Raw genomic sequence first — 55762 nt, forward strand, 5'->3', positions numbered from 1 at the left:
GTCAAACCGGCGCGTAAGCACCTGTGCCTCCTGGCCAAGCCGTAAGCACCTCATACCCTGAAGGCGTTACAGCGACCATGTGTTCCCACTGGGCGGACAGAGACCTGTCCTTTGTCACGACGGTCCAGCCGTCGGGCAATTGCCTGGTTTCGCGTTTGCCGGCGTTGAGCATCGGTTCGATGGTGAAAACCATCCCCGGTTCCAGCGTGAGCCCTTGCCCGCGCTGCCCATAGTGCAGCACCTGCGGTTCATCGTGGTAGACCTGTCCAATACCGTGCCCGCAGTATTCGCGCACCACGCTGAAATGCTCCCGCTGAGCGACCGACTGGATGGCATGGCCAATATCGCCCAGAGTCGCCCCAGGCTTGACCTGCTGGATTCCGGCCAGCAATGCTTCGTACGTCGTCTCTACCAGGCGCCGAGCCAAGGTACTGGGGGCCCCAACGAAGTACATGCGACTGGTGTCGCCGAACCAGCCATCCTTGATGACGGCGACATCGATGTTGATGATGTCGCCCTTCTTCAGAATTTTGTCGGGCGAGGGGATGCCGTGACAAACCACTTGGTTGACGGAGGTGAGGACGGTCTTCGGATACCCCTGATACCCCACGTTGGCTGGAATGGCGCCCTGGACATTCACGATGTGGTCGTGGCAGATGCGGTCGAGCGTCTCCGTGCTCACCCCTGGCACCACGTGTGGCTCGATCATGCTGAGAACCTCAGCGGCAAGCCTGGCGGCCCGCCGCTCCATCTCGAGGTCCTCGGCGGAATGGATGGGAACGTCGTGCGCCATCAGTGTTTTCCAGTCGAGGATGCGCTGGGCTTGCCAAGTTGGGCTGTGACAGCCACGCCGATGTCCAGCCCCCCCGCGAGTTCAGCCCGTATCAACAGTTGGCAGATTTCTCGGTGGTCCAACTCCGGGTGCATCTCGGTCAGCATGCCGACTCGCATCCAGTGCTCTGCCTGCGCATTGATAGATCTACTAAGGGCGCTCCCCGCCACTCGCAGGTTCTCGTGCATCAAGTCTGAAATTTTTACAATACCCATCAACGACCTTTATACGAAACGTATATGAATTATATGCGTTTCGTATCGTCCGGCGTTATCCGGATAGATGAGCTCGATAAGGCCCTAAAGACCGCTTTGGGTCGAGACCTGCCAATGACAGAAGGTCGGCGCCCCGTCGCGCCCCAGTCTTTACCGGTAATTCCCCTTCACCCGCAATCGCCGTCCGCACTCCCAAGCAATGCCACGCCATTCCGTGCAATTGTTGATTCAACCTCACCCCATTGAGAATGATCAATCCCGAATGCAAGGCGCCGCCTAAACTGCCCGTGTGACTCCCACGCCGTGCTGACCCTGCACGGTGCTCACGTCGGATGCTGTGGCTTGGCGCCCGCATCACTCCTTGCCGTGCAAAGGCAAATCGCATATGGCTGATCCGCAACAAGCTGCACCGCGCGCGCGCCCGCTGTTCGAGGCGCGCGGGCTGACCAAGGTCTACGAGATGGGCGAGGTGCAGGTGCAAGCCTTGCGCGGCGTGGACCTGGACCTGTACGCGGGTGAGCTGGTGGTGCTGCTCGGCCCCTCGGGCAGCGGCAAGTCCACGCTGCTCAACATCCTGGGCGGGCTGGATGCGCCGACCGCCGGCACGGTGCGTTATGCCGACCACGAACTGCATCTGGACGATGACGCGTCGATGACGCAATACCGGCGCGCGCACGTCGGCTTCGTGTTCCAGTTCTACAACCTCATCCCGAGCCTGACCGCGCGTGAAAATGTGGCCCTGGTCACCGAGATCGCCGAGAACCCGATGACGCCGGAAGAGGCGCTGGCGCTGGTGGGGCTGGAGCAGCGCATGGACCATTTTCCGAGCCAGATGTCAGGCGGCGAGCAGCAACGCGTGGCGATTGCACGGGCGGTCGCCAAGCGCCCGCAGGTCTTGCTGTGCGACGAGCCGACGGGCGCGCTCGATGCCCAGACCGGCGTGCTGGTGCTGGAGGTGATCGCGCAGGTGAACCGCGAGCTGGGCACGACCACGGTGGTGATCACGCACAACGCGGTGATCGCGGCGATGGCCGATCGCGTGGTGTATTTCGGCGATGGTCTGGTGGCGCGCATCGAGTGCAATGCGACCAAGGTCGCGGCCAGGGAGTTGCACTGGTGAAGGCCATCGACCGCAAGCTCTGGCGCGACCTGGGGCAGATGAAGAGCCAGGTGCTGGCCATCGCGCTGGTGGTGATGTGCGGCGTTGGCACCTACATCATGTTCCTCACCACGCTGGAGGCGCTGCGGGCGACCCAGGCCAGTTATTACCGCGACTACCGTTTCGCCGAAGTGTTCGCCACGCTGAAGCGCGCGCCGGAGTCCTTGCGCCAGCGCGTGCAGGCGATGGCCGAGGTGGACCAGGTCGAGACACGGGTGATGGCGCTGGTGCGCCTGGACATGCCGAACTTCGCCGAACCAGTGACGGCGCAAATGGTGTCGGTGTCCGACAGTGGTATGCACGGCCTGAATGCGCTGCATCTGCGCGCCGGGCGGCTGCCGGCGCCGGGGCGGCCCGACGAGGTGGTGGTGAGCGCGCCGTTTGCGCAGGCGCATGGACTGCAGCTGGGCGACCGCTTTCATGCCGTGCTCAACGGACGACGCCAGACGCTCACGCTGGTCGGCAGCGCGCTGTCGCCGGAGTTCATCCAGCAATTGCGGCCCGGCTCGGCATTCCCCGACAACAAGCGTTTTGCCGTGATGTGGATGACGCGGCGTGCGCTCGGCCAGGCCTACGACATGCAAGGTGCGTTCAACGATATGACGCTGAGTCTGCGCGCCGGTGCCGACAGTCAGGCCGTGATCGACCGTGTGGACGAGTTGCTCAAACCGTATGGCGGGCAAGGTGCCTACCTGCGCAAAGACCAGCGCTCGCACCGCTTTCTCAGTCAGGAGCTGCAGCAGCTCGGCACCCTGGCGAGTCTGTTCCCGGCCCTGTTCATGGGCATCGCCGCCTTTTTACTGAACGTGGTGATCGGTCGGCTGGTGACGATGCAGCGCGAGCAGGTGGCCACGCTCAAGGCCTTTGGCTACAGCAACCTCGCCGTGCTGTGGCATTACCTGCGCATGGTCTCGGTGATCGTTGGGCTGGGCATCGTGAGTGGCACCGCGCTCGGGGTGTGGCTGGGCCACGCGCTGTCCGGCATCTACACGGCGTTCTACCACTTTCCGTATCTGAAGTTCAGCCTGCAGCCCGCCACGGTGCTGGAGGCTGCGGCGGCCAGCCTGCTGGCGGCCGGTGCCGGCACCGTGTTCGCGGTCTGGCGCGCCGCCAGTTTGCGCCCGGCGCAGGCCATGCGACCCGAGCCACCGCCGCGCTACCGCGAGAGCTGGGTGGAGCAACTGGGCCTCAAGCGCTGGCTGTCGCAGCCGACGCGCATGATCATTCGCCACATCCAGCGCCACGCGCTGAAATCCATGCTCACCGTGCTGGGCATCGCCATGGCCTGCGGCATGATTCTGACCGGCCTGTTCCAGCGCGACACGGTGAGCTATATGCTGAACATCCAGTTCGGCATGGCGCAGCGCGAGGACCTCTCGGTGACCTTCACCGACCCCACCGCCTACCGCGTCCGCTTCGACCTGCTCGGCCTGCCGGGGGTGCAGCACGTCGAGGTGTTCCGGGCCGTGCCGGTGCGGCTGCGCCACGGCCATCGCAGCTACCGCACCGGCATTCGCGGCGTCGAGCCGGGCGGCGATATCGGGCGGCTGCTGGACGCCGACTTGCGCCCCGTGGCCTTGCCGTCCGAAGGCCTCTTGCTCACCGACTTTCTGGCCCAACTTCTGGACGTGCGCGTCGGCGACCGCGTGACGGTGGAAGTGCTGGAAGGCAGCCGGCCGGTGCGCGAGGCGACCGTGGTCGGGCTGGTGCGGGAGTATCTGGGTGTGTCGGGTTATATGAGTCTGGCGGCCCTGAACCACTTCATGCAGGAAGGCCCGACGCTGTCGGGCGCCTACCTCAGCATCGACAGCGCGCAGCTGCAGGCGCTGTTCACCCGCTTCAAGGGCATGCCGCGCGTCGCCGGGGTGGCCGAGCGCGTGCAGGAGATCCGCAATTTCAACCGCGTGATGCAGGAGACCATGCTGTTCTTCACCTATGTGGCCACGGTGTTTGCCGTCATCATCGCCTTTGGCGTGATCTACAACAGCGCCCGCATTGCGCTGACCGAGCGCGGGCGCGAACTGGCCAGCCTGCGGGTGCTGGGCTTTACCCGCACCGAGATCGCCTACATCCTGCTTGGCGAACTGGGTCTGCTGACCCTGATCGCGATTCCGCTCGGCCTGCGGCTGGGGGAATGGATGTGCTACTACATCGCGCACACCATGCAAAACGACCTGTTTCGCGTGCCGGTGGTGCTGGTGCCGCAAACCTATGCGTTTGCGGCGGCCGTGGTGCTGGTCGCCGCCGTGCTGTCGGGCCTGGCGGTGCGCCGCCGGCTCGATCAACTGGACCTGATTGCCGTCCTGAAGGCGGCGGAGTGAGCTTATGAAAATCAACGTGCCTTGGCGTCGCCGCATCGTGCTGACGCTGCTCGCCCTCCTCGTCGGCTGGGGCCTGTTTCAGGGCTTTCGCCCGCAGCCGGTCGAGGTTGATCTCGGCACGGCGCAGCGCGCGCCGTTGCGGGTCACCATCGAACAGGAGGGGCGCACGCGGGTGCTGGACCGTTACGTGGTGGCGGCGCCGGTCAATGGCTACGCCCGGCGCATTCCGTTGGATGTCGGCCACGCCGTCGAGCGCGGCGCCACGCTGGTGGAACTGGAGCCGATGCGCGCCGAGGTGCTGGACGCGCGCCGCCGCGCCGAGGCACAGGCGCACATTGCCGCCGCCGCCGCCAGCGTCAGCGCCAGCGAGCAGCGTGTCAACGCCGCCACCAGCAATGCCACGCTGGCGCAACGAGAACTGGTGCGCGTGCGCGAGTTGCGCCCGGCCGGTTTTGTCGCCGCCACCGCCGAAGACCGCGCCGCCAGCGAGGCCGAGCGCACGGCGGCGGAACTGCGCTCGGCGCAGTTTGCCGTGGCCACCGCGCGCCACGAGCTCGAAGCCGCCCGCACCACCCTGAAATACGCCGCCAGCGGCAGCAGCACAGAACTGGTGACGGTGCGCGCCCCGGTGGCCGGGCGCGTGCTCAAGATCCCGCACAAGAGCGAAGGCACGGTGGCCACCGGCCAGCCGCTGATCGAGATCGGCGACCCGCGTGCGCTGGAGGTTGAGGTGGACGTGCTGTCCGCCGACGCCGTGCGGCTGCATCCCGGCACCCGCGTCACGTTCGAGCGCTGGGGCGGCGAGGGCGCGCTGGAAGGCGTGGTGCGCGTGATCGAGCCGACCGGCTTCACCAAGGTCTCGGCCCTGGGCGTAGAAGAACAACGCGTCTGGGTCATCGTCGTCTTCACCTCGGCGCCTACCCAATGGCAGCGCCTAGGCGACGGCTACCGCGTCGAGGCCAGCTTCATTTTGTGGGAAGAAAATGATGTGCTGCAAATCCCCGCCAGTGCCTTGTTCCGCGATGGTGAGGGCTGGGCCGCCTTTGTTGTTGAAGAGGGCAAGGCCGTCAAGCGCCGCGTGGAAATCGGCCAGCGCAATGGCCTGAGCACGCAGCTTGTATCGGGCATCAAGGCGGGTGAACCGGTGATCGTTCATCCCGATGACCGGGTACGCGAGGGGGTACGCGTGGCGGCAAGGTAACGGCTGGCTGGCGCCTACACCAACGGACGTTGCGGCGGACGGCCATCGCCATACAGGTCCGCCAGTCGCGCAAGGGCCTTGACGTCACGCATATGCAGCCGCCCATCGACGATCTGGTGCAGGCCGCGCCGTTCCAGCTTGCGCAGGGTCTTGTTCGTATGCACGAGCGATAAACCCAGGCCGTCCGCCACATGCTGTTGTGTCAGCGGGAACGGAACACCACCAGCACCCGCATCTGTCTGAAGTGCTGCTGCTCGTTTAAAAAGAAGGATCAGAAGCGTGGCGATACGCTCCTCGGCGCTTCGCCGACCAACCGACAGCAGCGTGTCGTCGACCAGAGACTCCTCGTGCGCAGTAAGCCAGGTGATGTTGAACCCCATGGTGGGGGACCGGCGGTGCAGCTCCCACAAGGCATCACGCTGAAAGACGCAGAAGACCGCATCCGTCAGCGTCACCACGCCGTGCGCGGCGGCGTCACCCATCTTTTGCTGCACGCCAATGAAGTCGCCCGGGAGTAAAAAATTCAGGATCTGGCGTCTGCCATCGCTCAAGGTCTTGAGACGAAAAGCCCAGCCATCAATCAAGGTGTAGAGGGGGGCATCGGTCTGGCCCTCGCGAATCAGTGTTTCACCCGGCTTGAGCGTGACCTCACGCCGTTTCAGGGACTGCATCAAATCATTCTCTTCAGGGCTGTGCGCAAGAAACAGCGGGGATTTCTTGAGGGGGCACAGGCTGCACGGAGTTTCGGCCATGGCATCACTTTCTATGTCGGGATTGGCGTTCACTTAAACGTGTCTTTTGACACAGCGGCGCGGCGCGCGAACGGCTACATTACGGCTGCAATCTGGCAAGGCCAGGTTTATTGCGTTACGCCAATATTCATTTTTTTGGACAACACAAGCGCGCAGCAGACTGCTTACAGCTTAAAACAAGCGCGATAAAAATTCTGTACGCTGGCCAACATATAACCCGATTCAGAGAATATTAAACATGAGAGCGAACCCAAGTGTTCCGTCAAGAGAGTGGTTGTCATAACAGCTGAAAGTGGCGATCGTGAAAACGACACAGCGTTGAGTCCATCCCGAGTGGCACTGGAACGGCTGTTTCGACATATCAATGGCCACGTTATTGCGTTCGACACCAGTGACACCCGGGACCGCCCCGACGATGGCGCGGGGACGCGTGAAGTCCAAGCCGCCAACCGACTTCAATGCCTACTCGATTCGATGCAACCGCCCATCGTTGTGTGTGCTGGCATTTCTGCCTACAACCTGGTGCAGGGATTGTCTCTACCTTGGCAGCCAACCGTCATGGCAGCTCAGCACACGATCACCTGGAGTTCGGATTACGAACGGACGCTCGCTGGGCAAATCAATCGCGTGCTATCAACCAAGGCCACGTGATCACGGCGTCACGAATCAGCTGAAGTCACCGTGTGCCAACGCACGGTGAATCCGCAAAGTCTGGACTAGACTGGTGCTCATTCATGCCGACACTCCCTGCTCCGACGGAGCCCGCAAGACATGGTAAAACGCACCGCAACAACCTTATGGACCCGCTCAATGCGGCGCACGCTGACCGCCATGACGCGCACGGCGATGCGCGCCGGCACCCAGGCCGTGAAACAGGCGCTGCGGGCGCAACCGGGCTTGCCCAAGGCAAAGGCTAAAACCAAATCCAGATCCACGCCTGCGAAACCAGCATCAGCGGCGCACTGGCGCACCGACCTCGCCGTCGGCCCGGCCGGTGCGCGGCGTTATCACCTGTACAAACCACCGGGTTTGCGACGCACCGAGCGCCTGCCGCTGCTGGTCATGCTGCACGGCTGCGGGCAGGATGCGCACGCGCTGGCCGCGATCAGCCGGATGAACCAGATCGCTTTGCGGCACCGCTTTCTGGTGCTGTACCCGGAGCAGGACCGGCTTGCGAATATGCAGGGCTGCTGGAACTGGTATGACACGCGCTCGGGCCGGGCCCAGGGCGAGGCCGACGTCATCCAGGCGGCAATTGACCAGGTTTGCCTGGCGCAGCCGGTGGACCCGAAGCGCGTTGCCCTGGCCGGCCTCTCGGCTGGCGCCGGCATGGCCGCCCTGCTGGCGACCCGCCATCCGGAGCGCTTTCGGGCGGTCGCCATGCATTCGGGCATTGCACCGGGCGTCGCGCAATCGTCGGTGACCGCGCTGCGTGCCATGCGCGGGCACCGGATGACGGGCGTGCCACTCGCGCCGCTGGCAGCCGGCGTGCATTTGCCCGCGCTGCTGGTGATTCAGGGCAGCGCCGACCACTTGGTGGCTCCCGCCAACGGCGCCGAGGCGGCACGCTTGTGGGCGGCGCGGGAAGGCGCGCAAGCGGGTGGACCGCGCACCGTGCAGCGCGGCGCGCGCTATTCCGCGATGATCACCGATTTCAAGACCCGTGGCCGCCTCGTCGCCGCCCTGTGCACGGTCACCGGGCTGGGCCACGCGTGGAGCGGCGGTGCGCCCAGCTGGACCTACAGCGACCCGAAAGGGCCGGACGCATCGCGCATGATCTGGGCCTTCGTGGCCAAGCAGTTCGCAAGCGTCCGGGATTAACGCTTCTGCGTGAATCATTTATATGAAATATGACGCTAGCCCTCGTCCTATATGCGCAGATAGCTATCGTTTTAATAGCATTCGTTTCACTGACTTTCAAGCGTCATATCCGGCGAAATCGATACGATAAAATTGCCCAAAGGGGCTCAATAGCACATGGACATCAGTAGTAACACAACGGCCCCCGTCACCGGACCCTCGGAATGCGATGTTCTGGTCATCGGCGGCGGACCCGCAGGGGCCACGGCGGCGACCTTGTTGGCACAACGCGGCTATCAGGTCACCTTGCTGGAAAAAGCCCATCACCCGCGCTTTCACATCGGCGAATCGCTGTTGCCGGCCAATTTGCCGCTGCTGGAGAAGCTGGGCGTGGCCGACGCGGTCAAGGCCATCGGCATGGAGAAGTGGGGCGCGCAATTTGTCTCTCCCTGGCATGAACACGAGCAGACAGTCGAGTTCGCCGATGCCTGGGACAAATCCATGCCCATGTCCTACCAGGTGCGCCGTTCCGAATTTGACGAAATCCTCATTCGCAACGCGGCGAAGAACAATGCGAAGGTCCTGGAGGGCTGCCAGGTCAAGGACGTGGTGTTCCTGCCGGACTCTAAAGGCGCCCTGGTGCAGGCGCAGCATGATGACGGGCGAATGGAATCCTGGAACACGCGCTTTGTGCTCGACGCGTCCGGGCGCGATACCTTTTTGGGCAATCGCCTGAAGATCAAACAGCGCAACAAGAAACACAACAGCACCGCCCTTTTTGCGCATTTTTCCGGCGCGAAGCGTAATCCCGGAAAGAATGCCGGCGATATCACGATCTTCTGGTTCGACCACGGCTGGTTTTGGTTTATTCCCCTGGCCGATGGCTTAACCAGCGTCGGCGCCGTGACCTGGCCTTATTACCTGAAAACGCGCGGGCAAAAACCACTGAATGAGTTTCTGCAAGAGACCATCGCCCTGTGCCCGAAGCTGGCACTGCGCCTGGCCGGCGCGCAGATTCAGTCCGAGGTCGAGGCAACCGGCAATTTTTCCTACCTCTGCGACCGCACCCATGGCGACAACTACCTGTTGCTGGGGGATGCTTTTGCGTTCATCGATCCGGTTTTTTCATCCGGCGTGATGCTGGCCATGCAAAACGCTTTTGATGCCGCCGATACGGTGGACACCTGCCTGCGCCAGCCCGAGCAGACTGCCGCCGCCTTGAACAAGTTTGATCAGCGCCTGCGCCACGGGCCGAAAGTTTTTTCCTGGTTCATCTACCGTGTGACCAACCCCACCATGCGCGAAATGTTCATGAACCCGGGCAATCCGTTTCGCGTCAAGGAAGCCTTGCTGTCGGTGCTGGCGGGCGACGTTTTTGGTAGCACGCCGACGGCGCGCTCCATCGTCATGTTCAAGGTCATTTATTACCTCGGCTCGCTCTTTAACGTCAAGCGCACTTATCAGGCCTGGAAAATGCGCCGGTGCAATATCCGGCCTGCCGATGACGTGGTGGCGACGGTGCCTTGATGAGCATGCCGCTTGAATCGCTGAACAATTGCCGGCTGTCTTTCTCTGAATTTTCGCAACTGGGTCCTGAGGCGGAAAGTCATGTGCTGGGCGCCATTGGCTATTTTGCGGCGCCGCTAAACCGTGCTGCGGAAACCCCCATTGATGCCCCTTTTTTGCGGGTGTCGATGCCAGCGCTTGCCGGGATGCCAATCGCACCGGCGGATGCGGTGTGCGATGTTTGGCTCAGTGCCTCGGCCCTGACCCAGGGTCAATGCGGTGATGTTTGTTACCGCCACGATGGCAACACCTTGTTTGGTGTGATCGAACTCGCTGAAACCGACGCCGGGCCGGACGCGACATCGACACCCTTGCAGTTCGCCACGGAGCGTGCCTACCGGCAAATATTCGGCGTGCTGGAAACGCTGGGCTATCCTTTTTTATTCCGGCTGTGGAACTACATGGCCGACATCAATGGTCACAGCCACGGCCAGGAGCGTTATCGCCAGTTCAATCTGGGGCGCCAAGACGCCTTTCTGGCCTGCCGGCGCGACGTGGTGGGCAATGTGCCGGCCGCTTGCGCCCTGGGCTCGGCCAGTGGCCCGCTGACGATTGCATTCATGGCCGGGCGCCAGGCGCCGCTGGCGCTGGAAAATCCGCGCCAGATCAGTGCCTACAACTACCCTGAAAACTACGGTCCGCGCAGTCCGACCTTCTCGCGCGCCAGCCTGGTTCGCCTGGGTTCCGACGAGGTGCTGCTGATCTCGGGCACGGCCAGCATAGTGGGTCATGACACGCTGCATGCCGGCGACGTGCAGGCCCAGACGCACGAAACCCTGACCAATCTTGAAGCGATCATCCAGGTGGCCAATTTGCAGGCGAAGCAGCCGCTGTATTCGCTCGGACATCTTTTTTTCCGTGTCTACGTGCGCCACAGCGTCGATGTCGCGGCCATCCAAGACGTCATGGACCAGCGCATCGGCGCGAGTTTCAATGCCGTCTTTTTGCAGGCCGATGTGTGTCGCCAGGACTTGCTGATGGAAATCGAAGCCAGCGCCTCGCGTCCGGTGTAGTCGGTCCTCCCATGCGCAGACTCATTGGCCTCTACGACTACCTGGTGCTGTACCTGGGCCTGGTTTGGCTGGGCCTGCTGTGCCTTGGCTGGACCCTGTTTGCTGTGCTGCTTTATCCGTTGCTGCCACTGCAGCGCGGGCGTGCCCTCGGGCGCTGGATGATCATGGCAGTGTTTCGTGTCTATCTTGCCAGTCTGAGTGTCTCGCGGCGCTGCCATTTCGACTTGAGCGCGCTCGATGCCTTGCGCGATGAGGGCCCGCTCATCATCGCGCCCAACCACCCGAGTTTGCTCGACGCCGTGATGGTGATCTCGCGCCTGCCGAATGTCGCATGCGTGATGAAGTCCAGCCTGATGGACAATGTTTTTCTCGGTGCCGGTTCACGCCTGGCGCGCTACATTGGCAGCGAACCCTTGCGCCAGATGGTTCAATCGGCGGTCAAGGACATCCAGGGTGGCAGTCACTTGCTGTTGTTTCCCGAAGGCACGCGCACCACGCACGACCCGGTGAACCCGCTGCGGGGCAGCATCGGCCTGATCGCGCACCTGGCGCAAATACCCGTGCAGACCGTTTTGATCGAAACCGATACCCGCTACCTCGGCAAAGGCTGGCCGCTGTTTTGCAAGCCCGTCATGCCCATTCGTTATCGGCTGCGCCTGGGCCGCCGTTTCGAGCCGCCATCCAACACCCAGCGCTTCATGGTGGAACTGCAGGATTATTTTGCCAACGAACTGGTCCACGGTTCCGCCTTTTATGCGCCGGGGACGTTACGTGCCTCGGATGCCAACCCACAGCCTGACCTCACGACTGAATCCCCATGACCGCATCCAACACCCATGTCGTCATCATTCCCAGCTACAACCCGGGCGACAAAGTTTTCGAGACCGTGCGCGATGCGCGCCAATTCTGGGACCCGGTGTGGGTGATCATCGATGGCAGTACCGACGGCACGCCGGCGGGCTTGCTGGCCCTGGCTGTGGACGACCCTGGTTTGCGGGTGGTCCATTTGCCGCGCAACCAGGGCAAGGGCGCGGCCGTCCTGCATGGTTTTCAGCTGGCCGCAGAGGCGGGTTTCACCCACGCCCTGACGATGGACTCGGACGGCCAGCACCCGGCTGATCGCATCCCGGCGTTCATGGCGGCATCGGTCGCGCAGCCGCAAGCCATGGTCCTGGGTTTGCCGCTATTTGACGCCAGTGCACCGAGTTTGCGCGTCAATGGTCGGAAGCTGTCCAACTGGTGGGCCAATGTGGAGACCTTGTGGGCCGGCATTGGCGACTCTCTGTTCGGCTTTCGTGTCTATCCGATTGGACCGCTGTGCCAGGTCATGCGGCGCCAGCCCTGGATGCGCCACTTCGATTTTGACCCGGAGGCGGCGGTGCGCCTGTGCTGGGCCGGCGTACCCCCGGTGAATTTGCCGGCCCGTGTGCGCTACCTGCGCGCGGACGAAGGCGGGGTTTCGCACTTCCGCTATTTGCGCGACAACATCCTGCTGACCTGGATGCACACGCGGCTGCTCCTCGGTTTTGTCCTGCGCCTACCCATGCTGCTCGTGCGCCGTGCGCGCCAACTTTTCTGAGCGTGAGGGCACCGGGATGCCGATGCGCGGCAGCCAGATTCGCAGCAGCGGCGTGGTCACCACGGTGCTGAAAATGGCCATGATGACGAGGATGGTGAACATCTGCTGCGAGATCACACCGAGGTCGTAGCCGACGTTGATGACGATCAGCTCCATCAGCGCGCGCGTATTCATCATGATGCCCATGACCTTGCCTTCATGGTGGCTCATGCCTGCCGCCCGGGCTGCCAGATAGGCGCCCCCATATTTGCCCAGCGTGGCGAGGAAGACGATGAGTCCACACCAGCCCCAGGCAGTCAGGGTGTCGAGGCTGCCGATGTTGGTGCGAAGCCCGGTGTAGGTGAAGAAGATCGGCAGGAAAAACACCATCACAAACGGGCTGATGCGTGTGGTCCAGGCGCGTACAAACGCATGTTCATCGTGCAAGAGCACACCCATCATGAAGCCGCCGAAAATGGCAAAAATCCCCAGCTGGTAGGTGGTCATCGCCGACAGGAAAATGGCCGCCAGCACGATGCCCAGCAGGTTGTGCGACAGCATCCCCGAGTGCGCGTCGCAGCGGTGCAGGATGCGCTTCATCACGGGGCGAACCAGAAACCAGCTGGCCAGAAAAAAGCCCAGCACCAGCACCACCTTGAGCGCAAAGCTGGAGGCATCAAAATTGGACAGGGTCAGGGTTGTGGTCAGCGCGAGCAACAGCCAGCCGATGACGTCGTTAATGGCCGCCGCGCTGATGGCGATGACGCCGATCGGGGTGCGCGTCATGTTGAATTCCATCATGATGCGCCCGAGGATGGGCAGGGCTGTGATGGAAAAAGCGGTTGCGACAAACAGCGCCGTGCCCAGCGGATGCGCGCCGGGCGACAAAGTGGACGCACTGGCCTGCCCGACGAGGAATCCCAATACAAACGGCGCCGCCAGGCTGAAGCTGGCGATCCACATCACGGCCCGGCGGTTGCGTTGTGCGCTCAGGTGGGAAAAATCAAACTCCAGACCAATCTGGAACATCAAGAGCACCAGCCCGATTTGCGACAGCATCTGCATCGGCTCGGGTGCGCCGGAGTGAAACACGTACTGGAATACACCGGGCGCGAGCAGGCCAAAAAGCGAGGGCCCGAGCAGGATGCCAATCACGATTTCACCCACCACCATCGACTGCCCGATGCGCAGCGCGATACCGCCGCCGATGCGCGCGGCCAGCACGATCACCGTGAGCTGCAGCAGCGTGAAAAACAGCAAGGCTTCTGTTTTGTGCGTTGTGAGCGTGCTTGCAATAGTCAAAGGAGTACTTCTATAAATTAGTCATGGCGAGCGTAGCGTGGCCATCTACCGTTTGCGTAGGCGCTGTTAAATCATGCCACCATTGATCGAGATGATCTGGCCGGTGATGTAAGCCGCCTGCTCGGAGGCGAGAAAACCAATCAGATCCGCAACTTCCGAGGGTTGCCCGACCCGCTTCATCGGCACCAGGCGCGCGATGTCGTCGGGCTTGAACGCCGAGGCGATCATGGCGGTGTCAATGATGCCGGGCGCCACCGCGTTCACGGTGATGCCGCGGCTGGCCACTTCTTGCGCCAGCGATTTGGTGGCGGAATTGATCGCGCCCTTGGCGGCGGAATAATTCACCTGGCCGCGGTTGCCGGTGAGCGCCGCGATCGACGAGACATTGACGATGCGCCCCCAGCGGCTGCGAATCATGGGCATCATCAAGGTGTGGGTGACGTTGAAGAAGCCGTTCACTGATACGTCAATGACACGATGCCATTGCTCGGCCCGCATGCCGGGAAAGATGGCGTCGTCGTGGATGCCGGCGTTATTGACCAGGATCTGGATCGGTTTGTGCTCGATGATGGGATTGAGCGCTTGCGTCACGGCGACGCTGTCGGTCACGTCAAACATCAGGGTCTCGGCGCTGCCGCCATCCGCCATGATGCTGTCAACCAAGGCCTGCGCCGTCGCCACGCCATGATGGGCATGAACATAGACATGGCAGCCATCGGCCGCGAGCCGACGGCAGATGGCGGCGCCGATGCCGCCGCTGCCACCTGTGACCAGTGCAGTTTTCATGAAGACTCTCCGGGAATGTGCAGCGCCGCATCCAGCACCACGGCAGCGCGACCTGCCAGCAGCAATTGGCCGGCGGCGCTGATGTTGAATTCGTACAGAATGTTGTTGGCGCTGGCCGTGATGCAGCTGGCCTCGATGAGGAGGTCGGCGACGATGTCGTCCAGGCGCGCGACGTGCAGGGTCGCGCTGCGCACACTGACCAGGTAGCCGACGCGCGGGCAGCTCAGCTCGGGCCCGGCCTGTAAAGCGCCGTGGATGGCCATGGCCTGTGCCGCGTATTCGATGCCACACACAGCGCCCAAGCGGCCGTGCGCGCGCAGCGGATTGGCCGGGTCGCGGTGACTGACGGCCTCACACTGAATCTTGACCGGGTCCCAGGCCCGCACGCTGTGCAGCAGGCACATGGTGCCGTGGTGCGGAATATGGGCGGCAATCCAGGCGTGGTCCAGCGCGGGGGAATTCATCACGGGAGCATGTGCTGTGGGATGCACGGGGTAAGCGTCAACCGCAGAGAACAGCTGTCAAAGTAATCCAGCACAACCTGTTCCGGGGTCCGCAAGGCCAGGGCGCGCAGCAAGGGCAGGCCGCGCGCCGCCGGTATCGCCATACGCAGACTTTCAAGCGCCTTGTCTTCCAGCTTATGTGCTGTGGCATCGCTCAGCTCAACGCTGATGCGGGCCAGACTGTGTTGGCTGGCCTGTGGCGCCAGGACCAGCGCCATGCCAAAGGCATCTGGAATCGGGCGAGCGCCGTGCAGGGGTTCCGGATAGGGCGTGTCATAGGCCAGCAGCACGGTACCGGTTTGATCGACCACCACCTGGCTCATGGCCTCCAACAGGCCCGCGCCAAAACTGGCATCGAAGGCACTCAAGACCGAGGCGCTGGTCATGGCGCCGGTGGCGATGCCCCAATAACCGGCGGCCGCGTTGTGGGTCGAGTTGTGAAAGCGCGTGGGCGAAATGGCCCGGTCGTCCGAGGCCAGCACCTCGCAGATGGCGTGGCAGTTTTCACCATCGCCGCTGGACGCGGAAAACACGCTGCTCAGTTGGGTGGCGTCTCGCCCCGCCATGGCGATGGCTTCCAGGCCGATGGCCAGCGTGAGGCGGACAATCGCACCACTGCGCCGGCGTTCGGCGGGCGGCAACAAGGTCGGCGTGGGCAACACGGTTTTGCCGGGAACATAAGCCTGCTGACCCAGCAAAATCGCCTGCGCGCCCGGCCAGTTGTTGAGCCCCGGCCCCAGCAGACCAATACCATCAATGTAGGCGGTGAGTGTCATGGCTTAAGCTGCTTTTCCAAAAACCAGGCTGCAGTTGGTACCGCCAAAGCCGAATGAGTTGCTCAACACGTGGGCAACGGACTGTTCGCGATTCGTCAACAGGTAGTTGACGCCCAGCTTGGCGTCAATGTGTTCGGTATTCACGCCGGCCGGCAGCAAACCATGCTGCAGTGCCAGCGCACAGATCACTGCTTCCAGGCCGCCAGCCGCACCCAGGGTGTGACCGCTGGCCCCTTTGGTCGAACTGCACGGCGTCGCCGGTCCGAACAGGGACATGACGGCTTTGCCTTCGGCCTCGTCGTTGCTCTGGGTCGCGGTGCCGTGCAGGTTGATGTAGTCGATCTCAGGCGGGCGCAAACCGGCCATGGTCAGGGCATCCTGCATCGCCATGCGGGCACCCAGACCTTCAGGATGCGGCGAGGAGATGTGGTACGCGTCGCTCGACTCGCCCAGGCCGAGCAGCAGCACGGCATCGGCGGCGAGATGCTCGGGCACGCATTCCAGCAAGGCAAACGCGGCGGCTTCGCCAATCGAAATGCCGTTGCGATGTTCGTCAAATGGGCGGCAGGGCTGATCGGACAGCAGGCCCAGCGAGTTGAAGCCGTACAAGGTGGTCAGGCACAGTGAATCGACGCCGCCGACGAGCGCCGCATCGATCAAGCCGGCGGCCAGCATCCGGCGCGCCGAGCTGAACACCTTGGCGCTGGAGGAGCAAGCCGATGAGACCACGACGGCCGGGCCGGTCAGCTCGAAATAACTGCGGGTGAAGTCGGCAACCGAAAACGTGCTGTGCGTGCCGCGGTAGTTGAAATCCGCTGGCAAGGCACCGGTCACCGGGTCACGCCGGCGGTAGGCCAGCTCGGTTTGCAGGATGCCCGCCGTGCTGGTGCCAATGAAGACGCCGACACGCATGGCGCCGTAGCGCCCAATCGCCGCCCTGACGGCTGTTGCAAAGCCGTCCTGTTCCAGCGCCAGTTGTGCCAGCCGGTTGTTGCGGCAGTCAAAGGCGGCGAGACCGGGGCGCAAGGTGACGGTATCCACGTCCGCCACCTGGCCGATACAGGTTTTCAAATCGACGCCGTCGAAGGCGCAGGGCAGCAGGCCGCTGCGGCGCTGGCGCAAGGTGGCCAGGGTTTCACCCAGTCCACGCCCCATCGCGCTGGTGGCGGTAAAAGACGAGAGGTGCAATGCTTTCAACATGACATCAAACCAAAATCAAAGAGGAATTGGAACATAAGGACGACGCCGTAAGGAGAGGTGAGCCACCACGATGCCCAACACCAGACCGGCGACGACATCCACCACGACATGCTGCCGGATGGCGACGGTCGAATACACGATGCCGGCGCACCAGACCCAGTTCAAGCCCAGGACCCAAGGTGGCGCGCCAAAACGACGCAGAATGAAATTGAACCAGAGGGCGGAAAAAGCGGCGGTGGCGACATGCAGCGAGGGGAAGGCATTGCCCCCGACGTCCATGCTTTTGAGGAAGTCCATGCCAGGATGCAGGGCCCAATCAATCTGCGCGGGCGGCACCGTGGTCGGCCAGAAGTAAAAAATCAGCAGGCCCGTCAGACAAGTGGCCGCCATCGCAGTGGCGTAGCCAAACAGTTCACTTCGCGTGCCCAACAGGGCCGGCGGCAAGGAAACGTAGACCCAGAGCGAAACATACAGCGAGATGGCCCTGGGTTGAAAACCGATGAATTGGTCCAGCGCGGTGAAAGGCATCACGGTGATGGGATAGGCCGGACTCTTGAGCAGGTACAGATAGGCGCCAAAAAACACCGCGATGAACAGCGGCGTGACCGTCGCCTTGAGCCAGATGTGCCGCGGCACGGTGGCGACAAGCTGGCGATACCACGTTGAGGGCGGGTGGGAATCACGCATGACGTATTCCTGGTTGGTTTGCTATTTGAATGGACAGGATATACAAAATTACACCTGCCGCAGCGTCACAAAGCGCAGTTGGCGCGTCGCAGCCGCGTCAAGCAGGGCCGGCAGCACTTCCAGGATGACCGGCTGGCTGGTCGCCGTGCGGGCGGCGTTGCCATCATGCAAGAGCAGGATGGCGCCGGGGCGCAGCCCGGCCAGCAGCTTGGCCGTCACCTGCCCGGCATCGCCCACGCGCGTGTCGAAGCCGCGCACCGACCAGCTGACCAGCTGCAAGCCCAGGCGGCTCAGGACCGGATCGAGAAAGGGGTTGCGAAAACCGGCCGGGGCGCGAAAGAACAGGGGGCGTTGCCCAGTGATGGCCGTCAAGGTCGCTTGCGCCGCCTGCAGCTCCTGGGTGATGCCCTTCAGACCCATCAGCGCGAAATTGTGGCGATGACGCTGGGTATGGTTTTCAACCGCGTGACCGGCGCGCACGATGTCCCGGCACAGCTCGGGATGGCGTTCAGCCTGCGCGCCAATGACGAAAAAAGTGGCCCGCACACCGTGGCGCGCCAACAGCTCAAGCACCTGCGGCGTCACCCCCGGATCGGGGCCGTCATCAATCGTCAGCGCAATTTCGTGGCGTGCCGCAGCGGTGGCGGGCAGTCGGGTCCAGTTCGGCCCCATCCACTGGCTGCGCGGCCACAAGCCCACCAGCATGAGCACCAGGTGATTGGCGACCAATGCCGCGAGCGCCCAGCGCCACTGCATCGGGTACACCACCCACAGCGCCACGGTCAGACCATGCAGCCACAGCGTGGCGCGTATCAGCACAGTCGGCCGCCAACGCGTGTCAGCCACGGGGCGTCCTGGCAAAAATGGCGGCATAAATTAGCGCCAGGATCACGCCCGGCGCCACCGTGACACCCATCGCCTGCAGGATGGACACATTGGACAAGGCCAGCAGGCCAAAACCGGCGACGGTGGTGAGATTGGCAAACAACATGGACGCCAGCGTACTGGGGGTGATCTTGGCATTGGCATCGGTTTGATCAAAGAACAGCGCGTAATTCGAGCCCACCGCCGCCACCAGCAGCAAGCCGATCAGATGCAGAATCATCAGCTGCTGGCCCAGCAGCGCCAAGCCGGCGGTAACGGTGATGACCGCGGCCAGCAAGGGCGCCACGATGCGTGCCACACGCAGGCCAGAGCGAAACACGGCAAACAACAAGGCGACCATGACCGCCAGCCCGGCCAGGGACAGCGCAATCGCCTCGTTCAGATAGCCCGAATACAGGCGATCCGATTCGGCCTTCATGTCCATGAACAAGACCTTGGGCAAGTTGGCGGCCTTCATGGCCGCGCGGATGCTGTCGGCGTCGATGTCCTTGTCCGCCAGCGCCGTCAAGGGCAACAGCGCGCTCCAGTGCGCGTCGCGCTGAACCAGCAGCGCGTCGACCGCCATCGCCATGGACGTTTTTTCAAGATCCGTCGCCTGAATCAAGCCTTGTTGACGGGCTGCGTCCACATCCGCCAGAAAGCCGGTAAACAGACCTGGTTTGACGGGCAGGCCTTGCACCGCCTGTGCCAGATTGGCCTCCAGTACCGCACGCGCCGGCAGACTGGCCTGGCGCTGCCGCTGGCTCGCGAGACTGGGTAAATAGCGGCTGGGGCTTTCAAACCCCGCCAGATGGCCTTCATCGACCTGGGTTTGCAGCACGGCGGCGACCTTCTCGCTGGCCTGCAGCACCTCCTCGCGGCTGGCGCCGGAGACGACCACCAGGTAACGCACATCGGGCGCGCCGGTGTCCGAGCGCAAGCGGGTGTCCAGCTGCACATCGGCTTTTGAGATCGGACTCAGCGACGAGATATTGCTGCTCCACAAGTCGTTGCGGTGCAAGACAAGGACCACGAGTGCCAGCGCCAGCACCAGGGCTGCGGGCCAGCGCAGCACGCTCGCGCGCTGCACCAGCCGCGACAGCACCTGTCCCACGCCCGACACATCGCGAATGCGGAACTGGGCTGGCAGCAGATGCGGCAACACATAGCGCGTCACGCCAGCGGCGGTGATCAGGCCCACAATGGCATACAGGCCCAGCTGGGCCAAGCCGGGAAAGCCGGACCACAGCAGGGAGGCAAAACCGACGATCGAGGTCAAGACGCCCAAGCGGATGGTGGGCCAGAATTGCTTGATCCAGCGCTGGCGATCGCCGGCCTTCTGTTCCGACTGCACAAACAGGTAGATGGAATAATCCACCGCCTCGCCAATCAGCGCCGTGCCGAAGCCCAGCGTGATGCCATGCACCGTGCCAAAGCCCAGGCTGACGGCGGCGATACCCGCCAGCGCTCCGCTGATGACCGGCAGAAAACCCAGGACCAGCGCCAGCAGCGAGCGGTACACCAGCAGCAGCAGTGTCGCAATCAAGACGGTGCTGATGATGAACAGCCACGACACCTGCGTCTTGATGGTCTCGCGCGCCTTCACGGAAAACACGCCGGGCCCCGTCATCTCCAGCCGGACGCCGGGGCTGGCCCCCGCGACAGTTTCGAAGGCCTGTTGAACTGTTGTCATGCTGACATGCTGGGCATCCGTATCGGCGCCGGAGGCACGGGTTTGAATCAGCAGCAGGGCGCGCGTGCCGTCGGGCGAGGCCCACGCGCCATCGATCATCGCGGGTTGTCTTTTGCCCTGGAGCTGGCCGAGCAACTGCACCATTTCACCGGTCGGATCACGCGGCAACAAGGACTTGACCATCAGGCCGGCCGGCGAGGCGAGCAGATCGATGCTTTCACTCAGGGCCGCATGCAGTCCGTCCACGCTGAAGCGCTCCGGGGTCACGGCCGGACTCAGCAGGTAACGGTTGTTGAAAAGATAAGCTTGGTCACGCTCGGCTGTCACGGGCTCGCCGTTGTTGACGCTCACAAAGGCCGGGTTCAGGCGCAGGTTCTGGGCCAGTTGTTTGGACAGATTGGCGCGGGCGGGCGCGTCGGCGCCCTCCACGCTCACCAGAATCAGCCGCGAGGCCAGGCCATCGCGTATTTGGTCCAGCAGCAGTTGCTGCTCCGGCGTCGGGCTGCGCGGCAGAAAGGCCGACAAGTCATTGGTGAACTGGCTGCGGCCGATGATGAGACCACACGCCAGCACAAAGGCCAGCCAGGCGAGGATGGCCAGACGGCCTGGGCGCCCGAGTGCCGCCCTCACTTGGCGGCTACTTTTTCAATCGACATGAGCGAGCTGTCGCCATCGACTTGCGTGACATCGATGCTGCGTATTTCATCGCGCACCCCGGTCATGCGGATCAGCGCGACCACTTGCTTCATCTTGCTGTCAATCGGCACCAGCTTCAGCGTCCAGGCTTGTGCCGAGCCTTCCAAGCTGAGCTGGTAGTTGCGCTCCAGCGCCTTGCGATCGCCGGCCAGCGTGCCGCGAATGCTGTCGATGAAGGCGGCCAGCTCGGGATACGCCTGCAGTTGCAGCTTGATTTTTTGCCGGCCCCGTTCGATTTCCAGCTGGTCGCCCTCCACCACCATGGATTCGGGCTTGGGTTTGATCGTGCGCTTTTCGAGTCGATCGGGCGCGGTGTAGAGCAACTCGCCCGAGGACTCCACCGGCTGATCGAGGATGGCGATGGTCTTCTTCTCGACGAAACGGGCCTGCGCGGAACGGGTTTGCGCCAGGCCGTGCATCAGCTGGTCAATATCCCAATCGGCCGCGTGACTGGGCATGGCGAAGGCCGCCGCGAGCAGCCCGGCGACGACCAGCGAATAAGGGCGAATAAGCCAAGGTGTAAGAGTCATTTTGGGTTTGTGTCCGAAACAGCGGCAGGGGCCTGCCAGAAATCAAAAAAATTGAACCAGTTATACGGTGCCTGCCGGGCGTATTGATCGAGCAGGGCGGCATAGCGCTGGACCGCGGCTTGCACTTGCGCCCCGCGCTGGCCCGTCGGCGTTTGTGAAAAATCAGCCAGCGGCTCGAAATTGATCTGGTAGCGGTTGCCGCCCAGATACAGGCCGACCATGAACACCACGCGTCGCCGCAGCAGGGCCGCCATCCGGAAGGAGCCGGTGGGCAGGTAGGCCGTGCTGCCGAGCAAGGGCGTCGCCAACAGAGCGTCGTCGCCAATCGAGCGGTCCGCCAACATGCCGACCATGGCGCCCTGGTCGAGCGTGTCGCGCACCCGCAGCATGGAATCGATACGGCCCAGGCCGATGATGTCGGTCGACGCATTGGGATTGATGGCCGCCAGCATGGCATTGATTTTTTGGGCATTGTCTTCATGCATGACCATGCTCACGCGCAGGCCGGGTATTTGCCGGCCCATGGCGCGAATGACTTCAAAGCTGCCCATGTGGGCGCCGATCAAAAACAGCCCGCCTCCGTCGGCGTGCGCGTCTTGCAGCGCACTCTGTCCCCGGATCTCGATATTGAACAAATCAAAACGCTGGTTGATCAGGTAGATGCGGTCGTGAATGGTGGACGCAAAACTGAAAAAATGCCGGTACCGGTCAGACCAGGTGACAGGGCGACCCAGCACGCGCTGTAAATACGCTTTGGAGGCGCGTCGGCTGGCCGGCGCAAACAACAGAAAATACGCCACGACCAAATGCAATACCAGCCGCCCGGCCGGCCGGCCCAGGCGCAGTGATATCCAGGTCATGATGCGCAGCATGGCCATATTGCTGCGTTCGGGCGTACGCATCCAGGCGGGTGAAGCCGGGCTGGAAGGCCGTGCGGTCATGCCGTCTTGCCTATCAGCACGCTACCCGTGGCAATTTTGCGTTGATCCGCCAGAATCTCGAAGCGGATCGCACCATTGGCCTGCACCTCGCTCACCAGCTCGACCGCCACACCCGGCGTCAAGGGGCTCAGGAACTTGACGGCACGTAATTCGCAGGCGTCCAGCGGCAGGCCGGTGGCACAGGCGATCGCGTGCAGGGCCTCGTCCAGCAACACCACGCCGGGCACAATCGGCGCACCCGGGAAATGCCCTGCAAAAGCCGGGTGCTGGGGATCAATCGGCAGGGCGGTGCGGGTGATCATGGCCGCTCGCCCAGCTGGGCCTGAATCAGTTTTTTCAGCGCATCCTGCGGCAGCTTGCCGGTGCTGTTGCGCGGTAAGGCATCCACCAACAACAGGGGGCGCGGCAAGAACACCGGGTCAATGTGCGCACGCAAGGCCGTCAGGATCTGCTGGGCGCTTAAGGCCGGCGCCACCACGCAGGCCGCCAGCCGCACGACGTGGTCGTGAGAGGCCTCGTCCGGCATGTAAAAGGCGCCGTCGATGACGCCGGGAATGCTGTTCAGCACATGGTTCAGGTGCGCCAGAGAGCTGCGCTTGCCGGCGATGTTGATCATCTCGGCGGTGCGGCCGTGCAGCAAAAAGCAATCCGTCTGTGTCAATTCAATCACGTCATTCAGCACAATGGGCCGCATGACGTGCCCACCCGATGCCGTGACCACGTCACCGTCCCGGTTCAGCTTGATCCCGGCGAACAATTGCCATTCCGGAGATTGCGTCGGTCGACGGGTGGCGATAACGCCGGTCTCCGTACAGCCGTAAATTTCCTTTAACGGTGCGTCAAAGTGGGCTTCCAGCGCGTGGGCCAGAGGCCGGGACAGGGGCGCTGTCGCCGACAGCAGCAGCGCCACTTCGGGCGCCGGGAGTTCGGCGTCGAGCAGCATGCGCAGATGGACCGGCGTGGAGACCAGGATGCGCGGCACCGGCACCGCCTCCAGCGCCGCCACGATGTCGGCCGGGTAAAAGGGCTGGGCACCACTGAGCGCGTGGCCGCTGAGCAGCGCAATCAAGACCGTCGATTCGAAGCCGTACATGTGCTGCGGCGGCACGGTGCCGACAACCGAATGCGGGCGCGCCGTCGCCGTCAAACCCAGCCGTCCGGCTTCGGCGAGCACGCTTTGCACCAGCGGGCCCCAGTATTTTTGATGCGGCACCGGCGTGCCAGTCGAGCCCGAGGTAAAGACCACGGCCACCAGTTGCGCGCTGTCGATCAGGGGAACGGCATAGTCGCCGCCAGGCGCCGCGGGTGCTTCTGGAAAACGAAACTGGGGCAGCGCAATGTTGCAGCTCGGTGCGTCGTGCAGGCAGAACACATCGGGCGCAAACGCCTGCATTTGCCGTATGGTTTCCGGGGTGTGCGTGGAGGGCAGCAGGCTGACCTTGCCGCGCACCAGGCCGGCGGCCAGCCCCACGGTAAACCGGTAACGGTCGGTGCACATATTGAGCAGGTGCTGCCCGGGTGGCAGCTGATTGGCCAGGTCGTCGACATCCGACAAAAACCGGGCGACGGTGATCGCCTTGCCCAGGTGCCAGGCGACGATCTGATCCGGCTGCGTGTGGCCCAGGAGTGGCAAGCGACTCATGTGTGTCACTCCGCAGGCTGCGTTTTATTGACTGGATTGCTCTGGTTTTTCCAGACCCGCAGCGCGTCGAGAATGTGACTATTGCCCCGCGGCAACACCATCGTGCGCACCCCAAACTCCACCACGAACATGAGCGCAATCAGCGGCAAGGTCAGGAAATTGGCAAACACTGACCAGACGGTCAGCGGCGTCAGGAAAAACAGCAGGGTCGACGCCGTGGCCATCAGCCCGAAAAACCCCGACCAGGCCCAGGTGACTTGACGTGCGTAATGCGCATGCTGCGGCGTGATGACGCCGTGTGCCATTTCAGCAAAATGCGTGCACAGCGGCTTGCGTCCGCCCAGCAGCGTCCGGCCAAATGTCATGAAAAGAACGCACTGCATGCCGGCGTCCTGTAGCCAGTACAGCACGCCAAAATGATTTTTTAGCAAGGTCCAGCCGGCGGCGGCGCCCACGCCAGCCAGCAAGAACAGGGAGAGCCCAAGCCACCGGGGGGACGACTTCCAGGCAAAGATCAGGCCGACGACAAACACCGGGGCCACCGCGACGATCGCGCCAAGCTGGCCGTTTTGCACATTCATCAGGGTGTAATGCGCCAACACCGGATAGCCCAGCAGCAGCAAGCCCAAGCCCAACCAGCGTGCCACGCGGACGGCGTGCGACATCAGCGCGTTCTCTGACTCGCGATGTAAGCCGTCAGACTGCCGAGTGAGCTGAAGAAGCTTTGGTTGTCCTGGTCGTCAGCCCGCAATTGCAGGCCGTAACGCTTGGAAAGCACCAGCGAAATCTCCAGTATGTCGATGGAGTCCAGGCCCAGTCCGTCGCCATACAGCGGTGCATCCGGTGCGATATCCGCCGCTTGTATCTCCAGGTTCAAGGCCTCAACGATCAACTGAGCCACCTCAAGCTGTAGCGCCTGATTATTCGCAACGGTCGGGGATGTTTGTTCAGTCATAAAAATCGATTCACAAGTTATCCCTGCATTTTATCTGCCATGGCCAAAAAGGCCCGGTGCTGGCGTTGGGCGCCGTTACACCTTGTGAGCAGGGATACGCCTTTCTGCTGCTCAGGCGGCTGGCTTGATGATTGATGAAGCAGTCGCTGCATCCGTGCAAATTCTCCATTGACATGGTAAATTGCACGGATGAATCCTCGATTTGTCCAGCATCAACTCGTTTCTTTGCTTGCTCAATTTCCTGCGGTCGTGCTGCTCGGACCCCGCCAGGCGGGCAAGACCACCCTGGCTTTGGCCGAAATGGCGCGGCGCGGTGATGCCGCCTACCTTGATCTGGAGCTTCCCTCGGCTCAGCGGCGACTGGACGACCCGGAGGCGTATTTGCTTGCCCAGCGCCATCGGCTGGTCATTTTGGACGAGGTGCAACGCATGCCCGAACTGTTCGCCGTGCTGCGCGGCATCATTGATATTCGGCGCCGTGATGGTGAAGCGACGGGGCAATTCCTGCTGCTTGGCTCGGCCACTGGCGTATTGCTGCAGCAGACCAGTGAGAGTCTGGCTGGGCGGGTTGCACAACTTGAACTCACGCCCTTTCAGGCTCGCGAAGTACTGCCAGCGGACGCCGGTGGCGCTGCGCTTAACGCGCTCTGGGTGCGTGGCGGTTTTCCCTTGTCCTGGTTAACGCCGGGGGACGAACAGAGTCTGCGCTGGCGCGAGGCCTTTATTGCGACCTATCTGGAGCGCGATATCCCGGCTTTAGGTCCGCGCATTCCAGCCACTACGCTACGCCGCCTGTGGACCATGTTAGCCCATGTGCAAGGCGGCTTGCTCAACCAGTCGCAACTGGCCGCATCGCTTGCCGTAAGCGGGCAAACGGTGTCTCGCTACATCGACATTTTGTGCGACTTGATGCTGGTTCGTCGTCTGCCGGCCTGGCATGGCAACGCCGGTAAACGGCTGGTTCGCGCGCCCAAGGTCTACGTGCGCGACAGCGGGATCGCGCACGCCCTGCTTGGCTTGGCGAGTTTGGAGTCGGTGCTGAGTCACCCGGTGGCTGGCGCCAGCTGGGAAGGATTCGTGATCGAACAACTGCTCGCCGCAGCACCGCAAGCCGAGGCCAGTTTTTACCGAACCGCGCATGGCGCCGAGGCAGACCTCGTGTTGAATTTGCGCCATGGTGAAACCTGGGTGATTGAAATCAAGCGCTCGTCGGCACCGACGGTATCGAAAGGTTTCCACCTGGCAGCGGCCGATGTGGGTGCCACGCGTAAGCTGCTGGTGGCGCCCGTGGGTGCGTCTTACCCGATGCGCGACGGGCTTGAGGTGATGAACCCATTGACAGCGGTTGCTTTATTGGCCAGTTTGGGCGAGGAAAATACCGCTGACTAGACGACAGGTTTGTTTGGTTAATTTAGATATAAATCGCCTCTAGCCCCTGTGGAATAAGCGTAATAAGCTATTAACTTAATAGCACTCTGTAGTATTGAAGTGCTTCCCGTGCCGCACTCGGTGATGCGCTAAGCTGTATGGCGGTAGGTGCTGGCACCGTGCGGCGCCGCCGCGAATTCCGGCAGCGCCTCGACTTTCAACGAGAACTCGCGCAAGGCCGGGTAGTTCTCCGCCGGAACCATCTCGGGCAGCACTTGCTGGGTGAACTGCCACGCCACCGCCGCGCTGACACCGGCCTGGTTGATGGTGGCGCTGGTGAACGCCAAGGGCCGGCGTTTCAGCTCCGATTCAAGCGCGTCATACGCGGCCAGCAGCTGCCCCGTCACCCGCGTCACCCACGGCTCATGCCGCTTCTCGATCGGCCGCAGGATTCGTTCGTAGTAGATCTGGACGCTCTTCTCGCAGGCGGCCAGGGCCAACCCGATGGCGCGCAGGGCCTGCTGGCGTTCCGCGATATCAGCGGGCATCAGGCTCTTGCGCGGCGCCGCCAGTGCCTCGGCCAACTCAAGAATCAGCGTTGAATCCATCAACACCTCGCCGTCATCGCAGACCAGTGAGGGCGCTTTGACGACCGGATTGATCTGCTGAAACTGCGCGAAGGTGCTGAAGACGGAGAGCGAGCGGTGCTCGAACGGCAGGTCGAGCAACTGCAAAGAGATCGCCACGCGGCGGACGTAAGGCGAATCGAGCATTCCGATGAGTTCCATGGCTTTTTCCTTGTAAATGTGACGGTTACGGATCGTAACGCTAGCTGAAATTCTCAAAAATTCAAGAGAAATTGGCCTCCAGCCCTTATGCAATAAGCGCAGTAAGCTATTAAATGCATAGCGCACTCTCCGTCTGCCGATCTCAGCGCGAAAACCGGCCGCACTCGCCTCCAGCGCGGGTTTGGCATCCGTCGCTTCGTAGATAATTAAGTAACAAAACGTAATTTGAATAACAGGGAGTTAAGCGATGTTTGTTACCCATCCGCGCCGTTTGTTGACGGTGCTCGGTGTTGCGTTGGCCTTGTCGGGCTGCGCGAACATGAAAAGTCACGACGATCTGACCGGTCAAATGCAGACGGCTCAGAAGACCGGCGGCATTCCCGCCGCCTTGAAGACGCTGGAGGCATCGGCCACCAGCGCGGATGAGAGAGCCGCGCTGCTCTACAACCTGGAGCGCGGCGAGCTGCTGCGGCTGGACCGCCAATACACGAACAGCACCGATGCCTTCCTGCTGGCCGACACCAAGGTCAAGGAATGGGAAGAGGCCGCCAAGACCAATCCGCAAAAACTGCTGGCCACCCTGGGTGCCGGCACCATCAGCGAACGCCTGAAGGTGTACGAAGGCCAAGACTACGAAAAGGTCTGGCTGACCACCCGGCTGGCGCTCAACCGCGTGGCGGGCGGTGATCTGGACAACGCCCGGGTCGACATCAAGCGCACCCACGAGCGCGAGGCGGTGATCGCCGAATTCCGCGCCAAGGAAACAGCGGCCGCCGAAGAAGAGGCCAAGTCCAAGGGCGCGGGTTCGGTCGGCAAGGAAATCAACGGTTACCCGGTTGAAACCCTGAACGACCCCGAGGTGCTGGCCCTGAAGAACGGCTACCAGAATGCCTTGAGCCACTACCTCGCCGGCTTTTTGTACGAGGTGTTGAACGAGCCCGGCATGGCGGCACCCGGCTATCGCAAGGCGATCGAACTCAAGCCGGAGACCGGCGTGCTGGAGGAAGGCCTGCGTGGTCTGGACGCGCGCACCAGCTTCACCCACAAGCGCCGCCAGCGCATGACCGATGTGCTGTTCCTGGTGGAAGCCGGCAACGCACCGGCGCGCAAGCCCAAAGCCTTCACGATTCCCGTGCCCACGCCGGGCGGCCTGCGCACGGTCAGCATTTCCTATCCCATCATTGAGCCCTCAAGCGACCCGGCGTTGAGCAAGCTTTTGGTGGCTGGCCGCGAATTCAAGCTGGAGAAGGTGGTCGATGTCAACGTGATGGCGCGCCGTGCGCTCAAGGACGAGATGCCCGGCATGGTGTTTCGCGGCGTGACGCGGGCCATCGTCAAGGGCGTGGTGCAGGACCAGCTGCAGAAGAATGCGGGTCTGCTGGGCGCCATCGCCGGTTCGATTGCCTCGGCGGTGACCGAGCAGGCCGATGACCGCCTGTGGCGCAGTTTGCCCGGCCGGGTCTATGTGGCGCGGGGCTACCTGCCCGAGGGCGAGCACAAGGTCGAGATCAATGGCCGTGACTTCAACCTCAACGTCAAGGTCAGCGGCCAATACGCCATCGTGCCCTTGCGCCTGTACGACAGCGTCGTGCTGGCCGGCGACGTGGGCAACTTCGGCACGCTCGCAGGCCAGCCACTGGCGGCGGCGGCAGAGCTCAAACCGGAAGTTGCGGCCCCCACCGTCAAAGCCAAAGCCAAGGCCAAAGCGGTTGCAGCGAAGCCGGCGGTGAAACCCGCGATAACCAATATTTCCGCCACCGCCGTCAAGACCGCCCCCTGACCAACGCAAGAGAGTCGAAAAATGTTTGTTGCAAAAATACTGATACTGGCGCTGGCCAGCACGCTGGCGCTGGCGGCCCAGGCCCAGCACGACGCCGGAACCCCGGCCGCCGTGGCCGCCAAGGTGGCGCTGCGCGGCGACGCCCATGACGTTCGCATCCCCGAGATGCGCGTGGTGCGGCGCAATGACATCCTGATCGTTCAGGCGGACCTGCTCAACAGCGGTAAATCCGACCGCACGGTGTTCTACCGCTTTCGCTGGCTGGACAACATCGGCAGCCAGGTCGGTGATGGCGAGTCCTGGAAGCAAATGGGTTTGCTGGGCCAGGCCCAGCAAACCGTCAAGAGCGTGGCCCCGTCCTCGGTGGTCACCGATTTCCGCCTCGAAATGAATGTTGAACGCTGAAGCCCTCCGCCAGCGCCGCCTGCAAACACCTCCCGCCAAAAATTTTCAAGGAAACCCCACTATGTCCCGACTGATCTCCTGCGCACTGCTGCTGTGCGCCACCTTGGGCCTTACGGCTTGTGAAACCACCTCGCCGGTTGTGCGGCTCGACCGCCAGGTGAACTACGGCGACGCCAAGGCCGTGGAACTCGTCACCAACGAATTCGGCTCGACCGATTTGCAGATGATTGCCGAAAAAATGGTCGGCAGCCTGCTGGAAACCGGCATCTTCCAGGGCCGTCCCACGGTCACCATCTCCACGGTCAAGAACAAGACCAGCGAGTACATCGACACCACCAACGTCATGAACTCGATCCAGACCACGCTGGTCAAGTCGGGCAAGGTGCGGTTTGTGCGCTCCATCGCAGAAATGCAGCAGGGTGTGGATGAGTTGCAGCGCCAGAACCAGAGCGGCCTGTACAAGCAAAGCAGCACCGCCAAGGTCGGCAAGATGACGGCCGCCAAGTACACGCTCGAAGGCGAGCTGACCAGCATCGTCAAGCAAAACGCCAGCACCAAGGACGTGTTCTACAAGTTCACGCTGAAGATGATCGATGTGGAAGAAGGCGCCATCGAATGGCAGGATGAAAAAGAAATCCGCAAAACCAGCAAGCGCTGAACCGGGCTACACCATGCAACGACGTACTTTTGTCCCCGTCTTCTCGGCGCTGGCGCTGTCCCTCGGCCTGCTGGCCATCGCACAGGCCCAGCCGGTGTCGCGCATTGCCGTGACCGATCTGGCCTACACCCAGGCCGTCTCGGAATACTTCGAGGCCGCGACCTACAAGGAAAGCAGCCAGTTTCAGGCGAACCGCTACAGCGCCTCGGGAAGCCACCAGGCCAGCGGCACCTACGTCGCCGGCAGCTACAGCTACATGGAACAGCGCGAGCTCGGTTCCTTCACCAACGACATCAAGGGGGCGCTGCTCAAGGGCACGTCGTTCCGGCTGGTTCAGGGCAAGGGATTTGATGCCGGCAACCCCCAGCCCACCAAGGCCGAGCAGGCCCTCAACCAGATCCAGACCGGCAGAATGGCCAAGCCGGTGCGCCAGCCCGAGGTGAAGGACATCATCGCCCGCATCCGCAAGGGCGAGTTCAGCGGCGCCGACTATGTGCTGTTTGGCACCTTGTCGCACGTCGAGTTCCGCGACCAGTTTTCTCCGCTGCAGGGCACAACCAGTGCAACCGTGCAATATGGACTGGACTTGCTGGCCGACTTTTCGCTGATCAACACCCGGACCTTCGAGATCAAGGCCTCGTTTTCGGCGCAAGGCGCGGGCAACGACACCAAGCTCCTGTCCAACCGCGGTGACATCCAGCCGCCGAACCGGGCCAAGGTGATGCGAGAAACCTCGCAGAGCCTGGCACTCAACGTCTATGAGCAAATCGTTTCGCAACTGGGCTACTCCGACCCGAACATGGCCCGGGGCGTTCGCTCTGGCGTGCAGGTAGTGCCCGGACAGCCCATGCCCGCCCAGCAGCAAGGGCAACAGGGACAGCAGGGCGACCAGGTGATGATCCTGAAATAAAGCGGACACTCAGCGCGTGCGGGTGTGGCCCCAACAGCTCATCACCGCAACGCGCCTGCGCTCGACCGTTCTGGCCCTGATGCTGGCGGCGGTCTTGCAGGGAGCAAGCGAGGCGGCGGCGGCCGCGTCCGGCGCCAGTCGCCCGGTGCCCGTGCCGGCCCTGCCCGCCGGCTGGTCGCTGGCTACTTTGCCCGGTGCCGATCCGGGTGTGGCACTGGCTGCACTCAGGCGAGCGACCTTGGTCCCGCCTGCGCGTTACCGGGTGGTGGTGCTGCCAGGCTCGGGCTGCACCGGCTGGCTGCCCGTGGCGCCGCGCTATTTCGCCGGACTGCTGCACGCCGAGTTGCTGGTGCTGCACAAGCCGGGGGTCAACGTCAGCGCCGGACTGGCGCCCGAGTGCACCCCGGATTTTGTAGAAAACGACAAGCTCTCCAGCTGGCGCAACCACGCCCGGGCTGCATTGCAGGCCCACCCCACCCCCTTCCCGCCTCCCTTTCCACCGGACCCGGTGCTGCCCGTGCTGCTGGTCGGCATCTCCGAAGGTGCGGAGCTCTTGCCTGAGCTGGCGTCCCAAGTGCCGGCGCTGGCCGGCGTGGTGATGATCTCCGCTCCCGGACTCGATCCGCGCGACGCCGGCGAGCTTCAGGCCCGTCGACTCGGACACGAACCGGCCTGGCAGGCCCTGGCGCGCGCCCAGGCGTCGAATGCCAGCGACGACACCGTGATCGAGGGACGCACGCTGGCTTACTGGCGCGACTTCTGGCACTGGCGCCTGGCCCAGCCTTTGCTGGATGCGCCCTGGCCGCTGCTGCGCGTCTGGGGCGACGCCGATGGCCTGGTCCCCGTTACCGCGTATCAGCAGTTTGCGCAGCTGGCACACCACCGTGCCGCGCCCTTTTGTGACCTGCGCCTGCCCGCTGCGGACCACGGTCTGCAGGGCGAACCGCCGGGTCAGCGCGATGGCCTGCAGTGGTTGTGGGCGCGACTGGAAGCCTGGGCGCGCCAGCCGGCGGCCGGTTTCTGCGCACAGGTTCTGCCCTGATGGCTACAATGTTTTTTCACCTATTCCCTGGAAGCGAGTCCTCATGCAACCCACGGTCAAACCCAAGAATCCCAATTTCTCCTCCGGCCCCTGCAGCAAGCGCCCCGGCTACAAGGTGGCGGACCTGCAGCTCGACACCCTGGGGCGCTCGCACCGCTCGGCGCTGGGCAAAAAGGCCCTGGGCCTGGCCTGTTCCGAGTCGGCGCGCATTCTGGGCCTGCCGGAAGGCTACCGGGTCGCCGTGGTGGCCGGGTCCGACACCGGCGCGATGGAGATGGCCATGTGGTCCCTGCTCGGGCCGCGCGGCGTGGACGTGCTGGCCTGGGAATCCTTCGGTTCGGGCTGGGTAACGGACATCGTCAAGCAGCTCAAGCTGCCCAACGTCAACAAGCTGGAAGCGGCTTACGGCGACATCAGTGATTTCTCGAAAGTCAACTTCGACCACGACGTGGTGTTCACCTGGAACGGCACCACCTCCGGCGTCAAAGTGCCCAACGGCGACTGGATTCCCGCAGACCGCGCCGGCCTGGCCATCTGTGACGCCACTTCCGCCGTGTTCGCCATGGAACTGCCCTGGGACAAGCTGGACGTCATCACCTACTCCTGGCAAAAAGTGTTGGGCGGCGAAGGCGCGCACGGCATGCTGATTCTCAGCCCGCGCGCCGTGCAGCGGTTGGAGAGCTACACCCCGCCCTGGCCCCTGCCCAAGCTGTTTCGCATGACCTCCGGCGGCAAGCTGACCGAAGGCCTGTTCAAGGGCGACACCATCAACACCCCGTCCATGCTGTGCGTGTCCGACTACCTGGACGCGCTGGCCTGGGTCGAACGCATCGGTGGCGTGCCGGCCACCATCGCGCGCAGCGAAGCCAATCTGAAGGTGCTCTCCGACTTCGTGGCGGCCAACGACTGGATCTCCTTCCTGGCCAAGGACCCGGCCACGCGTTCCAACACCAGCGTCTGCTTGACCCTGAAGCTCGGCGACGAGCAGGTCAAGAAGGTCGTGAAACTGCTGGAGGCCGAGGGTGTGGCCTATGACATTGGCGCCTACAAGGACGCGCCAGCGGGCATTCGCATCTGGTGCGGCGCCACCGTGGAATCGTCGGATCTGCAGGCGCTCATGCCCTGGCTGAGCTGGGCCTACCAACAGGTCAGCACCTGAGTCTCCTGCATCAAGTCAAGACCTGACTTGCGTACAAGTCGGTCTCCCCTGAAACCTGGTTTTCTGGAAGGCACGGCCCATGTACAAGGTGAGAACTTACAACCAGATCTCGGTCAAGGGCCTGGAGCGCTTTCCGCGCCAGGCCTATGAGGTCGGCAGCGACATTGCGCACCCGGACGCCTACCTGCTGCGCAGCCAGAAGCTGCACGGTGAGCCGGTTCCGCCGTCCCTGCTGGCGGTGGCGCGTGCCGGGGCCGGGGTCAACAACGTGCCGGTCATCGACTATGGCAGAGTAGGCATCGTGGTCTTCAACACCCCGGGCGCCAACGCCAATGCCGTGAAAGAGCTGGTGATGGCCGGCATGTTGCTGGCCACGCGCGGCATCCTGGCCGGTGTTGACTATGTGCAGTCGCTCACCCACATGACCGACGCCGCCGAGATGTCGCAGCTGCTGGAGAAGGAAAAAGCCCGCTTCGCCGGCGGCGAGATCAAGGGCAAGACCCTGGGCATCGTGGGCCTGGGCGCCATTGGCTCGATGGTCGCCGACATGGCGCTGGCCTTGGGCATGAAAGTGGTGGGCTTCGATCCGGCCTTGTCGATTGACGCCGCCTGGCGCCTGTCCAACGAGGTCACGCGCATGGAAAATCTGCCGGCGCTGCTGGCGCGCTCGGACTACATCTCGCTGCATGTGCCGGCCATGGAGGCCACGCGCCACATGATCAATGCCGAGACCCTGGCCGGGGTCAAGCCCGGCGCCGTGCTGCTCAACTTTGCCCGAGAAACCATCGTCGACTCGGCCGCCGTGCTGCGCAGCCTGGACAGCGGCAAGCTGGGCCGCTACGTGTGCGATTTCCCCGAGCCTGCCCTGCTGGGCAACGCCCGGGTCATTGCCATGCCGCACATTGGCGCCAGCACCGAGGAGTCGGAAGAAAACTGTGCCGTGATGGCGGCCGAGCAGCTGATCGACTACCTGGACAACGGCAACATCAGCAACTCGGTCAACTTCCCCGGCGTCAGCATGGGTCGCACGCCCGGCACCACGCGCATTACCTTCTCCAATGACAATGTCTCGGGCGTACTGGGCCATGTGCTGTCGGTGCTGGCGGACCACAAAGTCAACGTGATCGACATGGTGAACAAGAGCCGTGGCGAGCTGGCCTTCAACATCATGGATGTCGAAACCCCGCCGGGTGATGCGGTGAGCACCGCGATTCAAGCCGTCCAACATGTGATCCGGGTCCGGGTGATTTAAGCGCGTCCTTCTCTGGATCAATGCGCCGCCGTTTTTTCAGTTTCAGGTCGTCTCAAGGGACAGGTTCAAGCGTTTTTGCAGCGTACGCCGACCTTTTGGCGTGAGCGTGACGGCCCGGCTGTCCAGATCGGCCGCCACCCAGCCGCTGGTCATCGCTTGCTTTAAGAAAGCCGCCCCCAAGGCGCCGCCCAAATGCGGTTTGCGTTCGCTCCAATCCATGCACGCGCAGGCGAAGCGACGACGCTGCGCCCGTGTGCCCGGCACGTCGATGCCCAACTCGGCCAACCTGTCTTCACCCGACTGGGTCAGTTCATAGGTGCCGGGGCGCGGACCGTCCACGGGCAGCAGCCAGCCTTGGCCCAGCAACTGGTCATACACCGCCACGGCCAGCGTGCCGGCCAGGTGGTCGTAGCAGGTGCGCGCCTCGCGCAGGCGGTTTGGCGTGCGGGGTACGAAAGGCCGGGGTGCGCCACTGGACAACACCATGAGCGCCTCCAGCGCGCTGCTCACCTGCGGCCCCGCCAGCCGAAAGTAACGGTGCTTGCCCTGCGCCACCGCATCGACCAGGTGGCTGGCCTTGAGGCGCGCCAGATGGACGCTGGCGGTGCTGGCGGCGACCTGTGCCACCACGGCCAGCTCGGTGGCGGTACGGGCGTGACCGTCCATCAGGCAGCACAACATGCGGGTGCGCGCGGGCTCGGCAATGGCCGCCGCGACTTCTGACAGCAAAGCGTCCGGACTGGCACTGGTTTTTGATGCATTCATGGTTTCATCGTAAACGAAGTGTTGATGTAAATCCAGCGCAACAATGCCAACCATGACAACACCCAAGACAAGCACGGCGCCGATCCGCAACGCGGTTGACGCCACCACCCATGCCGACCCGTATCCCTGGTACGCCGAGCTGCGCCGCAACGCGCCGCTGTTTTTCGACCCCACCCTGAAGCTGTGGATTGCCAGCAGCGCGGCTGCCGTGAGCGCCGTGTTGGCCCATGTCGATTGTCGCGTGCGCCCGGCGCACGAGCCGGTGCCCCCGGGCTTGGTGGGCGGCGCCGCGGGCGAGGTTTTTCGCCAACTCGTTCGCATGAACGACGGGACGCGGCACGACGAACCGAAACTGGTGCTGGAGCGCGCCCTGGGTGACGTGGACCTGGTGCGCCTCGGCCAGCGCGTCGCCGCGCTGGCCCGTGATGACGGCCCGTTTCGCGCACCGGCGCCCCCATGGGCGGACGCCCTGAACGAGACCCTCTTCCGCCTGCCCCTCTATGCGGTGGCGGACTTGCTGGGCTTCATGCCGCAAGACCTGCCCCAGCTTGCAACATGGATGCGCGACTTCGTGGCCTGCCTGTCGCCCCTGAGCACCCCGGTACAACTGGGCGCAGCCCACGAGGCCGCCGCCGCGCTGTTGCGGCGCTTCGAGGACCTGCTGGCCAACTCCGTGAGGTCACGCGGCGCCACGGACTGCACAAGCCTGGTAAGCCGGGTGCAAGCCCATGCCGCACAAACCGGCTGGGCAGACCGGCAAGCCCTGCTGTGCAACCTGATCGGCCTGCTGTCGCAGACCTTTGACGCCACGGCGGGTCTGCTAGGCAACGCGGTCGTGGCGCTGGCCACGCGTCCCGACTTGCTGGCCGAGCTGCCAGCCCATCCGCAGGCCCGTCGCGACACGGCCCGGCTGCTGGTGGAGGAGGTGTGCCGCCTGGATCCTCCCATTCAAAACACCCGCCGCTTTGTGGCGCGTGACATGGAACTGGCGGGCCGCCTGCTTCGGGCCGGCGACACCGTCTTGCTCTTGCTGGGCAGCGCCAACCGGGACGCCGCGCTGAACGCCCGCGCCGACGAATTTTTGCTGCAGCGGGCGCAGCGCAAGTACTTCAGCTTTGGCAGAGGCAGCCACGCCTGTCCGGGCCAGCAGATCGCGCTCACGATTGCCGCCAGCGCCTTGGCCAGCTGGTTGCCAGCTACACCCTCGCCCTTGCCACAGCCTACCCACTTGCAAGCGCTGACCTGGACTTACCGTCCCTCCGTCAATGCGCGCATTCCCTGTTTTGACCTCGCCACCTCAACCTAGGAGCACCACCATGATTGCCGTTATTTTCGAAGTCCTGCCCCAAACCGAACATCGGCAGGCCTATCTGGATATCGCCGCCGCGCTGAAGCCCGAACTGCTGAAAATCGACGGCTTCATTTCCGTCGAGCGCTTCCAGAGCCTCAGCGACCCGGCCAAACTGCTGTCGCTTTCGTTCTGGCGCGATGAGCAGGCCGTGCTGCAATGGCGCCAGCTGGAGACTCATCGCCACGCCCAGGCGCGCGGACGTGACACCGTGTTCAGCGACTACCGACTGCGTGTCGCCCAGGTGCTGCGCGACTATGGTCTTACCGAGCGCGACGAGGCACCGGCGGATAGCAGGGTGGCGAATGGTTGATTGGGGCCTGTCAGTCGGTGCAGAGGAGCGCCCTGGACATCAGCGCTCGTGGCGATACGCGTCGCCCGTTATTTTGCTGCTGGTGATGGCGTAGCCTTTGTCACTGATTTGCTGTATTGGCTTCTCGATGGAGAAACGCGGCAGTTCGTTTTCATCGTCATTAAAGTCGATGCCTCGCGCCTCTGTTTCCCAGTCCGTATTGATCGCTTCCTGGGGAATAGGCCTTCCCTCGGGAACCGCCAGATAGGAAAAAAGACCCCCACGTTCGGCTCTGCGGTAAATATCCAATCGCATGATTTCTCCTTGCTTCTGAAGTGTCCAAACCTGCTTTTTTTCATTTCTTGAAGAATTTACGTGCCCTTTCCAGATTCAAAGTCGCCAACGTGCGCGAAACGCACACGCCAGTATGTGCCGTAATGCAGCTGCTGGCAATGAATGCCCTGGGCTTAGACCGGCGCATGCTGACGCTGCCGGTCGAGCCATTCCGCGACCGCAGCAAAGACGACGTAGGAGATGAGGGCCGTGATAGCGGCAGCGGTGGGGGAGCTTGGCGGCGGGCCGAAGAAGACGTAACACTGAATCGCGAGCATCAGGATGCCGAGGACGGGCGGGCCAAGGCGGCCGATGGCATTGATGGCCGTCGTCCGCCTCAGGTACATCGCCATGCCGCCGAACAAGAGGGCCGCTTCAAGAAGAAGAGCGATCGCCGGATGGTTCCAGAGACCCAGACCGACCTTTAGCGTATCACCGTACAGCGGCAGGTCGGGCCGGTGCACCAGCCAGTCCAGCACCCAATGGGAGAACACAGCGAGTCCGATCCAGGCTGCGGTGCGCCACTTTCGCACGCCCGGCGCAGGTTTGCAGAGCACGATGGCGGCCAGTGACCACAGGACCGCACCGACAAGGCTGTGGGTGTAGGGCATGTAGTAAAGATCCAGTGGATTCGACGCCGTTATCCCCGGAACAATTCGAACTTTCTCGATGCCGAGAAGAACCAGTACCGCCCAAGCGACGTCCACCAACTGGACGGCAATGAACAAAAGCCAGAGTGGCATGGCAGGTCGAATCGCTTTGATGGCGTAGGCGGGGCCATAGTGTCCAATGAACATCGTTACCTCTCAGTTGCCGTCCAAACCTGCCAATAGGCTACCGGACAAGGGCAGGCGCTGAGCGCCAAGATACAGGCACCTGCGACCGCAGTCTGTGCGGTGGACTGCACAGCGCCCTTCGTGGGTCATCTTAAGAAATTTTTAGCGATTTCTTAAGCACTTCTTAGCAAATCCTTATGCAATATTTAGCAACGCGCCGGCCCGCCTTTTTTTAGACTTCTTCCCATGGCTGCTGGCGCACGGGGTGCCTTCTGGCCATACCCACTGCGGGCTCCAGGAGCCTCAACCAAGGAAGCAATACCATGAAGATCAATGCACAGGAAATTCAGGCCATCACCGCCGCCCAGCCCAGCCCGCGTGTGGATTTGTACGCCGGCATCCACAAAGCCCTGCGCGCCCTGATGGCCGATACCCTGCTGGCCATGGGCCGCATGGACCCGGACGATTCGACTGAATGCATGGCTACCAGCACTCGCGTGCTCGAACTGCTGGACTTCTGCGCCTCGCATGTGGCGCATGAAAACGAATTTGTCCATGCCGCCATCGAGGCCCGGGCACCCGGCGCCAGTGACGCCATCGCCCATGAACACGAGGAACATCTGGCACAGATTGTCCGCCTCAGGGCCGCCTCGGCGACCTTGCTCGAGCTCGCCGGCAACGCCGATGCGGCGGCGGCCGCGCTGGACCTGTACCGCCGCCTGGCCTTGTTCATTGCCGAGAACTTCCAGCACATGCACATCGAGGAAACCGCGCACAACGCGGTGCTGTGGGCGCGCTACACCGATGCCGAATTGATCGCCATCCACAACACGCTGGTGGCGTCGATCCCGCCGGCCGAAATGATGTACACGATGCGCTGGCTGGTGCCCGCCATGAACCCGGCTGAGCGCACCGCGATGCTGGCCGACATGCGGGCGCACGCGCCGGCGCCGGCCTTTGCCGCCGCGATGGACACGGTGCGGCCGCACCTGAGCGAAGCCGAGTGGGCCAAGCTCACCCGCAGCCTGGGATTGCCCCCCGCGCCCGGGCTGGTGCAGGCGTGAGCCTCAGGCCATTTCCGTCAACTCGACCGGGTGCGACAGGGCCAGCCGAAAACGGCCGCGCCCGGTTTTTTCAAGGCGAATCAGGGGGCCGTGTTCGATCAGGCGGCGCTGCAGCAGCAGCAAGCGGGCCTCCAGGTTGTCCGTCACATCCGGCAGCCTGAGGCTGGGGTCCAGCCTGAGTTCCCGGTTGGAAAAATCGGTCCGCCCCTGCTGCGCGAAATCAGTCACCAGCTTCCAGAAGATGGCGCCCGCCACACCCTTGATCAGGTAGTTGCCGTTGATGAAGATGCTGTTGTTGGCGCGAAAATGACGCACCTGCAAGGGGGGGCCCGTCACCACAGGCGGGACGGGGGCGGGCGTCAGCACCTCGGCCGGCTCGGGCGACTGTTGCAGCACGTCAATGGCCGCGCCCAGATGGCCGGCCACGGCCACCAGCACATCTTCGTCTTCAAAGTTGAACTGCAGGTCATGGGGGCTTTCCACAAACAGCACACCCAACAAGCGGCCGGCGGACAGGATGGGCACCGCCAGCTGGCTGTGCGGCTCACTCAGGCCGGGATAGGGGATGTCCAGATCCAGCGCCAGAGCGGGCGTGTCGGCGCGCAGGCTGCTGCGCACCGCTTGGCTGTAGAGATGGGCACTGGTCATATGCATGATGCGCACCGGCGTGCGCTCGCGCGCCGCCACGCCAATCACCCCGTCGCCGACGTCGATTTCCGAGCCCACGCCCGAGGTGGCATAGCCGCTGCTGGCCACGGTGTATAGGCGCTGGGTGAGCGGATCCAGCATCAGCACCATGGCATGGCGCACGTCCATCAAATCGGTGAGCGTGGCCAGCGTCACATTCAGCAATTCATCCAGCGCCGTGCAGCGCGACAGCCGTTCGCTGCAGTGCCGCACCACGCCCAGCAGACCGCTGCGCGCCGGCGGGGCGGGCAGCGGCTCGCCTTCCACGGCCTCGATGCGCTGCACCGCATAGACGTCGGAACCCAGCAGGCGGAACACGTTTGCCATGCCGCTGTGCGAGGCAATGCCGGCCAGTTGCGCCTTCATGCCTTCAAACAGCGGACCCCCGGTTTCAGTCCGCAGGTAACGCAGGTGGAGCCGGAAAAACCCGGCCGTGACCGGGTGCAGCACCAACACGCTGGCATACGGATTGATCAGAATATTCTGGCGTGTCTTGTTGAAGAACTGGAACGACAGGGCCACATGGTGCTCGTCCACGTAGTAGACCTGAGAAATGTAGGCCACATTGGGCACGCCGTCGGCGGCGCAGGTGGCCATCGTCGCCGGAATGGCCCCCTCCAGGCAGGGCCGGATGGCGCCCAGTGCCAGATTGTTCATGCCGCACTCTCCGATGCCGCGCCGGGCAGGGCGGCACCGGCCTTGGGCCCCGGCGTCTGGTCAAAGGCCTGCGTCGGCTCGAAACTGATGACCACCAGGTCGTCGAACTGGTAGGCCAGCATGGCCCGCGTGAAAGCGGGGTCAAAACCGACCCGGGACACCTCCTCCTGCATGGCGAGCAGGTAGCGCTGCAGTACCGGCTGGTCCGCGGGCAGCGCACTGCGGGTGCGCGCGCTGGTAGCTTTGACCTGCAGGGTGCGGTGGCTGAACGGCTGGCTGAACACCACGGCAATGTGGCCGCTGGCCGCCACATCCTGCAAGAGCTGGCGCGACTGCCGGCGCGACAGGTAGACCGAAATCGACAGGCCATCGGGCGTGATGGCGCTGCCGACGGCGCGCATGACGCTGGGGTGTAGCGCCGCGTCGCATGAACTGACAATGGTCGACACGCCCCCATCGACCATGGCAATCAGGTCTGGCGTCAGCAGGGAAGATCGCGTGCTCATCGGCTCGAATTATAAAAACAGCAGCTTATTTCCGAAAGCGCTTGCGCGTCAGCGCCAACGCCAGCCAGAAACCGCCCACCGCATAGGCCACCAGCACCAGCATGTGCTGTACCGGATTCGCAGGCCACTGGTCCATGAACAAGGGCCGCACCAGCTCGACGGCATTGGTCAGCGGCAGCCATTGCGAGATGGCGCGCACCACCGCCGGCAGCTGGTCCAGCGGGAAGAAAATGCCGCTCAGGAACATCATCGGCGTGAGAAACAGAGTGAAGTAATAGGTAAAGAAGTCATAGCCATTGGCCAGTGCGTTGAAAATCAGCGCGATGCAGCTGAAGGTGATGCCCACCCCCAGCAGCACCGGCCAGGCTACCAGCAGCTTCGGCGAATAGCTGATGCCCAAGGCCAGCATCACGCCCAGAATGGCGGTCACGGTGAACAGCGACTTGAACGCCGCCCACAGCATTTCGGCCAGCACGATGTCGTCCAGATTGACCGGCGCGTTCATGATGCCGTCCCAGGTTTTTTGCACATGCATGCGTGAAAACGCCGAGTACAGCGCCTCGAACGAGGCCGCCTGCATGGCGCTCATGCAGATCGAGCCGCTGGCCAGAAACAGGATGTAGGGCACTTGGGTGCCGCCCACCTTCACCGTGCCCACCAGCGCGCCCATGCCGTAGCCAAAAGCCACCAGCCACATCAGCGGCTCGGCAATATTGCCAACCAGGCTGGGAATGGCCAGTTTGCGCCAGACCAGCAGGTTGCGCAGGAACACCGGCCAAAAGCGCAGCGATAACTGGGGCGCGCGCCACACGCTGGGCGCGGCCGAAATATTGGATGACATGTTCAAGGTGCGGGTCTGCATATCAGGCGTCCTCTCTGATTTGGCGGCCGGTGAGCTTGAGGAACAAATCCTCCAGATTGGCCGGCCGGTGCAGCGTGCGCAGCTGCGGGTGAGCGGTGAGCGCCTGCAGCAGCGGCTTGGCGTCCTGGGTGTAGAAAAACACGGTTTCGCCACTCACCTCGACCCGGGCGGCCAAGGCTCGCAAGGAGGCGTCCTCTACCAGCGCCAGGGCACCGTTGCCGTAGGTCTCGACCACGTCGGGCTCCAGATGCTGGGCGATCAGATCGCGCGGCCGGCCTTCGGCAATCTTCTTGCCATGATCCAGCACCAAGAGGCGCGAACACAGGCGCTCGGCCTCGTCCATGAAGTGGGTGGTCAGCAGGATCGACTTGCCCTGCTGCAGCAGCAGTTGCAGGCGCTCCCACATCAAATGCCGCGCCTGCGGGTCCAGCCCGGTGGTCGGTTCGTCCAGCAGCAGCAGGCGCGGGTCGTTCACCAGGGCACGCGCCAGGCTGAGGCGCCGGCGCATGCCGCCGGACAGCTCGCCCGGTTTGGCGTTCGCCTTGTGCGTGAGACTGGCGAACTCCAGCAGGGACGGGATGCGCGCGCGAATCTGCTGGTCCTTCATGCCGAAGTAGCGGCCGTACACCAGCAGGTTTTCGGCGCAGCTGAAATCGGGGTCCAGCGTGTCGAACTGGGTCACCACGCCGAGCTGGGCCTTAATCGCCAGCGCGTCGCTCGGCATCTGCAAGCCCAGGGTGGTGATGCTGCCCGCGTCGGGTACGGTCAGCCCCAGGCACATGCGGATGGTGGTGGTTTTGCCGGCGCCATTGGGGCCGATCACGCCCAGGCATTCGCCGGGGGCGATCTCGAACGACACATCATCGACCACGACGCTGTCGCCGTAATGTTTGCGCAAACCCTGCACAGATAAAATTGGCTGTTCCATGGTTTGATTGTCACCCACGCCACCTGCGGGGGAGACGCAGCCCCGCCTTATTCACCCCTTTTTCGGACGCGGCAACGCGCTTTTTGCATGACCACACTCGGCACGCCACTCTCCCCCCACGCCACCAAAGTGATGCTGCTGGGCTCCGGTGAACTGGGCAAGGAAGTCCTGATCGCGCTGCAGCGCCTGGGCGTGGAAACCATCGCCGTCGATCGTTACAACCACGCGCCGGGCCAGCAGGTGGCGCATCACGCGCGCACCATCACCATGAGCGATCCGGCCCAGCTCAAGGCCCTGATCCACGCCGAGCGGCCGCACCTGGTGGTGCCCGAAATCGAGGCCATCGCCACGCCCATGCTGGAGGAACTCGAAGCCGCCGGTGTGGTGCGCGTGATCCCTACCGCCCGCGCCGCCCGCCTGACCATGGACCGCGAAGGCATACGCCGCCTGGCCGCCGAGACCCTGGGTCTGCCGACCAGCCCCTATCAGTTCTGCGACTCGCTGGCCGAGCTGCAAGCCGCCATCGACGGCGTAGACGGCGTAGACGGCCCGGGCATTGGCTACCCCTGCGTGATCAAGCCGGTGATGAGTTCCTCCGGCAAGGGCCAAAGCAAAATCGACGGCCCGGCCGACGTGCAGCAAGCCTGGGACTACGCCATGGCTGGTGGCCGTGTCGGCGCCGGGCGCGTCATCGTGGAAGGCTTCATCGACTTTGACTATGAAATCACCCAGTTGACCGTGCGCGCGCTGGGTGCCGACGGCCAGGTGGAAACCCATTTTTGTGAGCCGATTGGCCACATCCAGGTCAGCGGCGACTATGTGGAAAGCTGGCAGCCGCACCCCATGCCGGCGACCGCTCTGGCGCGCTCACGCCAGATCGCCAAAACCGTCACCGATAACCTCGGCGGCCAGGGTTTGTATGGGGTGGAACTGTTCGTCAAGGGCGATCAGGTCTGGTTCAGCGAAGTGTCACCGCGCCCGCACGACACCGGCCTGGTGACGCTCACCACCCAGGTCCAGAGCGAGTTCGAACTGCACGCCCGCGCCATCCTGGGCCTGCCGGTGAACACCGCGCTGCGCAGCCCCGGCGCCAGTGCCGTCATCTACGGTGGCGTCGAGGCCAAAGGCATCGTATTCGACGGTGTCGCCGAGGCCTTGCGCGTGCCCAACACCGACCTGCGCCTGTTCGGCAAGCCCGAGAGCTTCGCCAAGCGCCGCATGGGCGTGGCGCTGGCGTTTGACGCCGATGTGGAAGTGGCGCGTGTCAACGCCAAGCTGGCGGCGTCCAAAGTCAAACCGCGCGCGGTTTGACTTTTTGCTACAAAATTAATAGCTTCTTGCACATAGTGGACGAGGGCTATAGGCCGATTTTGCTTCAAACTATCAGCGCCGGATTCAGATTGCGAATGCGCCGGTCTTCGTAGTAGCCGCCGTACTCCGTGTACCGCAGAAACGGATGCGCGCACTGGCGGCACTGCCACAGTTCGCAACGGTTATAGGGATGAAAGCCCAGCGCGATGGGAGCGGCAGGTGACCAGTAACTGGTTCCCTCGAGATGGAATTCGTCCAGCGTAGGCTCGTCCTCGCCGGCCACCCACAGTGCGCCGACCTGGATCAAGGCGGCATCACTGGCCAGGCTCGGAAAAGACTCCCACCCGTCAAAGGCAAACGCCGAACAGGCTTTGCAAGGCGGGCTCGCCCCGTGCAGCCTGGCCAGGCGTTTGACGTCTTCAGCACTCAGTTTCAAAGTTGACTCCTTCTCATGCGGTGGGCCAAGTCGTGATCACAACGGCTGGGTCAACCCTGCGCTGGCAGGCGTTTCACGTCCCGGCGGGCGAGTTGCCTATTGCTCTGTTCAACGGATGCGTCGGCCAGCCGGTCGAGCTTGAAGGTGCTGACCACTTCTGCCAGCCGCGCCGCCTGCTCTCTCAGGCTCTCGGCCGCCGCCGCGCTTTCCTCGACCAGGGCGGAATTTTGCTGCGTCATTTGGTCCAGGGCGGCGATGGACGCGTTGATCTGGCTGATGCCGGCGCTCTGGTTGGACGCCGCCGCGGTGATCTCGCCAATCGTGTCGTTGACCTTTTTGACCGAACCGACGATGTCCTTCATGGTGCTGCCGGCATCGTTCACCAGCCGGGCGCCGCGCTCCACCCGTTCCACGCTGGCGCCAATCAGGCCCTTGATTTCCCGGGCCGCTTCGGCCGAGCGCCCGGCGAGGCTGCGCACCTCGCTGGCCACCACGGCAAAGCCCCGCCCCTGTTCCCCCGCCCGGGCCGCCTCGACCGCCGCGTTCAGGGCCAGAATATTGGTCTGGAAGGCAATGCCGTCAATGACCCCGATGATGTCGCTAATCCGCTTCGAGCTGGCATTGATCTCGTCCATGGTGGTCACCACCTCGGCCACCACCGAGCCGCCCCGTGCTGCCACGGCCGCCGCGGTCGAGGCCAGCTGGTTGGCCTGTTTGGCGGAATCAGCACCGTGCATCACGATACTCGTCAAGTGATCCATCGATTGCGCGGTCTGTTGCAGGCTGCTGGCTGCCTGCTCCGTGCGCTGGCTCAAGTCCTGGTTGCCCATGGCGACCTCGCTGCTGGCCATTTGTATGGAATCAGCCGCCTGGCGTATGCCGCCCACCAGTGTGCGCAAGCGCTCCTGCATGGCGCGGATGGCCTCCAGCAGGCGCCCGGTTTCGTCATGGATCCGGACCTCGATCTCTGAGGTCAAGTCACCCTTGGCAATGCGCTCCGCCACCACCACGGCACGGCCTATCGGTTGCGTCACGCTGCGCGTGATGCCCCAGCCAATCGCGCCGCCCAGCACCAGGGCGAAGACCACCAGCGTGACGGCAATCATCTGGGTTTTGCGCTCCAGCGCGGCCATGGCGGCGTTGTCTGCTTCGGTGAGTTTGCGCTGGAGCACGACCAGCTCCTCTACCTTGTGCCGCATCCGGGACTCTTCTGGCCGGACCTGATTGACCAGGGTCAGCACGGCCGCCTCGGTTTCCCGATTCGAACCCTGTTGCACCGCCGCACGGATCGCGGGGAGCGCCACCTTGGCGGCGGCCGCCACTTCCGCCAGCAGGCCCCGTTCGGCGTCGCTGGCGTGCGATGCGGCCAGCAGGGCGGCAAGCCTCGCCTCGGTGCGGAGGTACCGCTCCTCGGCCGCTTGGGCCAGCGTGACCTCGGCCGCGGCCTGCTTGCCGTCGAGATCGGTCTCGAGGTTGGCAAACAGTGCGACCGAGCGTGTCTGGATGGCCAGGTTGTCAATGCTGCTCATCAGATCATTGGCCAGTTCCGTCTTGACGTTGTTGACCTGCACGAGGGTCTGAACGTGCTGTCCCAATGTCCGCACCGAGTAAGCCCCGGTGGCGGCCACCGTGACCAGCAGCAGCAGGATGCTGGAGAACCCGACGGTCAGGCGCGTGGCCAGGGACAAAGATCTGAGTGTGTTGAATAGCAAGCGTGACTCCGGTTTGACCGGCGGATGGGAAGCTCGACCGCCTGCCGGCAAGTATCTTGACCACGGCTTCGCCCGTCAATGGAGGCTTCCACCTAGGAGGCTTCAGTTGTCAGCGTCGTGTCAGATCAGGATCACGGCCCACACCGTAAAAATCAGTGTCAGCGCCACGAGCTGCGCGGCGCTGCCCATGTCTTTGGCCTGCTTGGAGAGCGGATGCAGGCTATACAGGGAGTAGCCGGCTGCATTCAAAATGCGGCCGAGTCCGGTACGGCCTTTCAAGGCTTGACTGCTCGCGTGCTTGTCGCCCGGTTCAGCCGGCAACGGTTCCTGCGCCGTGTTTTGCGTTTGTACTACCGGGGCGGGGGGCGACGATTTCGGGTTGTCAGATTCATTCATGGGGTACGGAGGTAAAGCGAAGGGGGCCGCAGAACCGAAATCACGCCTTCAGCGCGCCGCACATTGGGAGGGCTTGGGACAAATGTACTAGCCCTGCGGGGCTACACCTACCATAGGCCGCAGCCTTGAAGCTTTGGACAACACAGCCCTGAGAGAAGCATTTTTCACATTCACTTTAAGGAACATCATGAATAGCATTTTCACCAAGGCTACTGTCATGGCTTGCCTCCTGGGTCCTGTGATCGCGACCGCCGCCAATCCTAATCAGACGATCTACCCCGGATCCTCCTCCAGTGATGCCTTTACTTTTTCGCTCGATGCCCTGTCCAACGTGCGGATTGACTATGCATGGTCCGACATGCTTCTCACAAAGAATGGGCCACCTCTGGATTACAGCGCGTCCTCGATACAGTGGACGCTGAGCGGTGCGGAGCAGCTATCCGGGAGTTTCACTGAGAGCACGGGTTCGGGCCTGGCCGGGTCAGGAACCCTGTCTCTGCCCGGCTTGACGCAGGGCACCTACACGCGGACCTTGAGTGGGGTATGGGACGACGTCATATTGCCTGGCAATGGCAATGCGGGTTTGATCAACACGGCCGGCCAGGTCAACTGGATGGATGGCGCTCAGACGGGTAGCCAGCCAGAATTCAATTCGTTCAACGCAACAGCGGTTTTTGCGGTCCCCGAACTCGCGTCCTACACGACGGTGTTGGCGGGTCTGGGCTTGATGGGCTTGATCACGCGTCGCCGCAAATCAAATCAAATCAAATCAAATCAAGCCTGATCATCCCGAATTTGCAGGCGGCCGATGTCGGCTTCGACCTTGCCTTCGCACGCCAAGTTATTTACTACTAAATTCGTAGCGTCTACCGCATACTGCACAAGGGCTAGAGGCTGATTTTTATTCAAACTATCAGCGCCGGGTTCAGATTGCGAATGCGCCGCGTGCCGGGTCAAATACAGTGAAATAGTCAATCGTCAACTGCGGTTTCGCTCTATAAAATTCAGCGTATTCAACACAATCGGCGCGTCTGCGCGCCTCTTATGAAAATCACCCCACTTTGCGCCATCGCCGCTGTCAAACCTGGTGAAGATCGCAGCCATTTTCTCTCACCCAGCCAACCGTGACAAAAGCTTCAGGCGGCCGTGCCCTATCGGCAATGCTTTTTGAATTGTCAGCGGATACGCTGCGTGAGCGCGTCTCGGTAGGCGACTTGCTGGCCGCTTTGGGTGACCGGGCAACGGGCGCCCTGATGTTCATCTTCGCCTTCCCCAACGTCTTGCCAACACCGCCTGGCACGTCAACGATTCTGGGCGCACCGCTGATCTTTCTGGCGGCCCAACTGATGCTGGGCCGGGCACCCTGGCTGCCGGCCTTCGTGGCGAAACGCTCCATGAAGCAGGCGGACTTTTCGGCCCTGGTCAAACGCATCGTGCCTTGGCTGGTGCGGGCGGAAGGCCTGTTGCGTCCTCGCCTGGAAGGCTTGGCCCGGCCGCCGATGGAGCACTTTATCGGCCTGCTCTCGCTCATTCTTGCGGTGGTGCTGGTGCTGCCGATTCCCTTGGGCAACATGCTGCCTGCCTTGGCCATCAGCCTGCTGGCGCTCGGGGTTCTGGAGCGCGACGGGGTGTGGGTGCTGGCAGGACTCGCGGCCGCCGTGGCGGCGACGTCCGTGGTCTCGGGCGTGGTCTTTGCCATGGGCAAGGGCCTGGTTTATTTCTTCACCCAGGTCTTGTAGGGCGTTCAACGGCCGGGCGCCACCGCGTCGAGTGCCGCCAGTTCGGTAGCCGTGAAGTCGCGCGCGCAGGGCCTGCAGGGCAACGTCGATCTGGCTGCTGCGGCTGGCGCCAATCAGCACCGAACTCATGCCGGTGTGCCGCAGAACCCAGGCCAGCGCCATCTGCGCCAGCGTCTGCTCACGCGCTTGCGCCATGCGGTTGAGCGCTTCTATCAGCGCCTGGCGCTCGGGGGTTACGTCGCTCGATTTGAGAAAACCATGCGCCTTGGAAGCGCGCGAGCCGTCGGGAATGGTGCCGCCCAGGTATTTGTCGGTCAGCAAGCCCTGGGCCAGGGGCGAGAAAGCGATGCAGCCCACGCCTTGTGCGCTCAGCACGTCAAGCAAGCCGTTTTCGATCTCGCGGTCGAGCAGGTTGTAGCGCGCCTGATGGATCAGACAGGGGGTGCCGAGCTGGCGCAGCAGCGCCGCGGCTTCGCGGGTGCGCTCAGAACCGTAATTGGAGAGGCCCACGTACAGCGCCCGCCCGCTGCGCACGATGTGGTCGAGTGCCGCCATCGTTTCTTCGAGGGGCGTGCTGCTGTCGGGGCGGTGGTGGTAGAAGATGTCGACATAGTCGAGCCCCAGACGCGCCAGGCTGGCGTCCAGGCTGGCCACCAGGTATTTGCGCGAACCGCCGTCGCCATAGGGCCCGGGCCCCATGACGTAGCCGGCCTTGGTGGAGACGAGGATCTCATCGCGGTAGGCGCCTAGGCCCTGGCGCAGGATCGCGCCGAATACGGTCTCGGCCGAGCCCGGCGGCGGGCCGTAGTTGTTGGCCAGGTCGAAATGCGTGATGCCCGCATCGAAGGCATGCCGGACCAGCGCCTGGGCCGTGTCGAAGCGGTCCACATGGCCGAAGTTGTGCCACAGGCCGAGTGACACCATGGGCAGTTTCAGTCCGCTGTTGCCGCAACGGCGGTACGGCATCTGGGCATAGCGGCTGTCAGCGGCTTGGTAGGACATGGGGGAGGATTTCCTTCAAAACACCCGCTTGTCCAGCAAGCATGACTGCATTTTCCGAAGACCAGGTCGAAGCTCCTCGATGCCAATGCGCAGGGCCACACCCGTGGCGACGATGTCGATAACCATCAAATGCAGCAGGCGTGACACCATGGGGCAATAGCGCTCGAATCCTTCGGGGTGATCGGCGGCCAGGTGAATATGACCCGCCAATGACAAAGGCGAGCCGCTCGAAGTGATGACGACGGTGGTGGCGCCATTGCGCTTGGCCATCTCGCAGGTCGCGATCAGGTCGCGCGTGCGCCCCGAGTTGGAGATCACCACGGCACAGTCGCCCGGCATCATGACGGACGCGCTCATAAGCTGCATGTGACTGTCGCCGTAGGCAGTCGCAGGGATGCCCAGGCGAAAAAATTTGTGCTGGGCGTCCTGCGCCACGATGCCCGAGTTGCCTAGCCCAAAAATCTCGATGCGCTTGCGGCTGCGGTAAGTTTCAACCAGGGTGGCGACGGCGGTCTCGATATTTAACCGGTTGGCATTGCAGCGGTAGCTTGACACCGCCGCCATGGTGTCATCGATGACCTTGACCAGGATGTCGCTTATTTTGTCGTCCACGTCGACACTGCGGTGAACGAAGAGCACCCCTTCGTGCATGCTACCTTCGAGCTTGAATTTGAAATCCTTCAAGCCGTCATAGCCCAAACTGCGGCAAAAACGCACCACCGTGGGCTTGCTGACCTGGGCCAGGACGGCCAGTTCGCAGACGGGCAAGCGGGCAAAGACCGGCGGGTCCGACAACACCAACCGGCCGACGCGTTGCTCGGCCGGGGACAGGGACATCAAGGCCGCGTTGATTCGGTTGAGCATGGCAGTTTCCAATCTGTGGCGCGACAGGTCTGATCAAGTGGCATGACGTTGGGACACGATGGCGTCAATCGTTCAAAACATGGGCGCCGGCCGTGGCACGGCAGACATAGACGGAGGCTGGTTCACCACCGGGTGCACGGTAGTGCGTTGCCACCGCGAGGCGGGCCGCGGCCACCTGCGCCTCGGGCAACAGGGCGACCACGCAGCCGCCAAAGCCGCCGCCCGTCATGCGCGCGCTGCCCAGACTGCCAATAGCTTCCTGCAGGATGGCCACGAGCTGGTCGATGGGCGGCACGGTGATCTCGAAGTCGTCGCGCATCGAGACGTGCGAGGCGGCCATCAAATGCCCCAGTTGCACCAGGTCGCCCGCCGCGAGCGCGTCGGCGGCGTCCAAGGTGCGCTGGTTTTCGGTGACGACATGGCGGGCGCGCCGCAACACCAGCGGATCCAGGCCGCGCGCCTCTTGTTCGAGTTGCGCCAGGTTCACGTCGCGCAGCGCCTTGACGCCGTAGTGGCGGGCTGCGGCTTCGCATTGGGCGCGGCGCGCGTTGTACTCGCCATCCACCAGGCCGCGTTTGACGTGCGAGTGAACGATCATCACCGCCAGTCCGTCGGGCAGGGGCACAGGACGCAGCGCCAGGGAACGGCAGTCGATCAGCAGCGCGTGGCCGCTCTCGCCGCGCGCCGAGATCAGCTGGTCCATGATGCCGCAGTTGACGCCGACGAACTGGTTCTCGGCCTGCTGGGCGATCAGCGCGAGGTCGGTGGCGCTCACGCTGTCCAGCCCCTGCATCGCCTTGAAGGCCAGCGCGACCGCCACCTCCAGCGAAGCCGAGGACGACAAGCCCGCGCCCTGCGGCACGTTACCGGCCACCACCAGGTCCAGCCCCTGCAGCGGGAGGCCGCGCGCCAGCAGCGTCTTGACAACCCCGCGCACATAGTTGGCCCACAAGGCATCACTGCGCGGCTCGATCGGCGCGTCCAGCGAAAACTGGTCGAGGGCCTCGCCATAGTTGCAGGCCACCACCCGCACCTGGCGGTCGGTTCGCGGGCCTGCGGCAATCAGCGTCTCGTAGTCGATGGCGCAGGGCAGCACGAAGCCGTCGTTGTAGTCGGTGTGCTCGCCGATCAGGTTGACGCGGCCGGGCGCGCGCACATGCCGGGCCGGCGCCTGGCCGATGTGGCGCGCAAAGGCGCTGTCCACGCGTTGCCGCAAAGTGGGTTCCATCGGGTCAGGTCTCGCGGTAATGCAGGTCGCCGACGGCGCGCAGTTGCTGCGCCGCCTGTTCGGGCGTCAGGTCGCGCTGGGCCTCGGCGAGCATCTCGAAACCGACCATGAATTTGCGCACGGAAGCCGAACGCAACAGCGGCGGGTAGAAGTGCGCATGCAACTGCCAGGGTGCGGTGTCACGCCCATCGAAGGGGGCGCCGTGCCAGCCCATCGAGTACGGGAACGAACACTGGAACAGGTTGTCGTAGCGTGAGGTCAGGCGCTTGAGCACGAGTGCCAGGTCGGCACGCTGCGGCGCATTGAGCTGGGGCAGTTGCTGCACCGCAAAACGCGGCAGCAACAAGGTCTCGAAAGGCCAGGTGGCCCAAAAGGGCACGATGGCGAGCCAGTGCTCGGTTTGCACCACCACGCGCTCGCCCGCCGCGGCCTCGCGCTCGGCCAGGTCGAGCAGCAAGGCGCGGCCGTGTTCGGCGTGCCAGGCGCGTTGGCGCAAGTCTTCGGCGGCGGGCTCGTTGGGGAGGTAGTCGGTGGCCCAGATCTGGCCGTGCGGATGGGGGTTGGAGCAGCCCATCAGCGCGCCCTTGTTCTCGAAGACCTGCACCCAGGGGTAGCTCACGCCCAGCTCAGCGGTTTGCGCGCACCAGGTGTCGATGACACCGCCGATGGCCGCCAGCGGCAGTTCCGGCAGGGTCTTGCCGTGGTCGGGCGAGAAGCAGATCACCCGGCTGGTGCCACGCGCATCGGCCACCTGAAACAGCGCGTCGCTGTTGCGCGGCGCGTTGGGTGCATCGGGCAGCATGGCGGCGAAATCGTTGGTGAAAACGTAGGTGCCGGGGTAGTCGGGGTTGGTCTCGCCGGTGACGCGCTGATTGCCGGCGCACAGAAAGCAGGTCGGGTCATGCGCCGGATGTTCCGCGGTGTCGGGCTGCTCTTGCTGGCCCTGCCAGGGGCGTTTGGCGCGGTGCGGCGAGACCAGCACCCACTGGCCGTTGAGCGGGTTGTGGCGGCGGTGGGAGTGCTCGGAAAGGTCGAAGCTGGCGTTCATGCTGAAACTTTCTGCAGGCGCACGATGAAACAGGTCTCAGCGGTGGTGCGTGGCATCGGCAGGCCGGCCTGCGCCATCCACGCGCCGTCCAGTTCCAGGCCCCCGTCACGCAGGGCATCGAAGAAGGGCGACGGCGACAGCACGGCCCCCTCGCCTTCGATCGGCGCGAGCTGTTCGACGTGGTAGCGCACGGCGGCGTCGAGCATGGGCAAGCGCAAGGGCGGCGTGTAGCGGTGCGTGGTCGGCTGGCAGCGGTAGACGAACAGCAGCAGCTCACGGGCTTCAGCGTCACCGTGGGCTTGCCAGACCAGGCCGTCGGCCAGTTCGCCGCGCCAGATGCGGCCGTGGTGCAGGCAGTCGCGCCAGGCTTTGTAGCGGGCGATCCAGGCGCTCAGGTTCTGACGCGTGGCGCTGTCAAGGTGGCGCACATCGAGTTCGACGCCCAGATGCCCGGTCATGGCCACCGCCGCCCGGAACGCGAGCGCCTGGCTGCGGCCGGTGGTGTGGGTGGGTGCCGTGCCAATGTGCGAGCCCAGAATTTCGGGCGGGAAGAATTGGCCGAAACCGCGCTGGATCTGCAGCCGCGAGAGCGCGTCGATGCAGTCGCTGGCCCAGACGCGGTGGGTGTGGCGCAGGATTGCGAAGTCGATGCGACCGCCGCCGCCCGAACAGCTTTCGATTTCCACCTCGGGATGGGCCGCCCGCAGGCGCACCAGCAAGCCATACAGGGCGTGCACCTGGGCGCGGTAGCCGGCAGAGCCCAGGCCACCGGCCAGGCCGGCCGTGGTCAGGTCGCGGTTGTGGTCCCATTTCAGGTAACGAATCGGCAGGCTGCGCAGCAGGGTGTCGAGTTTGCCGAACAGGTAGTCCGCGGCCTCGGGGCGTGCGATGTCCAGCACCAGTTGGTTGCGCGCGGTGATCAGCGCACGGCCGGCAATCTGTAGCGCCCAGTCGGGGTGAGCGCGGTGCAGCTCGCTGTCGGGGTTGATCATTTCGGGTTCGACCCACAGGCCGAACTCCATGCCCAGCGCGTTGACATGCTGCACCAGGGCGTCCAGGCCTCGCGGAAATTTGTCCGCGTCGGGCCACCAGTCGCCCAGCCCGGCGCGGTCATGGTGGCGGCCGTGGAACCAGCCGTCGTCCAGCACAAAGCGTTCCACGCCGACCTCGGCCGCCGCGTCGGCCAGCGCCATGATGTCGCCGGATTTCAGATCGAAGTAAAACGCTTCCCAGGTGTTCAGGTGCACCGGGCGCGGCCGCATGCTGCCGCCGGGCCAGTTCAGGCGGGCACGCAGTTCGGCATGGAAATTGGCCGCCAGGCCGTTCAGGCCCTGCAGCGAGCAGGTGGCGACAACCTCTGGCGTGTGCAGGCTCTGGCCGGGCGCGAGCAAGCCTTCACCGGGTGCCAGCCATTCGCCCAACTGCCACTGGTACTGGCCGTCGTGCAGCCATTCGATGCTTTGCTGGTGGTTGCCCGACCAGGCCAGATGCGCGCCGAAGACCAGTCCGCTGTCGTCGGTGGCGCCGGGCGTGGTAACCACGGCGCCGGGAAAGCAGTCGTGCGAGGTGCGGCCGCGCCGGTTTTCGCGCCGCCACAGGCTTCGGCTGAGTGTGTCGGTTTGCAGCAGGAATTCATGGTTGTGCTGGCCGGCATAGGAACGCACCGTGCTGGCCTGGCCGGGCAGGGGCAAGGTGGCGGCCGCAAGCCATTGCACCTCCAGCGGCGTGTCGGCGAGGTTGGTCAGGCGGGTGCGCACAGTGAGCACATCGCTTGCGTCGTCGAGCGCCAGGGTGACGTCCACGCACAGTTGCGCCACCGCATCGGTGAGGTGCAGCACCAGGGCGCGCGCGGGCACGCTCCACTCGATGTCGCAGCGCGTGACCGCCTGGGCGAAGTCGCTGCCGCAGCGGTGCGCCAGCAACGCGCTCTGGCCGAACCAGCCGACGCCAAAGGTGGGCACCAGCGTGAGCGGCTGGTCGAAGTCGAGCATGAACGACGGCAGGGGCCGCGTCGTGCGCAAGCCCGCCGCAGGCGAGCAGCCCTCGGGCAGGCGCGGGCCCCAGTAGCGCCAGATCGGCGCCTCTTCGACGTGGTGTTCGAGGATGACGGTGCTGCGCTGGCTGTGCAGGACGAGAAATTCGGGGGACGGGAGAGGACGGCTGACGGACATGAAAAAGGAGAATAGAAAAAGAGGATTGGGTTTCGAACAGGTGTCATTCCGTTTCCAAATCATTTCTGTCTAGGCGTCGAGCCGCAGGCAGTGCGAACGCACGACCAGGCGAGACAACAACGACAGGGATGATTTAGAAATGGAATCAAGTGGCATGCGGCACGGGCAGGTCCGCAATCGGGATGCGGCGTTCCAGCGCGTGGCCGTGCTGGTCAAACACGTGCAGACAAGCGGCGGGCAGCGACACCGCCACGCGCTGGCCGGCGTCGGCATGTGCCTGGCCTGGGGCCTTGACGATGATCGAGGGGCTGACCGCGCCGCTGTTCAAAAACAGGTAGGTGGATTCGCCCAGGCGCTCCTGCCACTGCACTTCACGCACCAGCGATTGGGTGGCGGTGCCCAGTTGGGTGTGCTCGGGCCGGATGCCCAGCGTGACCGGCTGGCCCGGCTGCAGCGCACTGGCATCGACCAGCGCCTCCATCACCTCGCCGCTGTCCAGCTGCACACGCGCCCGGTCGGCATGGCCTTCGAGCAGTTGGCCTGGCAGAAAATTCATTTTGGGCGAACCGATGAAGCCCGCCACGAACAGATTGCGGGGCCGGTGGTACAACTCCAGCGGCGTGCCGCATTGCGCCACGCTGCCCTCGCGCGCCACGGCTTCGCCGGCGTTGAGCAGCAAAATGCGGTCGGCCAAGGTCATGGCTTCGACCTGGTCATGGGTGACGTAAATGGTGGAAGCGCGACCGAAATCGCGATGGATCTTGGCGATCTCGAAGCGCGTCTGCACGCGCAGCGAGGCGTCGAGGTTGGAGAGCGGTTCGTCAAACAAAAACACGCCGGGCTCGCGCACGATGGCGCGGCCAATCGCCACGCGCTGACGCTGCCCGCCCGACAGCGCCTTGGGTTTGCGCTCCAGCAGGCTCTCCAGTTGCAGCACCTGGGCAGCGGCGGTGACCTTCTGGCGGATCAGCGCCTTGTCCATCTTGGCCAGCGTCATGCCGAAGGCGAGGTTCTCGTACACGCTGAGGTGCGGAAACAGCGCGTAGCTCTGGAACACCATGGCGACGCCGCGCCGCGCCGGCTGGGTGTCGTTCATGCGCTGGCCGTCGATCAGCAGGTCGCCGCTGCTGATGTCCTCCAGGCCGGCCACCATGCGCAAGAGCGTGGATTTACCGCAGCCGGAAGGGCCGACGAAGACACAGAATTCACCTTGCTTGACGTGCAGGTCGACATTGCGGATGACCGCGATGTCGTTCAGGTAATTCTTGTTGACGGAGCGAAGT

53 protein-coding genes and 3 pseudogenes (1 of these 56 cut by a window edge) are annotated in these 55762 nt (G+C 63.6%); 23 read left to right on the plus strand and 33 right to left on the minus strand.

What is annotated here, in order from left to right:
- Position 1: 1 nt before the first annotated feature.
- Together map and C5P05_RS03365 are read right to left on the minus strand one after the other, a co-directional pair.
- Positions 2–793, minus strand: a complete 792-nt coding sequence (gene map, locus C5P05_RS03360; RefSeq protein WP_114968448.1) for a type I methionyl aminopeptidase — start codon at positions 791–793, stop codon at positions 2–4.
- The gene (locus tag C5P05_RS03365) at positions 793–1047 is read right to left on the minus strand and encodes a ParD-like family protein (protein ID WP_114968449.1); all 255 of its coding nucleotides are present in this window, start codon (positions 1045–1047) and stop codon (positions 793–795) included. Before C5P05_RS03365 ends, map begins: the two co-directional genes overlap by 1 nt.
- 385 nt (positions 1048–1432) lie before the next feature.
- Between C5P05_RS03365 and C5P05_RS03370 the strand changes: the two genes are divergently transcribed.
- The 3 genes from C5P05_RS03370 to C5P05_RS03380 are packed head-to-tail and all read left to right on the plus strand — an operon-like array spanning position 1433 to position 5728.
- The gene (locus C5P05_RS03370) at positions 1433–2167 is read left to right on the plus strand and encodes an ABC transporter ATP-binding protein (protein WP_114968450.1); all 735 of its coding nucleotides are present in this window, start codon (positions 1433–1435) and stop codon (positions 2165–2167) included.
- On the plus strand, positions 2164–4527 hold the full coding sequence (locus C5P05_RS03375; RefSeq protein ID WP_114968451.1) for an ABC transporter permease: 2364 nt from the start codon (positions 2164–2166) through the stop codon (positions 4525–4527). The genes C5P05_RS03370 and C5P05_RS03375 overlap by 4 nt, the downstream gene beginning before the upstream one ends.
- Positions 4528–4531: 4 nt before the next feature.
- A complete protein-coding gene (locus C5P05_RS03380) occupies positions 4532–5728 on the plus strand; it encodes an efflux RND transporter periplasmic adaptor subunit (protein WP_114968452.1) in 1197 nt (398 codons plus the stop codon).
- A 14-nt stretch (positions 5729–5742) separates the two neighbouring features.
- Here C5P05_RS03380 and C5P05_RS03385 read toward each other — a convergent pair whose 3' ends face one another.
- Positions 5743–6513, minus strand: a complete 771-nt coding sequence (locus tag C5P05_RS03385) for a Crp/Fnr family transcriptional regulator (protein ID WP_232834326.1) — start codon at positions 6511–6513, stop codon at positions 5743–5745.
- A 285-nt stretch (positions 6514–6798) separates the two neighbouring features.
- Here C5P05_RS03385 and C5P05_RS03390 point away from each other — a divergent pair, with 285 nt between their 5' ends.
- From C5P05_RS03390 to C5P05_RS03415, 6 genes are all read left to right on the plus strand, one after another.
- Positions 6799–7131, plus strand: coding sequence for a hypothetical protein (locus tag C5P05_RS03390; protein ID WP_157979205.1), 333 nt, complete (start codon positions 6799–6801; stop codon positions 7129–7131).
- A gap of 159 nt (positions 7132–7290) precedes the next feature.
- On the plus strand, positions 7291–8301 hold the full coding sequence (locus tag C5P05_RS03395) for an alpha/beta hydrolase family esterase (RefSeq protein WP_232834327.1): 1011 nt from the start codon (positions 7291–7293) through the stop codon (positions 8299–8301).
- Between the two features lie 156 nt (positions 8302–8457).
- On the plus strand, positions 8458–9807 hold the full coding sequence (locus C5P05_RS03400; protein ID WP_114968456.1) for an NAD(P)/FAD-dependent oxidoreductase: 1350 nt from the start codon (positions 8458–8460) through the stop codon (positions 9805–9807).
- Positions 9807–10859 (plus strand): Rid family hydrolase, encoded by a 1053-nt coding sequence (locus C5P05_RS03405; protein ID WP_198674609.1) that lies wholly within the window; start codon positions 9807–9809, stop codon positions 10857–10859. Before C5P05_RS03400 ends, C5P05_RS03405 begins: the two co-directional genes overlap by 1 nt.
- 11 nt (positions 10860–10870) lie before the next feature.
- Complete coding sequence (locus C5P05_RS03410; RefSeq protein WP_114968457.1) at positions 10871–11680, plus strand: lysophospholipid acyltransferase family protein; 810 nt, start codon at positions 10871–10873, stop codon at positions 11678–11680.
- Positions 11677–12438: a glycosyltransferase family 2 protein gene (locus C5P05_RS03415; RefSeq protein ID WP_114968458.1), complete on the plus strand. Its 762-nt coding sequence runs from the start codon at positions 11677–11679 to the stop codon at positions 12436–12438. The genes C5P05_RS03410 and C5P05_RS03415 overlap by 4 nt, the downstream gene beginning before the upstream one ends.
- Here C5P05_RS03415 and C5P05_RS03420 read toward each other — a convergent pair.
- The 13 genes and pseudogenes from C5P05_RS03420 to C5P05_RS03485 all read right to left on the minus strand — a co-directional run bounded on the left by C5P05_RS03420 (position 12397) and on the right by C5P05_RS03485 (position 24992).
- Positions 12397–13719 (minus strand): cation:proton antiporter, encoded by a 1323-nt coding sequence (locus C5P05_RS03420; RefSeq protein WP_114968459.1) that lies wholly within the window; start codon positions 13717–13719, stop codon positions 12397–12399. The genes C5P05_RS03415 and C5P05_RS03420 overlap by 42 nt on opposite strands.
- Positions 13720–13785: 66 nt before the next feature.
- Positions 13786–14505 carry a 3-oxoacyl-ACP reductase FabG gene (gene fabG, locus C5P05_RS03425; protein WP_114968460.1) on the minus strand — a complete coding sequence of 240 codons (720 nt, stop codon included), beginning with the start codon at positions 14503–14505 and terminating at the stop codon, positions 13786–13788.
- A complete protein-coding gene (locus C5P05_RS03430; protein WP_114968461.1) occupies positions 14502–14969 on the minus strand; it encodes a 3-hydroxylacyl-ACP dehydratase in 468 nt (155 codons plus the stop codon). Before C5P05_RS03430 ends, fabG begins: the two co-directional genes overlap by 4 nt.
- On the minus strand, positions 14969–15784 hold the full coding sequence (locus C5P05_RS03435) for a beta-ketoacyl synthase chain length factor (RefSeq protein ID WP_114968462.1): 816 nt from the start codon (positions 15782–15784) through the stop codon (positions 14969–14971). The genes C5P05_RS03430 and C5P05_RS03435 overlap by 1 nt, the downstream gene beginning before the upstream one ends.
- 3 nt (positions 15785–15787) lie before the next feature.
- A complete protein-coding gene (locus C5P05_RS03440) occupies positions 15788–16981 on the minus strand; it encodes a beta-ketoacyl-[acyl-carrier-protein] synthase family protein (RefSeq protein ID WP_114968506.1) in 1194 nt (397 codons plus the stop codon).
- An 18-nt stretch (positions 16982–16999) separates the two neighbouring features.
- The gene (locus C5P05_RS03445) at positions 17000–17671 is read right to left on the minus strand and encodes a phosphatase PAP2 family protein (RefSeq protein ID WP_114968463.1); all 672 of its coding nucleotides are present in this window, start codon (positions 17669–17671) and stop codon (positions 17000–17002) included.
- Between the two features lie 48 nt (positions 17672–17719).
- Positions 17720–18544: a polysaccharide deacetylase family protein gene (locus tag C5P05_RS03450; protein WP_114968464.1), complete on the minus strand. Its 825-nt coding sequence runs from the start codon at positions 18542–18544 to the stop codon at positions 17720–17722.
- A complete protein-coding gene (locus C5P05_RS03455; protein WP_114968465.1) occupies positions 18510–20858 on the minus strand; it encodes an MMPL family transporter in 2349 nt (782 codons plus the stop codon). Before C5P05_RS03455 ends, C5P05_RS03450 begins: the two co-directional genes overlap by 35 nt.
- On the minus strand, positions 20855–21454 hold the full coding sequence (locus C5P05_RS03460) for a LolA-related protein (RefSeq protein ID WP_114968466.1): 600 nt from the start codon (positions 21452–21454) through the stop codon (positions 20855–20857). The genes C5P05_RS03455 and C5P05_RS03460 overlap by 4 nt, the downstream gene beginning before the upstream one ends.
- Positions 21451–22395: an acyl-CoA synthetase gene (locus tag C5P05_RS03465; RefSeq protein ID WP_114968467.1), complete on the minus strand. Its 945-nt coding sequence runs from the start codon at positions 22393–22395 to the stop codon at positions 21451–21453. The genes C5P05_RS03460 and C5P05_RS03465 overlap by 4 nt, the downstream gene beginning before the upstream one ends.
- Positions 22392–24037: pseudogene (locus C5P05_RS03475) on the minus strand (AMP-binding protein). The gene C5P05_RS03465 and the pseudogene C5P05_RS03475 overlap by 4 nt, the downstream one beginning before the upstream one ends.
- A 5-nt stretch (positions 24038–24042) precedes the next feature.
- Positions 24043–24702 (minus strand): hypothetical protein, encoded by a 660-nt coding sequence (locus C5P05_RS03480; RefSeq protein WP_114968470.1) that lies wholly within the window; start codon positions 24700–24702, stop codon positions 24043–24045.
- Positions 24702–24992 (minus strand): phosphopantetheine-binding protein, encoded by a 291-nt coding sequence (locus C5P05_RS03485; RefSeq protein ID WP_114968471.1) that lies wholly within the window; start codon positions 24990–24992, stop codon positions 24702–24704. The genes C5P05_RS03480 and C5P05_RS03485 overlap by 1 nt, the downstream gene beginning before the upstream one ends.
- 189 nt (positions 24993–25181) lie before the next feature.
- Between C5P05_RS03485 and C5P05_RS03490 the strand changes: the two genes are divergently transcribed.
- Positions 25182–26381, plus strand: a complete 1200-nt coding sequence (locus tag C5P05_RS03490) for an ATP-binding protein (RefSeq protein ID WP_114968472.1) — start codon at positions 25182–25184, stop codon at positions 26379–26381.
- A 128-nt stretch (positions 26382–26509) separates the two neighbouring features.
- Here C5P05_RS03490 and C5P05_RS03495 read toward each other — a convergent pair whose 3' ends face one another.
- Positions 26510–27148, minus strand: coding sequence for a glutathione S-transferase (locus C5P05_RS03495; protein WP_114968473.1), 639 nt, complete (start codon positions 27146–27148; stop codon positions 26510–26512).
- Between the two features lie 247 nt (positions 27149–27395).
- Here C5P05_RS03495 and C5P05_RS03500 point away from each other — a divergent pair, with 247 nt between their 5' ends.
- The 7 genes from C5P05_RS03500 to C5P05_RS03530 all read left to right on the plus strand — a co-directional run bounded on the left by C5P05_RS03500 (position 27396) and on the right by C5P05_RS03530 (position 34354).
- Positions 27396–28928 carry a COG3014 family protein gene (locus tag C5P05_RS03500; RefSeq protein WP_232834329.1) on the plus strand — a complete coding sequence of 511 codons (1533 nt, stop codon included), beginning with the start codon at positions 27396–27398 and terminating at the stop codon, positions 28926–28928.
- Positions 28929–28949: 21 nt separating this feature from the next.
- A complete protein-coding gene (locus C5P05_RS03505) occupies positions 28950–29333 on the plus strand; it encodes a YcfL family protein (RefSeq protein ID WP_114968474.1) in 384 nt (127 codons plus the stop codon).
- 61 nt (positions 29334–29394) lie between these two features.
- Complete coding sequence (lpoB, locus tag C5P05_RS03510; protein ID WP_114968475.1) at positions 29395–29991, plus strand: penicillin-binding protein activator LpoB; 597 nt, start codon at positions 29395–29397, stop codon at positions 29989–29991.
- On the plus strand, positions 29957–30901 hold the full coding sequence (locus C5P05_RS03515) for a hypothetical protein (RefSeq protein ID WP_232834330.1): 945 nt from the start codon (positions 29957–29959) through the stop codon (positions 30899–30901). The genes lpoB and C5P05_RS03515 overlap by 35 nt, the downstream gene beginning before the upstream one ends.
- Before the next feature lie 16 nt (positions 30902–30917).
- Positions 30918–31943 carry an alpha/beta hydrolase gene (locus tag C5P05_RS03520; RefSeq protein WP_157979206.1) on the plus strand — a complete coding sequence of 342 codons (1026 nt, stop codon included), beginning with the start codon at positions 30918–30920 and terminating at the stop codon, positions 31941–31943.
- A gap of 43 nt (positions 31944–31986) precedes the next feature.
- The gene (locus C5P05_RS03525; RefSeq protein WP_114968478.1) at positions 31987–33102 is read left to right on the plus strand and encodes a phosphoserine transaminase; all 1116 of its coding nucleotides are present in this window, start codon (positions 31987–31989) and stop codon (positions 33100–33102) included.
- Positions 33103–33181: 79 nt separating this feature from the next.
- The gene (locus tag C5P05_RS03530; RefSeq protein WP_114968479.1) at positions 33182–34354 is read left to right on the plus strand and encodes a phosphoglycerate dehydrogenase; all 1173 of its coding nucleotides are present in this window, start codon (positions 33182–33184) and stop codon (positions 34352–34354) included.
- Between the two features lie 42 nt (positions 34355–34396).
- On the opposite strand, the gene C5P05_RS03535 is transcribed toward C5P05_RS03530, so the two are convergent.
- Positions 34397–35119, minus strand: coding sequence for an ArsR/SmtB family transcription factor (locus C5P05_RS03535; protein WP_114968507.1), 723 nt, complete (start codon positions 35117–35119; stop codon positions 34397–34399).
- A gap of 52 nt (positions 35120–35171) precedes the next feature.
- On the opposite strand from C5P05_RS03535, the gene C5P05_RS03540 reads away from it, so the two are divergent.
- Positions 35172–36425 (plus strand): cytochrome P450, encoded by a 1254-nt coding sequence (locus C5P05_RS03540; protein WP_114968480.1) that lies wholly within the window; start codon positions 35172–35174, stop codon positions 36423–36425.
- Between the two features lie 10 nt (positions 36426–36435).
- Entirely contained in the window at positions 36436–36780 is a 345-nt protein-coding gene (locus C5P05_RS03545) for an antibiotic biosynthesis monooxygenase family protein (protein WP_114968481.1), read from the plus strand.
- A gap of 39 nt (positions 36781–36819) precedes the next feature.
- Here the strand turns inward: C5P05_RS03545 and C5P05_RS03550 are convergent, their stop codons facing one another.
- Positions 36820–37074: a DUF6139 family protein gene (locus C5P05_RS03550; protein ID WP_114968482.1), complete on the minus strand. Its 255-nt coding sequence runs from the start codon at positions 37072–37074 to the stop codon at positions 36820–36822.
- A gap of 152 nt (positions 37075–37226) precedes the next feature.
- On the minus strand, positions 37227–37889 hold the full coding sequence (locus C5P05_RS03555) for a hypothetical protein (protein WP_114968483.1): 663 nt from the start codon (positions 37887–37889) through the stop codon (positions 37227–37229).
- Between the two features lie 302 nt (positions 37890–38191).
- Here C5P05_RS03555 and C5P05_RS03560 point away from each other — a divergent pair, with 302 nt between their 5' ends.
- Positions 38192–38932, plus strand: coding sequence for a hemerythrin domain-containing protein (locus C5P05_RS03560; protein WP_114968484.1), 741 nt, complete (start codon positions 38192–38194; stop codon positions 38930–38932).
- Between the two features lie 3 nt (positions 38933–38935).
- Here C5P05_RS03560 and C5P05_RS03565 read toward each other — a convergent pair whose 3' ends face one another.
- Genes C5P05_RS03565 through C5P05_RS03580 form a run of 4 tightly spaced genes read right to left on the minus strand, consistent with a single transcriptional unit; the run spans position 38936 to position 42572 of the window.
- Positions 38936–40276 (minus strand): GAF domain-containing protein, encoded by a 1341-nt coding sequence (locus C5P05_RS03565; RefSeq protein ID WP_114968485.1) that lies wholly within the window; start codon positions 40274–40276, stop codon positions 38936–38938.
- Positions 40273–40782: a hypothetical protein gene (locus C5P05_RS03570; protein ID WP_114968486.1), complete on the minus strand. Its 510-nt coding sequence runs from the start codon at positions 40780–40782 to the stop codon at positions 40273–40275. Before C5P05_RS03570 ends, C5P05_RS03565 begins: the two co-directional genes overlap by 4 nt.
- Positions 40783–40807: 25 nt before the next feature.
- Positions 40808–41644 carry an ABC transporter permease gene (locus C5P05_RS03575; RefSeq protein ID WP_114968487.1) on the minus strand — a complete coding sequence of 279 codons (837 nt, stop codon included), beginning with the start codon at positions 41642–41644 and terminating at the stop codon, positions 40808–40810.
- 1 nt (position 41645) lies between these two features.
- Complete coding sequence (locus C5P05_RS03580) at positions 41646–42572, minus strand: ATP-binding cassette domain-containing protein (protein WP_114968488.1); 927 nt, start codon at positions 42570–42572, stop codon at positions 41646–41648.
- Between the two features lie 87 nt (positions 42573–42659).
- Between C5P05_RS03580 and purT the strand changes: the two genes are divergently transcribed.
- Positions 42660–43883 carry a formate-dependent phosphoribosylglycinamide formyltransferase gene (gene purT / locus C5P05_RS03585; protein ID WP_114968489.1) on the plus strand — a complete coding sequence of 408 codons (1224 nt, stop codon included), beginning with the start codon at positions 42660–42662 and terminating at the stop codon, positions 43881–43883.
- A 64-nt stretch (positions 43884–43947) separates the two neighbouring features.
- Here the strand turns inward: purT and C5P05_RS03590 are convergent, their stop codons facing one another.
- From C5P05_RS03590 to C5P05_RS35230, 3 genes and pseudogenes are all read right to left on the minus strand, one after another.
- Positions 43948–44319 carry a hypothetical protein gene (locus C5P05_RS03590; RefSeq protein ID WP_114968490.1) on the minus strand — a complete coding sequence of 124 codons (372 nt, stop codon included), beginning with the start codon at positions 44317–44319 and terminating at the stop codon, positions 43948–43950.
- A 50-nt stretch (positions 44320–44369) separates the two neighbouring features.
- On the minus strand, positions 44370–46031 hold the full coding sequence (locus C5P05_RS34900) for a methyl-accepting chemotaxis protein (protein ID WP_114968491.1): 1662 nt from the start codon (positions 46029–46031) through the stop codon (positions 44370–44372).
- A gap of 120 nt (positions 46032–46151) precedes the next feature.
- Positions 46152–46250 (minus strand): annotated as a pseudogene (locus C5P05_RS35230) (diacylglycerol kinase); the annotation flags it as partial.
- 364 nt (positions 46251–46614) lie between these two features.
- On the opposite strand from C5P05_RS35230, the gene C5P05_RS03605 reads away from it, so the two are divergent.
- On the plus strand, positions 46615–47211 hold the full coding sequence (locus C5P05_RS03605; RefSeq protein ID WP_114968493.1) for a hypothetical protein: 597 nt from the start codon (positions 46615–46617) through the stop codon (positions 47209–47211).
- Between the two features lie 376 nt (positions 47212–47587).
- Positions 47588–48166 (plus strand): exopolysaccharide biosynthesis protein, encoded by a 579-nt coding sequence (locus C5P05_RS03610; RefSeq protein ID WP_114968494.1) that lies wholly within the window; start codon positions 47588–47590, stop codon positions 48164–48166.
- Between the two features lie 114 nt (positions 48167–48280).
- Here the strand turns inward: C5P05_RS03610 and C5P05_RS03615 are convergent.
- From C5P05_RS03615 to C5P05_RS03640, 6 genes and pseudogenes are all read right to left on the minus strand, one after another.
- Positions 48281–49168, minus strand: a pseudogene (locus tag C5P05_RS03615) (aldo/keto reductase); the annotation flags it as partial.
- 15 nt (positions 49169–49183) lie between these two features.
- On the minus strand, positions 49184–50032 hold the full coding sequence (locus C5P05_RS03620) for an SIS domain-containing protein (protein ID WP_114968495.1): 849 nt from the start codon (positions 50030–50032) through the stop codon (positions 49184–49186).
- A gap of 64 nt (positions 50033–50096) precedes the next feature.
- Complete coding sequence (galK, locus tag C5P05_RS03625; RefSeq protein ID WP_114968496.1) at positions 50097–51260, minus strand: galactokinase; 1164 nt, start codon at positions 51258–51260, stop codon at positions 50097–50099.
- 4 nt (positions 51261–51264) lie between these two features.
- Positions 51265–52308 (minus strand): UDP-glucose--hexose-1-phosphate uridylyltransferase, encoded by a 1044-nt coding sequence (locus tag C5P05_RS03630; RefSeq protein WP_114968497.1) that lies wholly within the window; start codon positions 52306–52308, stop codon positions 51265–51267.
- The gene (locus C5P05_RS03635) at positions 52305–54479 is read right to left on the minus strand and encodes an alpha-galactosidase (protein WP_114968498.1); all 2175 of its coding nucleotides are present in this window, start codon (positions 54477–54479) and stop codon (positions 52305–52307) included. The genes C5P05_RS03630 and C5P05_RS03635 overlap by 4 nt, the downstream gene beginning before the upstream one ends.
- A 145-nt stretch (positions 54480–54624) precedes the next feature.
- A protein-coding gene (locus C5P05_RS03640; RefSeq protein ID WP_114968499.1) for an ABC transporter ATP-binding protein crosses the window boundary here: on the minus strand, positions 54625–55762 show its 3' portion. The gene runs 14 nt beyond the window's last position; only the last 1138 of its 1152 coding nucleotides appear in the window; its start codon lies beyond the right edge, outside the window — the gene reads right to left on this strand; its stop codon occupies positions 54625–54627.

The sequence above is a fragment of the Rhodoferax ferrireducens genome (assembly GCF_003347515.1).
Lineage (GTDB): Bacteria > Pseudomonadota > Gammaproteobacteria > Burkholderiales > Burkholderiaceae_C > Rhodoferax.

Excerpts from the sequence above, each read along its gene's own strand:
- map (WP_114968448.1), bottom strand. The coding sequence starts at position 793 with ATGGCGCACGACGTTCCCATCCATTCCGCCGAGGACCTCGAGATGGAG.
- C5P05_RS03365 (WP_114968449.1), bottom strand. The coding sequence starts at position 1,047 with ATGGGTATTGTAAAAATTTCAGACTTGATGCACGAGAACCTGCGAGTG.
- C5P05_RS03370 (WP_114968450.1), top strand. The coding sequence starts at position 1,433 with ATGGCTGATCCGCAACAAGCTGCACCGCGCGCGCGCCCGCTGTTCGAG.
- C5P05_RS03380 (WP_114968452.1), top strand. The coding sequence starts at position 4,532 with ATGAAAATCAACGTGCCTTGGCGTCGCCGCATCGTGCTGACGCTGCTC.
- C5P05_RS03395 (WP_232834327.1), top strand. The coding sequence starts at position 7,291 with ATGCGGCGCACGCTGACCGCCATGACGCGCACGGCGATGCGCGCCGGC.
- C5P05_RS03400 (WP_114968456.1), top strand. The coding sequence starts at position 8,458 with ATGGACATCAGTAGTAACACAACGGCCCCCGTCACCGGACCCTCGGAA.
- C5P05_RS03405 (WP_198674609.1), top strand. The coding sequence starts at position 9,807 with ATGAGCATGCCGCTTGAATCGCTGAACAATTGCCGGCTGTCTTTCTCT.
- C5P05_RS03410 (WP_114968457.1), top strand. The coding sequence starts at position 10,871 with ATGCGCAGACTCATTGGCCTCTACGACTACCTGGTGCTGTACCTGGGC.
- C5P05_RS03415 (WP_114968458.1), top strand. The coding sequence starts at position 11,677 with ATGACCGCATCCAACACCCATGTCGTCATCATTCCCAGCTACAACCCG.
- fabG (WP_114968460.1), bottom strand. The coding sequence starts at position 14,505 with ATGAAAACTGCACTGGTCACAGGTGGCAGCGGCGGCATCGGCGCCGCC.
- C5P05_RS03430 (WP_114968461.1), bottom strand. The coding sequence starts at position 14,969 with ATGAATTCCCCCGCGCTGGACCACGCCTGGATTGCCGCCCATATTCCG.
- C5P05_RS03435 (WP_114968462.1), bottom strand. The coding sequence starts at position 15,784 with ATGACACTCACCGCCTACATTGATGGTATTGGTCTGCTGGGGCCGGGG.
- C5P05_RS03445 (WP_114968463.1), bottom strand. The coding sequence starts at position 17,671 with ATGCGTGATTCCCACCCGCCCTCAACGTGGTATCGCCAGCTTGTCGCC.
- C5P05_RS03450 (WP_114968464.1), bottom strand. The coding sequence starts at position 18,544 with ATGCCGCCATTTTTGCCAGGACGCCCCGTGGCTGACACGCGTTGGCGG.
- C5P05_RS03460 (WP_114968466.1), bottom strand. The coding sequence starts at position 21,454 with ATGACTCTTACACCTTGGCTTATTCGCCCTTATTCGCTGGTCGTCGCC.
- C5P05_RS03465 (WP_114968467.1), bottom strand. The coding sequence starts at position 22,395 with ATGACCGCACGGCCTTCCAGCCCGGCTTCACCCGCCTGGATGCGTACG.
- C5P05_RS03480 (WP_114968470.1), bottom strand. The coding sequence starts at position 24,702 with ATGTCGCACGCCGTCCGCGTGGCACGCTGGTTGGGCTTGGGCTTGCTG.
- C5P05_RS03485 (WP_114968471.1), bottom strand. The coding sequence starts at position 24,992 with ATGACTGAACAAACATCCCCGACCGTTGCGAATAATCAGGCGCTACAG.
- C5P05_RS03490 (WP_114968472.1), top strand. The coding sequence starts at position 25,182 with ATGAATCCTCGATTTGTCCAGCATCAACTCGTTTCTTTGCTTGCTCAA.
- C5P05_RS03495 (WP_114968473.1), bottom strand. The coding sequence starts at position 27,148 with ATGGAACTCATCGGAATGCTCGATTCGCCTTACGTCCGCCGCGTGGCG.
- C5P05_RS03500 (WP_232834329.1), top strand. The coding sequence starts at position 27,396 with ATGTTTGTTACCCATCCGCGCCGTTTGTTGACGGTGCTCGGTGTTGCG.
- C5P05_RS03505 (WP_114968474.1), top strand. The coding sequence starts at position 28,950 with ATGTTTGTTGCAAAAATACTGATACTGGCGCTGGCCAGCACGCTGGCG.
- lpoB (WP_114968475.1), top strand. The coding sequence starts at position 29,395 with ATGTCCCGACTGATCTCCTGCGCACTGCTGCTGTGCGCCACCTTGGGC.
- C5P05_RS03515 (WP_232834330.1), top strand. The coding sequence starts at position 29,957 with ATGAAAAAGAAATCCGCAAAACCAGCAAGCGCTGAACCGGGCTACACC.
- C5P05_RS03525 (WP_114968478.1), top strand. The coding sequence starts at position 31,987 with ATGCAACCCACGGTCAAACCCAAGAATCCCAATTTCTCCTCCGGCCCC.
- C5P05_RS03530 (WP_114968479.1), top strand. The coding sequence starts at position 33,182 with ATGTACAAGGTGAGAACTTACAACCAGATCTCGGTCAAGGGCCTGGAG.
- C5P05_RS03535 (WP_114968507.1), bottom strand. The coding sequence starts at position 35,119 with ATGAATGCATCAAAAACCAGTGCCAGTCCGGACGCTTTGCTGTCAGAA.
- C5P05_RS03540 (WP_114968480.1), top strand. The coding sequence starts at position 35,172 with ATGACAACACCCAAGACAAGCACGGCGCCGATCCGCAACGCGGTTGAC.
- C5P05_RS03545 (WP_114968481.1), top strand. The coding sequence starts at position 36,436 with ATGATTGCCGTTATTTTCGAAGTCCTGCCCCAAACCGAACATCGGCAG.
- C5P05_RS03550 (WP_114968482.1), bottom strand. The coding sequence starts at position 37,074 with ATGCGATTGGATATTTACCGCAGAGCCGAACGTGGGGGTCTTTTTTCC.
- C5P05_RS03555 (WP_114968483.1), bottom strand. The coding sequence starts at position 37,889 with ATGTTCATTGGACACTATGGCCCCGCCTACGCCATCAAAGCGATTCGA.
- C5P05_RS03560 (WP_114968484.1), top strand. The coding sequence starts at position 38,192 with ATGAAGATCAATGCACAGGAAATTCAGGCCATCACCGCCGCCCAGCCC.
- C5P05_RS03565 (WP_114968485.1), bottom strand. The coding sequence starts at position 40,276 with ATGAACAATCTGGCACTGGGCGCCATCCGGCCCTGCCTGGAGGGGGCC.
- C5P05_RS03570 (WP_114968486.1), bottom strand. The coding sequence starts at position 40,782 with ATGAGCACGCGATCTTCCCTGCTGACGCCAGACCTGATTGCCATGGTC.
- C5P05_RS03575 (WP_114968487.1), bottom strand. The coding sequence starts at position 41,644 with ATGCAGACCCGCACCTTGAACATGTCATCCAATATTTCGGCCGCGCCC.
- C5P05_RS03580 (WP_114968488.1), bottom strand. The coding sequence starts at position 42,572 with ATGGAACAGCCAATTTTATCTGTGCAGGGTTTGCGCAAACATTACGGC.
- purT (WP_114968489.1), top strand. The coding sequence starts at position 42,660 with ATGACCACACTCGGCACGCCACTCTCCCCCCACGCCACCAAAGTGATG.
- C5P05_RS03605 (WP_114968493.1), top strand. The coding sequence starts at position 46,615 with ATGAATAGCATTTTCACCAAGGCTACTGTCATGGCTTGCCTCCTGGGT.
- C5P05_RS03610 (WP_114968494.1), top strand. The coding sequence starts at position 47,588 with ATGCTTTTTGAATTGTCAGCGGATACGCTGCGTGAGCGCGTCTCGGTA.
- C5P05_RS03620 (WP_114968495.1), bottom strand. The coding sequence starts at position 50,032 with ATGCTCAACCGAATCAACGCGGCCTTGATGTCCCTGTCCCCGGCCGAG.
- galK (WP_114968496.1), bottom strand. The coding sequence starts at position 51,260 with ATGGAACCCACTTTGCGGCAACGCGTGGACAGCGCCTTTGCGCGCCAC.
- C5P05_RS03630 (WP_114968497.1), bottom strand. The coding sequence starts at position 52,308 with ATGAACGCCAGCTTCGACCTTTCCGAGCACTCCCACCGCCGCCACAAC.
- C5P05_RS03635 (WP_114968498.1), bottom strand. The coding sequence starts at position 54,479 with ATGTCCGTCAGCCGTCCTCTCCCGTCCCCCGAATTTCTCGTCCTGCAC.